Here is a 56921-nt window from a genome sequence, read left to right on the forward strand (position 1 = left end):
CGCCGCGGCCGCGGCGACGGAGGCGGAACATGTCGAGGGCGCGACCGATGCCGTGTCCGTAGAGCGCCTTGACCTCTTCGGGCCTGGCGGACTCCAGGAACTCCTCGACCTCGTTCTCCTGCACGGCAACGTGCCGGAGCTTCGCTTCGACGCGCTCCATGAAGAGCGCGAAGAACATGATCACGATCGGTACGACGATCACAAGCCAGGCAGTCATGATGCTCCGCAGTGTGGCGCAAGTGGGATTCGAGTACGCGTCCAGGGGTGGGCTTCGGCGTGTTGACTACGCTGAATCAGTGCCCGCAACCAAGAAACCGGAAACCAAACTCGGCCTGACCCGCAGGGCCCGCCGGATGGTGCGCGTGCTTGCCGAGGGATACCCCGACGCGCACTGCGAGCTGGACTTCACCACGCCGTTGGAGCTGGTCGTGGCGGTGGTGTTGTCCGCGCAGTGCACCGACAAGAAGGTCAACGAGGTCACTCCCGCGCTCTTCGCGAAGTACCCGACGGCCGCCGACTACGCCGGCGCCGACCGGGTCGAACTCGAAGAGATGATCCGCCCGACCGGTTTCTACCGGAACAAGGCAACGTCTCTGATGGGTCTCGGTGCCGCCCTTGTGGAGCAGCACGACGGTGTGGTCCCAGGCAGGCTGGAAGAGCTGGTCAAGCTTCCTGGTGTAGGACGCAAGACCGCCAACGTGGTTCTCGGCAACGCGTTCGATGTGCCCGGCATCACAGTCGACACCCACTTCGGCCGGCTGGTCCGCCGCTGGGGCTGGACGACGGAGGAGGACGCGGTCAAAGTCGAGCACGCCATCGGCGCGATCATCGAGAAGCGCGACTGGACCATGGCCTCGCACTGGATCATCTTCCACGGCCGCCGCGTCTGTCACGCCAAAACGCCTGCGTGCGGGGCATGCCTGCTGATGAACGACTGCCCGTCGTTCGGCCTTGGCCCCGAGGACCCGGTCAAGGCGGCCAAGCTGGTGAAGGGCGACGAGAAACCCCACCTGATCGAGCTCGCCGAGCGGGTTCGAGCGGGTGAGAAGCTGGTCGGGTGAACAACCGCACGCGCTGGCTGGTTCTCGCGCTCGTCCTCGGCGTCGCGGGTGTCGTAGCGCTGTGGCCCCGTGCCAGAACGCCGGAGCCGCCGCCCACGCCGTCCCGTCCGTCGCAGGACGTGTCGGCGTTGCGCGCGCAGGCCCAGCTACGGCCGTGCGTGCCGGGTGAACAGGGCGGCGTCGACGTGACCTGTCTCGGCGACGGCACCCGGACGGCCCTCGCGCTGAAGGGGCCGCTCCTGATCAACTTCTGGGCGACCTGGTGCCAGCCGTGCCAGGAGGAGCTGCCCGTGCTGGAAACGTATGCGAAGCAACCAGGTGCCGTCCCGGTCGTCCCAGTTCTTGTGAAGAGCAGCGAAGCCGACGGCCTCGAACTGCTCGCCCGGCTCGGCGTGCGGCTGCCCTCGGTCTACGACGGGGCGGACGAGCTGCGTAAACGAGTGAAGGCGCCGATAACGCTGCCCGCCACGTATTACATAGCAGCGGACGGTCAGGTCCGGCAGATCACGGATCCGCCGTACTTCAAGGCGCCAGAGCAGGTGGAGAAGGCGGTTCGATGACGGAGGCGACAGAGCCACCCGACTGGATGCAGCGCCTGGCCAAGGCCACCGACCAGATCGACGCGAAGACGTTCATGCGGGTCCCGCGCGCTCCCTCCGAGGGCGTGCGCAAGGCGTCCGTGCTGATGCTGTTCGGCGAGGACGAGAACCACGGCCCGGACGTGTTGCTGCTGCGCCGATCGGACACGCTCGGCTCGCATCCGGGTCAGGTCGCGTTTCCTGGCGGTGCGGCCGACGAGACCGACGACGGCCCGGTCGGCACCGCATTACGCGAGGCTTACGAGGAGACAGGTGTACTTGCGTCAGGAGTGAGACCGCTCGCCCTGTTGCCGGAGCTGTACGTGCCGGTGTCCGGGTTCGTGGTCACGCCCGTGCTCGCTTACTGGGAACAGCCGAGCCCCGTCGCACCTGTCGACCCGGCGGAGACCGCCGCCGTTGCACGGGTGCCCGTCGCGCATCTCGCCGATCCTGCGAACAGGTTCCGGGTGCGTCACCCTGCGGGCTACGTCGGAGCGGCCTTCTCCGCACCGGGCATGCTGGTGTGGGGTTTCACCGCGGGGTTGATCAACGGCCTGATCGCACTCGGCGGCTGGGAACAGCCGTGGGATGCGACAGATGTGCGTGACCTTGAACTAGCGTTGCGCGCTACACAGTGAGGCGGAGGTTTTCGGGTTGAACTGGGTTGACCTGCTCGTGCTGGGCCTTGCCGCGATCGCCGCGGTCTCCGGGGCCAGGCAGGGCATGGTCGTCGCGCTGCCCGCGTTCGTCGGTGTGCTCGTCGGCCTCATCCTCGGCACGCAGATCGCTCCGCTCCTGGTGTCCCAGTTCGAGAACGTCGTGACCAAGGTCGTGTTCGCGGTCGGCATCGTCGTGCTGTTGGTGGCGCTGGGCGAGACGATCGGCGTCTACATCGGCAGGACGATCAAGGCTCGGGTCAACGCGTCGCCGTTGCGCGGCGCGGACAACGCGCTGGGCGCGATCGTGCAGGGCCTGGTCGTCTTCATCGTGGCGTGGATGATCGCGCTCCCGCTGACCTCGGTCGTCGGGCTGCCGGACCTCACGTCGTCGCTCAGGCAGTCGGTGATCCTCGGCAAGGTCGACGAGACCATGCCGCAGGCCGCCAGGGTGCTGTCGAACGACCTGCAGAAGCTCTTCGACGTCTCGGGCTTCCCGCAGGCGATGGACCCGTTCAACCGGACGCCGCTCAAGGCGGTCGAGCCGCCGAACGACCAGCTCGCGAGCTCCCCGGTGGTGCAGCGGCTGAAGTCGTCCGTGCTGAAGGTCCGCGGCCGCGCGCCGTCGTGCTCGCGTGCCCTGGAAGGCACCGGGTTCGTGATCGCGCCGGAACGCGTCATGACCAACGCGCACGTCGTCGCCGGCACCAACGAGGTGACGGTCGAGGTCGGCCGCGGCCAGTTCGACGCGACGGTCGTCTCCTACGACCCCCGCACGGACATCGCCGTGCTCGCGGTGCCGGACCTGGAGGCCACGCCGCTGCAGTTCCGTTCCGACACGGTGCAGCCGGGCGAGGACGGCATCGTGCTCGGCTACCCGCTGGACGGCCCGTACAAGGCGTCGCCGGCGCGCGTGCGGGAGCGGATCGAGCTGCTGCGCGGCCCGGACATCTACGACGCGCAGACGGTCACGCGTGACGTCTACACGGTTCGTGCCGAGGTCCGGTCCGGCAACTCAGGTGGCCCGCTGGTCGACCCGAACGGCCGGGTGATGGGCGTGGTGTTCGGCGCGGCCGTCGACGACCCGGAGACCGGGTTCGTGCTGACCGCCCAGCAGGTGCAGTCGATGGTGCAGAAGGCACCGACGCTGACCCGCCGGGCGTCTACCCAGGGGTGTGCGTCGTAGCGATGCCGTTGAGCACGCAGCTCAGTCCCGTGTCGAACCACGGCGCGGCGCTGGTGTGCTCGGCTTCGTACATGACCTTGGCGAGCGTCGGGAACTTCCCGGTGGCCAGCATCCGCTGCATGTAGGGGCCGGACGCCGCCTGCCACTGCTCCTCGGTCATGCCGCTGGCCTGCTCCTCGCGGGCCTCGGTGATCTCGTTGCGGACGGCGCCGTGCACGAACGCCATCACGGTGCTGACCGCCCCGAGCACGTGGTCGATGGTCGGGAACTCCGGCCTGCCGTCGAGGGTGCGCAGTGACGCCTCGATGTGCGCCAGCGAGTGGGGACCGCGGTGCGGGCGGCCGCCGAGCAGGTCGATGAACCACGGATGCCGCTTCGCCGCCGCGCGCATGCCGTGGGCGATCTGGGTCAGGGCGGCGCGCCAGTCGGTGCCGGGTTCCGGCAGCCGGATCTCGCCGTAGACCTCGTCGACCATGAGGTCGAGCAGCTCGTCCTTGGTCTCGATGTAGCCGTAGAGGCGCATCGGGCCGGCGTTCAGCGCGGCCGCGACCTTGCGCAGCGACACCTCGTCGAGGCCGCCCTCGTCGGCGAGCCTGATCGCGGCCTGCACGATCAGTTCCCTGCTCAACGGGGTCGGTGACGGCTTGCTGGGCGGCTCTGGGCGGTCCCACACGAGTTCGTTCGACATCGAGCTGGACAATACAGCGTCTCATCGCGATACAGTGTATTGAGCGATACAGCGTATCGAGAGGGGAAGAGATGAAGACTTCGGTGTTGGTCATCGGGGGAGGGCTGGCGGGCACGTCGGCGGCGATGTTCCTGGCCTGGCGCGGGGTGGACGTGACGTTGGTGGAGAAGCATCCGGGCAGCTCACCGCACCCGCGGGCGGTCGGCTTCAACGCTCGGGTCGGCGAGTTGCTGCGGGCGGTCGGCCTTGAGGGCGAGCTGCCGCCGAGCCGGGTGATGAAGGGCTTCGGCATCCGGCGGGTCCGGGTGGCGAGCCTGGTCGGGGAGCGGTTCGAGGAGACCTTCTGGTCGCCGCCGGCGGAGCTCTCGGACGTCGAGTACTCGCCCTGCACAGGCGTGGCGCTGGCCCAGGACCGGATGGAGCCGATCCTGCGGGACAAGGCCCGCGAGCTCGGCGCGGACATCCGCATGAGCACCCGGATGCTGGAGTTCTCCCAGGACGGCGACGGCGTCACGGCGATCGTCCAGGGCGACGGCGAGCCGTACGAGATCCGCGCGGACTACCTGGTCGCGGCGGACGGCCACCGCAGTTCGATCCGGGAGGAGCTCGGCATCACCCGCAGCGGGCGCGGGTACATGCACACGTCCCGCAGCGTGCTGTTCCGCGCACCGCTGCAGGAGTACCTGAAGGACGGGGTCGGCCAGTTCGTCGTCGACGGCGTCGGCTTCCTGACCACCTACGGCGACGGCCGCTGGGTCCTGATGCTCGAGGACCGCGAGTACGACGAGCCCGAGCTGCGGCAGAAGATCTTCCAGGCCATCGGCAGGGACGACCTGGAGGTGGAGATCATCACCACCGGCCGCTGGACGATCTCGGCGGCGGTCGCGGACAGGTTCGCGGACGGCCGGATCTTCCTGGCCGGCGACGCCGCGCACACCTTGCCGCCGAGCCGTGGCGGGTTCGGGGCGAACGTCGGCATCGAGGACGCGCACAACCTCGCCTGGAAGCTCGCCGCCGTGCTGAACGGCGAGTCACGTCCGTCCTTGTTGGACACTTACGACGCGGAACGCCGCCCGGTCGCTTCGTTGTGCCACCAGCAGATTTTCGCGCGCAACGACGGCCACAACCGTGATGGCGAGCCGGTGGACGCGCCGCTGTTCGACAACAACGCGATGCATTACGGCGTCCTCTACCGGTCGGCCGCGGTGCTTGGCGCCGGCCAGGAACTGCCGCCCGCCCAGCTCCCCGAGCAGTGGCACGGCCAGCCGGGCACGCGGGCACCGCACGTGTGGATCGAGCCCGGAAAGTCCACTTTGGACCTGTTCCAACGCGGCTGGGTGCTCGTGGCGGACCACCCGCAGTGGGAGGAAGCCGCGGCGCCGCTGGGTGTCCGGTACGAACGGGTCGAGCAGCTGGACGTGTTCGGACTGTCCGAAAAGGGCGCCTCGCTGGTCCGGCCGGACGGCTACATCGCCTGGCGCTCGGCCGATCTGCCGGACGACCCGGCGGGGACGCTGGCAGCCGCGTTCAGGAGGTCTTCTGCAGGAACTCGGTGATCAGCCTGCTCGTGGTGTGGGACGCCTCCTGGTTCGGGAAGTGCCCCACCTCGGGCAGGCTCCGGAACTCCGACCCCGGCCCGAGCCACTGCCGCGAGTCACGGGCGGAGGACTCGAGCGTGATCGGGTCCAACGCTCCGTGGAGCTGCAGCACCGGCACCTGCATCGGCTTGTCGACGGCCTCGGTGAACCGGCGCCCGTCGCTGCGGATCTGCGAACGAACTGCCCAGCGGTAGTACTCCATCGCGCTGTGGGCGACGCCGGGGATCGTCATCGCCTGCCGGCAGCGGCGGATGACCTCGTCGAACTCGGGCGCTGACCGCCACTTCGGGCCGGACCAGGCCGACAGCAGCCGGGCGACCTGCATGGCGTTCTGGCCGGTCAGCCAGCGTTCCGGGTAGATCGGCAGCTGGAACCGCAGCACGTGCGAGTTCACCCGCGGATGCCGGCGGAACGCCCGGCGCATCGCGAGCGGGTGCGGCGCGGACAGCACCGAGATCGACGAGACCAGGCGCGGGTGGACCGCGCCGACCGTCCAGGCGATGGCGCCGCCCCACGCGTGACCCACCAGGTGTGCGCGCTGGGCGCCGAGCGCCTTGATCAGGCCCGCGATGTCACCGGCGAGCGTGTAGCCGTCGTAGCCGCGCGGTGGTTTGTCCGAGTCGCCGTACCCGCGGAGATCGACGGCCACCGCGCGGTAGCCGGCCTCGGCCAGCGCCGTCAGCTGGTGCCGCCACGACCACCAGAACTCGGGGAACCCGTGCAGGAGCAGCACGAGCGGTCCCTCGCCGAGTTCGGCGACGTGCAGGCGGATGCCGTTGGCCGACACGTCGCGGTGCGTCCACGGGCCAGCGACCCGCACCACCGACGGGTCGGGTTTGCGGCTCAGTTGTCGTCGCCCCTGCTCTTGGTGTCGCGCTGGGTGAGCGCGGCGACGGTGTCCTTCGCGGCCGCGATCGACTTCTCCGGCGCCCTGATCTTCTTCAGCTTGCGCACGCCGAGCAGGACCAGGAGCCCGGTGGCCACGAGCATCACGACGAACACGAGCCCGAAGCCTGCCCACCTGGGCCAGCCCCACCACTCGGAGAACCCGAACCCGAGGGCCATGAACAGGAAGAACAGGCTGAAGCAGAGCACCGTGAGAGCGGCGATCAGGTAGGCGCTGCCGAACGCGCCCTTCTTGAGTTCCTTGACGAGCTCACCCTTGGCGAGCTCGACCTCTGCTCTGACCAGAGTCGACATGTGCGCGGTCGCATCACGAACGAGGCCGCCGATCGACGCCTCGGCCGTCGGGTCGTCTGCGGTCAGCGGAATCGACGCGATGTGCTCCCTGGTGGTCACTCGGACATCGTGCCATGTGCCCGGCTGCGGCGAATGAGCAACACCGCGGCGAGCAGCGAAGAGATCATCGAGGCGATCAGCACGGCGGCCTTGGCGGTCTCGGGCTGATCGAGCGCCAGGTCCGCGATCAGCAGGCTCACCGTGAACCCGACCCCGCCCAGCACGGCCACCGCGACGATGTCCCGCGGCCCGGCGCCGGACGGCCAGACGGCCGCCTTGAGCCACACCGCGAGCGCCGACATGCCCACGATCCCGATCGCCTTGCCGACGACGAGTCCGACGATCACCCCGATGGCGATCTTGTCCGCGAAGAGCTTCCCGAACGCCTCGGCGCCCACCGGCACACCGGCCGCGAAGAGCGCGAACACCGGCACCGCCACCCCGGCCGACCACGGCTGCAGCCGGTGTTCGAGCCGGACGGCGGGAGCTTCGTGCTCGTACGGATCGCGCTTCACCCGCGTGAGCAACGCCAGCGCGACGCCGGCGATCGTGGCGTGGATGCCCGACTCGTGCATGAACCACCAGGTCGCGACCGCGATCGGCACGTAGATCCAGACGCTGGTGATCCTCTTGTGCTGCAGGAACCAGTACAGCGCCAGCAGCAGGACGACGGCGCCGGCCGCGAGCAGGTTGAACTTCGTCGTGAACAGGATCGCGATCACGATGATCGCGCCCAGGTCGTCCACCACGGCCAGCGACAGCAGGAACACCCGCAGGCTCGACGGCAACCCCGACGCCGTCAACGCCAGCACTCCCAGCGCGAACGCGATGTCCGTGGCCACCGGGATCGCCCAGGCCCTCTCGATCCCCGGCTGACCCCAGCCGATCGCCAACGCGAACAGCGCCGGCACGATCATCCCGCCGATCGCCGCGACCACCGGCAGGACCGCCGCCTTGAACTCCGACAGCTCGCCGACGACCAGTTCGCGCTTCAGTTCGAGTCCGGCCACGAAGAAGAAGATGGCGAGCAGTCCGTCCGTGGCCCAGTCGCCGACGGTCAACGGTCCGGCCTGGAGGTCCCGCAGCCCGAAGTAGGCGGGGGAGAGCGGCGAATTGGCCCAGATCAGCGCTATCGCGGTGGCTCCGAGCAGCACGGTGCCACCGACGGTTTCCGTGCGGAGGTAACGGGCGAACTCGGCGACAACGGCCTTCTTGCGCGACACAGGGCTCCTAGGTCAGCTGGTACGACAAATCCTCGTGCCGACCAGACTTCCCGGCTCACCCTGTTGCGATCTTAACGCGAACGGGCGCCCTCCACCGAGGACGCCCGTCACGTTTGCGCAGATCAGTCCTCGGATTTACCTGACTGCAGGCCCGCCGAGATCAGGTCCATCACCGACGAGTCGGCCAGCGTCGTCACGTCGCCGACCGCGCGGTTCTCCGCCACGTCGCGCAGCAGGCGGCGCATGATCTTGCCGGACCGCGTCTTCGGCAGCTCCGGCACGACCATGATCTGCCGCGGCTTCGCGATCGGGCCGATCTCCTTGGCCACGTGGTCGCGCAGCGCCTTGATCGCGTCGGCGCCACCGGCGTCGGAACCCGCGCCACCGCGCAGGATCACGAACGCCACGATGCCCTGACCGGTGGTCGCGTCGGACGCGCCGACGACGGCCGCCTCGGCCACGGTCGGGTGCGAGACCAGCGCGGACTCGACCTCGGTGGTGGAGATGCGGTGGCCAGACACGTTCATCACGTCGTCGACGCGGCCGAGCAGCCACATGTCGCCGTCGTCGTCGTACTTGGCACCGTCACCGGCGAAGTAGAAGCCCTGCTCCTTGAAGCGCGACCAGTACGTGTCGCGGTAGCGCTCCTCGTCGCCCCAGATGCCGCGCAGCATCGACGGCCACGGCTCGTCGAGCACCAGGTAGCCACCGCCACCGTGCGGGACCTCGACGCCCTCGTCGTTGACGACCTTCGCGCCGATGCCGGGCAGCGGGCGCTGCGCCGAACCGGGCTTGGTCGACACCACGCCGGGCAGCGGCGAGATCATGATCGCGCCGGTCTCGGTCTGCCACCACGTGTCGACGATCGGAGCCTTGCCGCCGCCGACGTTCTCGCGGTACCAGATCCACGCCTCGGGGTTGATCGGCTCGCCGACCGAACCCAGCACGCGCAGCGAGGACAGGTCGTACTTGGCCGGGATGTCCGCGCCCCACTTCATGAAGGTGCGGATCAGCGTCGGCGCCGTGTAGTAGATCGAGACGCCGTACTTCTGCACGATCTCCCAGTGGCGACCCTCGTGCGGGGTGTTCGGCGTGCCTTCGTAGACGACCTGCGTCACGCGGTTCGACAGCGGGCCGTAGACGATGTAGCTGTGGCCGGTGACCCAGCCGATGTCCGCGGTGCACCAGTACACGTCGGTGTCCGGCTTGAGGTCGAACACGTTGTGGTGCGTGTACGACGCCTGCGTGAGGTAGCCGCCGGACGTGTGCAGGATGCCCTTCGGCTTACCCGTGGTGCCCGAGGTGTAGAGGATGAAGAGCGGGTGCTCCGAGTCGAACGCCTCGGGGGTGTGCTGGTCGGACTGACCGTCCACCAGCTCGTGCCACCACACGTCCTTGTCGGTCCACGCGACCTCGCTGTCGGTGCGCTTGACGACGATGACCTTCTCCACGGACGGCGCGGCGGCGACGGCCTCGTCGACGGCGGGCTTGAGCGGGAAGGGGTTGCCGCGGCGGTACTGACCGTCGGTGGTGATCACCAGGCGGCACGAGGAGTCCTCGATGCGGGTGCGCAACGCCTCGGCGGAGAAGCCGCCGAACACGACGCTGTGCATCGCGCCGACGCGGGCGCACGCGAGCATCGCGAAGATCGCCTCGGGGATCATCGGCATGTAGATCGCGACGCGGTCCTCGGCACCGATTCCCAGCGAGGTCAACGCGTTCGCGGCCTTGGACACCTCGCGCTGCAGCTCGGCGTAGGTGATGGCGCGGGAGTCACCGGGCTCGCCCTCCCAGTGGATCGCGACCTGGTCGCCGTGGCCGGACTCGACGTGCCGGTCGACGCAGTTGTAGGCGACGTTCAGCTTGCCGCCGACGAACCACTTCGCGAACGGCGCGTCCGTCCAGTCGAGGACCTGCGTCCACTTGGTGTCCCAGTGCAGCCGTTCCGCCTGCTTCGCCCAGAACGCCTCGCGGTCGGCCTTCGCCTCCTCGTACAGCGCGGGCTGTGCGTTCGCCTGTGCCGCGAACTCGTCGGAAGGCGGGAACGTCCTGCTCTCCGTGAGCAGGTTGTCCAGGGCTTGGCCCTGGCCTGGCGACTGGGTCATGGTGCGAGACCTCCTGGAAAATCCAGACCGGTTGGGGATGCGGGTACTGACCGTAGTGCGAGCCAGTTCACTTCCAACAGGCTCCTCCCCCGAAAGGTTCAGACCAATCTGGGGCGGATTACGACACGGCTTCCATTGTGTAACCCGTTTTGTCTGGTTGAAGCACGTGTGGCGCGATGAACGGGCGAAGTTGCGCGCTCAACGGTCCCGACAGTGAGCTGGATCACGCGTTTCACCTGGTCAGGTACTCTGCGCGACCGTGACCGATCCGCTTGCTCCGCTGCTTTCCTTGCCGGGTGTGGCCGACGCCGCCAACGCGGCCAAGGACGCCGTCTTCCAGGTGCACCGCCATCGGGTGAACTTGCGCGGCTGGGCCACGACCGCGGCCGAAGCGTCCGTCCGCGCGGCCCGTGCGTCGGCGGCGCTGGAGGGCGGGCCGACCGAGATTCCGGAGTCCGGCGAGGTCACGAACCCCGTGCTGGCCGGATCTTTGCGCGTTGCCGAGGCACTGGGCGGTTTGGTGAGCACTTGGCAACGCGCGCCGTTGCAGGCCCTCGCTCGGTTGCACGTGCTCGCTGCTGCGGACCTGGCTTCTGACGTTGGTCGTCCACGGGTGTCGGAAGACGTCTCGCAGCGGCTCGACATGCTCGGGTCGCTGGTCACCGGCGGAACGTCAGTGCCGGCACCGGTCCTGGTCGCGGTCGTGCACGGCGAACTGCTCGGGCTGGCGCCGTTCGACGTGGCCAACGGTGTGGTGGCCCGTGCCGCGGCTCGGATGACGTCCATCTCCAGCGGCCTCGACCCCAAGGGTCTGGGTGTGCCGGAGGTGGCCTGCCTGCGCCGGTCCGCCGAGTACGAGGCCGCGTCCGTGGCGTTCGCGTCGGGGACCCTGGAAGGCCTGGCCCAGTGGATCCTGTTCGTCTGCTCGTCGTTGGAGGCGGGCGCCCGCGAGGCGAAGAGCATCGCGGACGCCGCACTCACCGGGTGACTTCGGCCAGCACCTCGGCTGCCCTGATCGCGTCCTCGTCGGTCACGTAGAGCGGCGCGAACCCGAACCGGAGGATGTCCGGCGGCCGCTGGTCGCCGATGACGCCGCGCGCGATCAGCTCGTCCATCACGGCCTTGGCGTCCGGGCAGCGCACCGAGATCTGGTTGCCGCGGACCTCGGGTGTGATCACTTCGAGGTCCGTGAGCTTCTCGACGTGCTCGCGGAACAACGCGGTCAGCTTGAGCCCTCGCTGACGCAGTTCGGCGAGGTCGACGTCGTCCCACACGTCCAGTGCGGCGTCGAGGGCCAGCATCGAGAGGATGTCCGGCGTGCCGACCCTGGCCCGGACGATGCCGGGGTCCGGCTCGTAGGTCCTCTCCATCGCGAACGGCTCGCGGTGGCCGTTCCAGCCGGACAACGGGTTCTCGAACGTCGCCTGCTTCGCGTGCGGCACGTAGATGAACGCCGGCGAGCCCGGTCCACCGTTGAGGAACTTGTAGGTGCACCCGATCGCGAAGTCGACGCCCAGGGCGTCCAGTTCGATCGGCAGCACGCCCGCGCTGTGGCAGAGATCCCAGACCACTTGTGCGCCAACGTCGTGCGCCTGCTCGGTGAGCGCCTTCATGTCGTTGAGCGCGCCGGTCCGGTAGTCGACCTGGTTGAGCAACACCACCGCGGTGTCCTCGGTCAGGTCCAAAGAGGACGGATGCGCGCCACGGATCTTGAGCCCGGTCAGCGAGGCCACGGACTGCGCGATGTAGCCGTCGGTCGGGAACGTCGACTCGTCGCACACGATCTCGGTGCGGGTCGTGCCCTTCACGGCTCCCATCAACGCCTTGAAGACGTTGACCGACGTCGAGTCACCGACGACGACCTGTCCGGGGGCGGCCCCGATCAGCCGGCCGACGCGGTCGCCGATCCGTTGCGGCGCCTCCCACCAGCCCTCGGACCACGACCGGATCAGCCTCGTGCCCCACTGATGCCGCACGACCTCCTGCATCCGTTCGGCGACGTGCTTCGGTGCTGCGCCGAGGGAGTTGCCGTCGAGGTAGATGACACCTTCGGGGATGTCGAACAGCTCGCGTTTCACACGTAGCTCCTGGCGGTCCACAGTTCCGGGAACACCGCACGCTGGGTGCGCTTCTCCAGCCAGGCAACACCAGCCGAGCCGCCGGTGCCCACCTTCGAGCCCATCGAGCGGCGGGTCGCGAGCAGGTGGTCGTAGCGCCAGCGGGCGAACTCCTCGGCGATGTCCGTCAGCGCCTCGCCCAGTTCCAGCAGGTCGCGGTCGTCGCCGCGGTAGATCGACGCCCACACTTGCTCGACCTCGGCCGACGGCTCGTACGCCTTGGTGAGGTCGCGGTCGAGCACATCGGCGGGAATGTCGAAACCACGGCGCTTCAGGGCCGCCAGCACGTCGTCGTACAGCGAAGGTTTCGCGAGTGACTCCTCCAACTGCGCGTGCATCGCCGGCACCGCGCGGTGCGGCACGAGCATCGACGCGGACTTCTCGCCGAGCAGGAACTCCATCTCGCGGTACATGCCCGACTGGAAACCGGAGCCCTCGCCGAGCGCGTCGCGGAAGGAGTTGAACTCGGTCGGCGTCATCCGCGCGATCGGTCGCCACGCCGCCGACAACGCCTGCAGGTGCAGGTCGGAACGCCGGAGCGTGCGCACGGCGGCGCGGAGGTCGTCGGCGCGGAGTTCGGCCTGGGCCTGCCGCCACTCGAAGCAGAGCAGGCCGAAGTACAGCTCCATCACCTGCGTGATGACCAGGAACGACATCTCACGGGGATCTTTGGACCACTGCTGTTGAAGGGTGTGCAACACCGACGCGTGCACGTAGTCCTCGTACGGCGTGGTGCCGCCGAAATCCAGCTTGGGGGACACGGGGCAGCTCATGCCTCAATCGTCGCCGGAACCGCCCGTCACCTGAATGGGCGACCAAAGGCGTTCGCGCCAATCTTCTTCCAAACGTAAACCAGATCGACGGGTAGCTTTGCGTTCATGTTGGACGACGTCGACAAGGCCCTGTTGGAGGCACTCCAAGAGGATGCGCGCCTGTCGTACAACGAGCTCGCACGCCGAGTCCACGTCTCACCGCCGACGGTCGCCCAACGGGTCCGACGGCTGGAGAACATGGGCGCGATCACCGGCTATCGCGCCGTGGTCGACCCCACCGTCGTCGGGCGTCCTGTCGTCGCGTTGGTGCGCATGAAGTGCTACGGCCCGAGGTGCATCACGGTCCATCCCGAACTTCTGGACGATGTCCCGGAGGTCGTCGAGGTGGTGCGGCTGACGGGCGAGATCTGCTCGGTCGTGAAGGTCGTCACCACGTCGATCGTCGAGCTGGAACGCCTTCTGGTCCGCCTGGCCGCGCACGGGGAGACGTCCAGCGCGATGGTGCTGTCGACGCCGATCCCGTGGCGTCCCGTGCTACCCGGCTAGCCGGTCCAGGGCGTTGCGGACGTGGCCCTTCGTGTCCTCCAGGGCGGCGGCCGCACGTTCGGCCGGTACGCCTGCCAGCAGGTGCACCAGCGCCACCTTGAGATCGCCGGACGCGTCCGCCAGCGCCCGCTCGCAGGCGTTCTCGGACTGCCCGGTGGCCTCGTGCAGGATCCGGATCGTCCGCCCGCGCAGCTTCGCGTTGGTCGCGCGCATGCTGACCATCAGGTTGGAGTAGGTGCGGCCGAGTTTGATCATCACCGCGGTGGAGAACGAGGTCAGGACCAGTTTCTGGGCCGACCCCGCCTTCATCCTGGTCGACCCGGCGATGGCCTCGGGCCCGGTGTTCAGCGCGACCAGGACGTCCGGCGCGAACGGCACCGACGCGTTGTTCGACACGAGCACCGTGCTGGCGCCAAGCGCTTGCGCCTCCTGGAGCGCGCTGATCACGAACGGCGTGCGTCCGGACGCGGTCACGCCCACCACCACGTCCTTCCCGGTGGCGTGCCGGCGGATCTGGGCGGCACCCGAGTGGTCTTCCACCTCTTCGACGGCGCGGACGAGGGCTTCCGAACCGCCGGCGTGGTGGGCGACGAACCAGTCGGCCGGGGTGTTGAACGTGGGTACCAGCTCAGCCGCGTCCAGCGTGGCCAGCCGGCCGGACGTGCCGGCGCCGACGTAGTGGACGCGGCCGCCGGACATGATCGCGGTGACGCCGAGGTCGACCGCGCGGGCCAGCTCCGGCAGTGCCTCGGCGACGGCGGACGGGACCGTGCGGTCCTCGTCGTTGATCATCCGCAGCACGTCGATCGTGGAGACCCGGTCGATGTCCGTCGTGCGAGGGTTCCGTTGCTCCGTCGGAGATTCCACGCGCACCACCACACCGTTCCGGGGGGAGATCATTTAGTCGTCTCCCGCGGCCGCCGTCGGCCGTCTGGTCTCGCGCCCAGCCGGTGACCGGACACCGCCTCGTAGGTCGCCTCCAGCGCCGTCTTCGCCGTGTCCACGTGGTGCTGGGCGACGCCGATGAACAGACAGTCGATCACGGTGAGCTGCGCGATGCGGCTGGCCATCGCGCCGGAGCGGAACGTGGTCTCGCGCGCGGCCGTGGTCAGCACGTGGTCGGCGACCTCGGTGATGGGCGAGCGCGGGAAGTTCGTCAGCGCGACGGTGGTGGCGCCGGTCTCGCGGGCGACGCGCAGCGCCTCGACGGTCTCCGAGGTCGAGCCGGTGTGCGAGATGCCGACGGCCACGTCCGCGTCGGTGAGGACGGCGGCCGAGGTCAGCGCGATGTGCGTGTCGTTCCACGCGAAGCAGGTGAGGCCGATGCGGTGCAGCTTCTGCTGCAGGTCGAACGCGACGAAAGCGCTCGCGCCGAAGCCGTAGACGTCGACCCGGCGGGCGCCCGCGACGGCTTGGACGACCTTGTCGAGCGACTCGACGTCGAGCTGCTCGGCGGTCTCCTCGACGGCGCGGGCGTCGGCGAACGCGACCTTGCCCACGACCTGCTTGAGGTCATCACCAGGCCCGATGTCGCCACCCATGTCGTGGTTGGCCCTGGCCTGGCTGCGCGCGGTGTCGGCGGCGAGCGCGATGCGCAGCTCCGGGTACCCGCCGACGCCAATGGCCTTGCAGAACCGCGTCACCGTGGTCTCACTCGTGCCCGCCTGCTCGGCGACCTCGGTGATGCTGCGGTGCGCGACTGTTGCCGGGTTCTCCAGGACCACCTTCGCGACGCGCTGTTCGGCGCGCGCGAGACCCGGTAGCAAGGACCGGATCTTCACCAGCGGACTGGACTCGGCACTGCTTTCAGTGGACACGTGGGAAACTTACTAACCGCAACTTCGGGGGTCAACGGAGTGTGGCAGTAACTCACCCCAACTGTGTCCGAAAGTCACCCTGTACGGGCGAATCTGCGGGGGAATGTCACCGAACGTCGGGCTTCTTTCGGGTGGAGACGGCGATCCGGTTCCACGAGTTGATGGTGAAGATCAGCGCGATGAGCTGCGCCAGCTCCTCCTCGTCGAAGTGCTTCGCCGCCCGCTCGTAGACCTCGTCGCTGACGTACTCGTGGCTGCTCAAGACCGTGATGGCCTCCGTCAGCCGCAACGCGGCCTGCTCCTTCTCGGTGTAGAGGTCGCCGGCCTCCTCCCAGGCGTTGAGGAGGTAGATGCGCGCCTCGGACTCACCACCCTTTCGTGCGTCGACCGTGTGCATGTTGAGGCAGTAGGCGCAGTGGTTCAGCTGGGAAGCGCGGATGCGGACGAGCTCGGCGAGCTGCTCGTCGAGACCTTCGCGGGCGGCGGCGTCGAGGGCGATCATGGCGCGGTAGACCTTCGGTGCCTTCTTGGCGAGGTCGATTCGGTTCGTCATGTCCACGAAGTTAGGCCGCTGATTGGCTCCCGGCATGGTGCAATCTGATCGTGGAATCGTGGGCCAATCTTGACTTCCACCTCGACCTGTCCGGTCCGGGTGGGCTGCGGCAGCGGTTGACGGCGTCGCTGCGGGAGGCGGTCCGGTCGGCGCGGCTGCCTCCGGGGACGCGGCTGCCCGCGTCGCGATCACTCGCCGCCGATCTGGGGATCGCACGGAACACCGTCGCGGAGGCGTACGCGGAGCTCGTGGCGGAGGGGTGGCTGACTGCGCGTCAGGGTTCGGGAACCGTTGTTGCCCAACGGGTATCGCCGCCGTCTCCGGTTTCGCGTCGTGTTGTGGGCTCGGACGTGCGGTTCGATCTGACCGTGTCGACGCCGGACATCACCGAGTTCCCACGCACGGAGTGGATCCGTTCGACGCGGCGGGCGTTGATGGCGGCGCCGTCGGAGGCGTTCGGTCCGGGTGATCCGCAGGGGCGGATCGAGCTGCGGACGGCGTTGGCCGAGTACCTGGCGCGGGCTCGTGGGGTGCGGACCGATCCTGAGCGGATCGTGGTGTGTTCGGGGTTCGCGGGCGCGATCCAGATGTTCAACCGGCTGCTCAAGCCGCCGGTCGTGGTCGAGGAGTACGGGTTGGGCTTCCACCGGTCGTTGTGGAAGTCGACGGTGCCGCTGGCGGTGGACGACCACGGCGCGAACACCGAACAGCTGCCCGATGACCTGCGCACCTGCGTGCTGACGCCCGCGCACCAGTTTCCGTTGGGTGGCCCTCTGCATCCACGGCGGCGCGCATCGGCCGTGGAGTGGGCACGGCGCGTGGGCGGTCTTGTGCTGGAGGACGACTACGACGGTGAGTTCCGCTACGACCGGCAGCCCGTCGGGGCCGTGCAGGGGCTCGATCCGGAGCACGTCGTCTATCTGGGCACGTCCAGCAAGGCGTTGTCGCCGGCGCTGCGGATCGCGTGGATGGTGTTGCCGGACCGGTTCGTGGATCCGATCTTGGCGCTGAAGACCGATCGCGAGCAGTACATCAGCATGCTCGACCAGTTGACGTTGGCTGACTTCTTGTCGTCGGGCGCGTACGACAGCCACGTGCGGCGGATGCGGTTGAAGTACCAACGACGACGTGACCGGCTCGTGGAGGCTGTTTCGCCGTACGCGTCGGTGTCCGGTATCGCGGCCGGTATGCACGCTGTGCTTGATACGCCCTATGAAACGGAGATCGTGCAGACCGCGCGCGAACGTGGGATCGAGGTCAGTCCTCTCTCCGGGTTCCGGCACGAGCTGAGCAATGACGACCGCACGGGGATCGTGGTGAGCTTCGGAGCGCCCGCGTTTCCACGGGCGCTCCCTCTGTTCACTGACGTGCTAGCGGCGTGCCACTGACCAGCCTTCCGCGGTGACGTCGCCACGGGCGTGCACGTACACGCCGCGTCCGTTGTACTGGCCCGCCTTGGTGTAGACGAACCGGGTTTTGACGGATTCCGTTGGCATCCAACGGCGTTCGGTGGTGGTGATCGTGCGGGCGTCCTGCCAGTCGGTGCCGTTCCAGTGCTGGATCGTCAGCTTGTCGCCCTTGTCGACGTCGACGAAGACCTCGACCGGGCGTTCCGCCGTGAGAGTGCCGCCGGAAGTCGTTGCCCGCCACTGCTTTCCGTGCGACTTGACGGCGAGCGCGTTGGCCAGGCCGTCGGCGACGGCGCGCCTGGCGGGGTTGATGCTGCCCCAGTCCCGGCTCGGGTGCACGCGGTTGGTCAGCAGGATCGCGATCGACCGCGAGGCCTTGTCGATCACGAACGATGTGCCGGTGTACCCGGTGTGACCTGCGGTTCCCGGTCCGCTCAGCCCGCCCATGTACCAGCGCTGGTCGAGCTCGAAGCCGAGCCCGTGGGCGTTGTCGGGGAACTGCTGGTTGAAGTTCGTGAGCATCAGCTCGACGCTGTGCTCGGTGAGGATCCGGCGGCCGTTGTACGTGCCGCCGTTGAGGATCGTCTGGCCGAGGATGGCGAGGTCTTTGGCCGTGCCGAACACACCGGCGTGTCCGGCGACTCCTCCGAGGGACCACGCGTTCTCGTCGTGCACCTCGCCGCGGACCATGCCGCGTGGCGGTGCGGTCTGGAACTCCGTTGCGGCCGTTCGGTTCTTGGCCTTCGGGTTGTAACCGGTGTCCTTCATGCCGAGCGGCTTGGTGATGCCGTCCCTGACGGCCTGGTCGAGCTTCTTGCCGCTGACCCGGTGGACCAGTTCGCCGAGCGTGATCAGGTTCAGGTCGGAGTAGACATAGGTGGTGCCGGGCGTGGACTTCGGCTTCACGTCCATCACGGCCTTGATGCGTGACGGGACATCCGGGTACAGCTTCCACAACGCGATGAACGGTTCGAGGCCGCTCGTGTGTGTGAGGAGCTGCTTGACGGTGATGTTCTCCTTGCCGTTCACGCCGAACTCGGGCAGGTAGGTGGCGACCTTCTCGTCGACTTTCACCCGGCCCTGCTCGACCTGCTGGATCACCGCGATCGACGTGAAGAGCTTCGAGATCGAGGCGAAGTCGAAGATCGTGTCCTTTTGCATCGGGACGCGTTCGTCTTCCGGCAGCTGGGTTTGCTGATCCTGGTAGAGGACCGCGTAGCCCGTGCGGTCGTGCGTGACGATCTTGCCGTCGTGCACGTACATCGTGACGGCGCCGGCGTACAGCGGTTTGCCGTTGGCCTGGGGTTTGGTGAAGTCGCGGACCTGGCGCAGGGCCGTGTTGATCGGCTCCGGGTCGAGGTTCGCCCAGTACGGGTTGGACTCGCGCAGGGTCGTCCAGGGGTGCGCGAAACCGTCCTGGGGCTGGTCGAAATGGCCGGGGATCGCGGCCGTCACGAGTGCGACGGCCAGGGCAGGGATGAGCATGTCGTCCTCACCGGTAGCGCAGGTAGGGCAGGCGGGTGCGGCGGAACTGCTGCAGTTCTCGTTGCCACGCCCCGACGATCTCGTCCAGCGGGGCCTGGGCGTCGATCATCCCGCGCAGCCGGTCCGAGCCGCTGAGCTTGTCGATCCAGTTGTCGGGCCGCCACGCGAACACGCTGGGGTACAAGGACTTCGCGGTGATCAGCATGGCTGTTGCGGTCTTGATCGCGTCGAAGGAGTGCGGATCGGTGACGTGCAGGGTGACACCGCCGCAGGTCTTGCCCTGGAACTTGTTGAACGTCGGCGCGAAGTAGGTCTCGCGGAACCGGACACCCCTGAGGCCGAGCGCGTTGAGTTCCTCGGCCCAGCGCCAGTCGATGCCGGGTGCGCCGACGGTTTCGAACGGGCGGGTGGTGCCGCGGCCCTCGGACAGCACCGTGCCTTCGAACAGGCACGTGCCGGGGTAGACCAGCGCGGTGTCCTGGGTGGGCATGTTCGGGCTCGGCGGCACCCACGGCAGGCCGGTGTCGAGCTGGTTCCGGCGCCAGCCCCGGACGTTGACCACTTCGAGTTTCGTGGTGAGGTCGAACTCGCCTTTGAAGAAACGCGCGAGTTCGCCGACCGTCATGCCGTGTTGCTGCACGATCGGTTTCAGTCCCACGCCCGTGGCATAGGCGGGATCGAGCTGCGGGCCGTTCGCGTTGCCGCCGATGGGGTTCGGGCGGTCGAGGACGATGAAGTCCAGGTTCGGTGCGGCCTGCATCGCCGTGTACATCGACCAGATGTAGGTGTAGAAGCGCGCACCAACGTCCGCGATGTCGAACACGACCGTGTCGATGCCCGCCTTCGTGAACATCGCTTGGAGCTTTGTGGCGTTGGCGCCATACGCGTCGTACACCGGCACACCGGTGCGTGGGTCTGCGTAGTCGCCCTCCGAGCCACCGGCCTGGGCCGTGCCGCGGAAGCCGTGTTCGGGGCCGAAGACGGCCTGCGGTTTGGCGCCGTGGGCGACCATCGAGTCGACGACGTGGGTCTGGTCCTTGAGCACGCCCGTCGGGTTCGTCAGCACGCCGACCTTGCGGCCCTTGAGCTTGCGCCAGCCGTCCTGGGCGAGTTGTTCGGCGGCGGTCGCGAGCTTCGGGGCCGCGGTGGCGGTGCCGGTGGTGACGAGGGGGACGGAGAGGGCGCTCGCGGTGAGGAAGCTCCGTCGCCTCACCAGGTCACCCCGTGGCCGAACGGGTAGGGCGTCGGGCCGGGGACGTCGATCGGGAGCTTGCCCTGCGGTTTGGCCTCGCCGAGCAGGATCCTGGCCAGCGCCTCCATCGAGACGGTCGTGGTCGAGTAGGTGGCGAGCCACGTCTTGGCGTTGCTGTAGGCGACGTCGTACGGGTTGCCGGTGGCGGCCGCGATGACCGGTTTGCCGGTGGCGACCAGCTGGTTGAGCAGGTCGAGCTGGGCCGGCCGGGTGCTCAGGTTGTTGGTCAGCACGACGATCTTGTCCGCGTTGGCCGCGGCTGCGAGCGCCTGCTGGACCTGCGCCGGCGTGGGACTCGTGGCCGTGACGACCTTGGTGCCCTTGATCCTGGTGGCGAGGGCCGTCGCGGGTGCGTCGCTGGTGCCGACGACCAGGGGAGCGGTGGCGTTGAGCGGGATGGCCTGCGCGTCGTTGCGGATGGCGGTGATCGTGCGGTCGGCGATGGCCTGGGCTTGTCGGGTGTTGGAGCCGACGACCTGGTCGACCTTGTTCTCGTCGACCTGGGCGTTGAGCATTACGCCGCGCAGGAGCTTCATCTTGAGGATGCGCAGGACGCTCTGGTCGATGCGCTGTTCGGAGATCTCACCGCTGCGGACCGCCTTGAGGACGCTGTCGATCGCGAGACCGAGGTTCGGCGGCATCAGCAACTGGTCGACGCCCGCTTTGATGGCCAGCACCGGGATCTCGGCGTCGGAGTGGAGCTTGCGGACGCCCGCCATCTCCAGCGAGTCGGTGATGACGACACCGTCGTACTTCAGCTCCTCGCGCAACAGACCGGTGATGACGCGGGGGGAGAGCGTGGCGGGGTTGCCTGACGGGTCGATCTGCGGCACCTGGATGTGCGCGGTCATGATCGAGTCGATCTTGGCGGCGATGGCGGCCTGGAACGGCGGCGCGTCGATCTGGCGCCACTGGTCGAGGCTGCGGTTGGAGACCGGCAGGGCCGTGTGGCTGTCCTCGGAGGTGTCGCCGTGGCCGGGGAAGTGCTTGGCGGTCGAGGTGACCGAGTTCATGTCGAACCAGCGGCGGCCCTCGTAGCCCTGGACCTGGGCGCTGATCATGTCGGACGCGAGCTTGGGGTTGCTGGAGAAGCTGCGCACACCGATGATCGGGTTCGCCGGGTTGGAGTTGACGTCGGCGTCCGGTGCGAAGTTCTGGTTGATGCCCATCGCGCGGAGCTCCTGGGCGGTGATCCGCGCGGCCTCTTCGGCGTCCTGCGTGTTGCGGCCGGCGCCGAGGGCCATGCTGCCCGGCAGCTGCGTGGCCGGCGGGCCGATGCGCGTGACGAGGCCCATCTCCTGGTCGGTCGAGATGAGCAAGGGGATCGGGCTGGCCTTCTGCAGGCCGTTGGAGAGCTGCGCGATCTGCTTCGGGTTCTCGATGTTGTCGCGCGTGGAGTTGTTGAAGTAGATGACGCCGCCGGGGTGGTACTTGCGCACCATCTCCGCGGCGGTCGCTACACCGAAGTCGGTCTGGTTCTTGGGGTGCGGGACGTCGGCGGCCTGGCCGTTGACGTAGGTGACGAAGAGCTGGCCGACCTTCTCTTCCAGCGACATCCCGCGGAGCGTGGTCACCGAGGCGTCCGCTCTCGCCACCGGCGTGAGGGCGACCATGGCTGTGACCAGCGTCAACGCGGCGATTTTCCGCACTTGTCCGTGCCTCCCGGTGATTTCCCACAGGTAACTGGCGTATTTCGCAAGTTACTCACGGCTGCGTGGTGGGTCAACGGGCGAACATTCTGCCGTCCGGAGGCAATTTTTGACTGAACAAGCAGACGGGGCCACCCTCGAAAGGGTGGCCCCGTCTTCAGCGCGGGCTTGCGAGTTACCAAGCGTGCAACTCCAGTCGTACAACCCTGGCCTCGGCGTCCGGCGTCCCGGTACGCAGGCCCTAGACGACAAGCCTCCCGCGGCGTGCTGCGCGTGGGTGCTCGAAGTCCGCGCACGGAGCTTGGCCGGGGTGGATCCTGACTTCTCTTCGTCTGGTCCCTGGCCGACCCGAGGTCCGCACCACCCATTTAAGTGCGTGTGGCAGGTCACGGCAAGGGCTCGGACGGGTGCACCGGTCAAGCCACGTTCAGTAGTGAAAGTACTGGCGTTTCTGGATTTGTGAGCGTTTGTTCGTGTTCTGGTACCGCTGACAGGGCGGCGGCGTGCACTCACGCGAACACCACGTGTGCGTGGCGTTGCCGCTACTCGTCGGTACCGGTCACCTTCGGTGCCTTTGTGGTTCGTGGCCTTGACTTCAGTCACGGCCACGCTTGCGCCGCAGGCCGTACCAGGCGGCGCCGGCCGCCGCGACCGCGCCGATGCTGATGGCCGTGACCGCGACCGCCTTGCCCGAGGGGGTGGGGATGCGGGCGCGCAGGCTCACCGGGTCGACGAACTGCAGCACCGGCCAGTCCTTCTCCAGTGCCAACCGGCGCAGGCCGCGGTCCGGGTTCACGACCGTCGGGTGGCCGACGACCTCGAGCATCGGCAGGTCCGTGACGCTGTCCGAGTAGGCATAGCTCTGGGTGAGGTCGTAGCCGTGCTCGGCGGCGAGCTGCTTGATCGCGACGGCCTTGTTGTCCGCCGCGCAGTAGAAGTCGATGTCGCCGCTGTAGCGGCCGTCGTGCACGACCATCTTCGTACCGACGCTGTAGTCCGCACCGATCATCTGAGCGATCGGGGCGACGAGTTCCTCGCCGGACGCGCTCACGATGACGACGTCGTGACCCTCCGCCTTGTGGTCGGCGATCAACTGCGTCGCCTCCTTGTAGACGAGCGGGTCGACGATGTCGTGCAGCGTCTCGTTCACGATGCTGCGGATCTGCTCGACGTCCCAGCCCGCGGCCAGTGCCGTGATGTGCGCGCGCATGCGGTCCATCTGGTCCGCGTCCGCACCGGCGAGCATGAACACGAACTGCGCATAAGCGCTCTTCAGCACCGCGCGGCGATTGATCAGTCCCTCCTGGAAGAAGGGACGGCTGAACGCCAGCGTGCTCGACTTCGCGATCACGGTCTTGTCGAGGTCGAAGAAGGCGGCGATCCGACTCATGTACCGCAGCTTAGGCGTACTCGTCAGTAGGCCGTTCGGGCGGCATTTCGTTTGTGTACGAAACCGTTGTGCTGCACGGTTACCGAAACTTGGCCCGCGGCTGTTGCCGAAGTTGCGCGCAGCACTGGCGCATGGGGATACAGTAGGAGAGTCCGGTTCGACGGACGGGTTCAGTCCGACCCCCCGGGACTGAACCATTGACGACCCCCGTCCCTCCCCCCTGGCGGGGGTCGTCCCATATCCGGACCCCGTTTCCGCGTCGCCGCGACTGAACCTCTGCGGTCCTTCGCCGGCCTTTCGCCGCCCAACCCTCCAGGCTCGCACACGGGTCCGACACTCCCCGTCGTCGAAACGCTTCAAGATCGCGACTTGTCCACACCCCGCGATTTGTCCACATCTGGATCTTCGCTCGTTGTGTCGTTCATCACGACCCACCAGCGTGGACCCCATGACCCACCCCACCGCCCTGGTCACCGACCCGGACCTGCTCGACGAAGTCCTCCGCATCGCCGCCGCGGCCGACTGCGAGATCTCCCGCGCGCCCGACGTGACCGCTCTGCGCGCCGAGTGGCACACCGCTCCCTTGGTCCTGCTCGACCCGGCCGCCGTCTCCGCCTGCCTGGACGCGAACTTCCCCCGCCGCACCGGCGTCCTGGTGGTCCACGGAGGCGACCCGCCCTGGGCCCTGGCAGTGGCCCTGGGCGCCGACGGAGTGCTCGAACTCCCGGTGGAGGGCCGCCTGCTGGTGAGCGCTCTCGCCGACGTGGACGAGGGCCCACCCTCCGACCGCGGCCGCGTGGTCTCGTTCGTGGGAGGCCGAGGCGGTTCCGGCGCCTCGATCCTGGCCATCGCCTGCGGCCGTGAGGCGGTGGCGACGGGCGGCGAGGCCATGCTCGTCGACTGCGACCCCCTGGGCGGCGGCATAGACCTGGCCCTGGGCACCGAATCGGACGAGGGCGCCCGCTGGCCGGGCGTGCACTGCACCGGCGGCCGAGTCCCGATGTCCGCTCTCCGCGCGGCCCTGCCCGCCGCGGGCAGCCTGAGCGTCCTGGCCTGCGACCGAACCGGCCCAGACCCGGAACCCGCCGCGGTGGCCGCAGTCCTGGACGCAGGCCGCCGCGCCGGCCACACCGTCGTCGTAGACCTGCCCCGCCACCCCACCGCCGCAGCCTCCGCGGCCCTGGACCGCACCGACCTCACCGTCCTGGTGGTGCCGGCCGAGGTGCGAGCCACCGCAGCCGCCTCCCGAGTCGCCTCCCGCCTGCTCACCCAGGGCCGCAACCTCCGCCTGGTGGTGCGCGGCCCGTCCCCCGGCAACCTGCAAGCCACCGAAATGGCCGACGTGATCGGCGTCCCCCTCCTCACCCAGATGAGGCCCGAACCGGGCCTGGCCGAGGTGCTGGAACGGGGCCGCTTCCCGCGCAACCCCAAGGGCCCCCTGGCCACCGCAGCCCGCCTGGTGCTGAAGGAACTCCGCCCGTGACCGGGCAGCTGCTGTGGTGTCTCCCCCTGCTTCGCGGTGAGACCCGTTCGATGCGAAGGAGTCTGCGGCCGTGACCTCGCCCCTTCCGCCACGAGATTCGCCTGGTGCGCGCGCGATCCCGCCTTCGACGTCGAGGAAACCGTTTCGCCGCAAGGCGATCGCAGCCGTGACCCTCGTCGCCGTCCTGGTGCGGATGGCGCGCAACCTCGTCGTCTACGGCCGCCCCTTCCCGCCTCCCTTCATCTTCAAGGAGCCACCGGAATGAGCCGCTTCCTCGCCTGGTGCCACGAAACCTGGCTGCGCCTCACCGGCCGTGAGATCACCTACGGCCGCCATGCCCGCCGCCCGGAGGTAGCCACATGACCGCCATTCCCGTTCACCGGAGGGGCGTGACGTGACCGCCGCCCTGATCGACCGCGTCCGTCACCGGCTGGCCGGCGCGGACATGGAGATGACCGCGGCCGTCGTCGCCCACGCGGTCCGGTCCGAGGCGGGTGGTGTGCTGGCCGACTCGGACGTCCTGGAAGCCCTCCAGGTGCTTCGGCAGGAGTTCAGCGGCACCGGGCCGCTCGACCCGCTGCTCGCCGACCCCGGCACCACCGACGTCCTGGTCACCGCGCCGGACCAGGTCTGGGTGGACGGCAGAGATGGTCTGCGTCGCACCACCGTCACGTTTCCCGACGAGGACGCCGTTCGTCGTCTCGCGCAACGGCTGGCGGTCGCGGCCGGGCGGCGGCTGGACGACGCGTCGCCGTGCGTTGACGGGTGGTTGCCCGGCAGCGGCGTGAGGTTGCACGCGGTGCTGCCGCCCATCGCGGACCGCACCTGCCTGTCCCTGCGCGTGCTCCGGCCCGCCACCCACGACCTCGGCGCGCTCCAGAGACTCGGCACGTTCGACGCCGAGATCGCGGACGTGCTGAAGGCGATCGTCCGCAGGCGGATGGCGTTTCTGGTCATCGGCGGCACCGGGTCGGGCAAGACGTCGTTGCTGTCGGCGTTGCTCGCGTGGGTTCCGGCGAGCGAACGGATCGTGTGCGTGGAGGACGCGGGCGAGTTGAATCCGGACCATCCGCAGTTCGTGCGGCTGGTCGCGCGGGCGCCGAACGTCGAGGGCGCCGGCGAGATCACCGTGCGGTCTCTTGTCCGCGAGGCGCTGCGCATGCGGCCCGACCGGATCGTCGTGGGTGAGGTGCGGGGTGCGGAGGTTCGTGAGTTGCTCACCTCACTGAACACCGGCCACGAAGGCGGCGCCGGGACGCTGCACGCCAACTCGCCGGCCGAGGTGCCGGCGCGGCTCGAAGCGCTGGGGGCGTTGGGCGGGCTCGACGCGCAGGCGTTGCACAGCCAGGTCGCTGCGGCCGTGCAACTGGTTCTGCACATGCGCCGGGACGGGAACATGCGGTACCTCAACGAGATCGGGGCGTTCACGCGGGATGGGCGCACCCTCGGCGTCCGTCCGATCTGGACGAAACGACGAGGCTGGCACGAGAAGGAGTTGCTGTGCTGAGCCTCCTCCTGCTGGCGACCGCGTTGCTGGTGTGGCCCCAGCTCACGCCACTGCGCAGGCTGAGGCCGGTGAACAAGCGAAAAATCGTTGTCCCGCAATACGTCTGGCTGATAGCCGCGATGGCAGCGACCTATCTCCTGGCGGGCATCGGCGGGCTGTTGGCGGGGGCGGTCCTCGCCGCCACCGTCCACCGGATCGTCAAGCAGGGCAAGCGGAACCGTGCGCTGAGGGCGGCGACCGAAGCGCTCAGCAACGGCCTGGGCGGCGTGGTCGACGAGCTCCGCGCGGGTGCCCACCCCGCCACGGCCGCGGAAGGGGCGGCTCAGGACACGCCGGCTCCGGCCGACGAGGTGCTGAAGGCCGTGGCGGCCACCGCGCGACTCGGTGGCGATGTCGAGCGAACGCTCAGAGATCTTCGCCAGCCGCTGCTCGAAACGGATCAGCTGGCCAGGGCGTGGCACGTGTCGGCCAGGCACGGCGTGGCGCTGGCGGACGTGCTGGACGCCACCAGGCGTGATCTTGATCAGCGGGCCGCGTTTGCACGGCAGGTGCACGCGCGGATGGCGGGGCCGCGAGCCAGTGCGGCGGTGCTGGCCGGGCTGCCGGTGTTCGGTGTGTTGCTGGGCGAACTGAGTGGTGCCCGGCCGGTGCACGTGCTCGCCGGTACCACGGCGGGACAGCTGTTGCTGGTTCTCGGCGCGTTGTTCCTGGCGGCGGGGCTGTGGTGGACGAGGCGGATCACGGAGGTGGAGCCGTGACGTTCCTTCTCCTCGCGTTGGCGGTCCTGGTGGCTCCGACTCAGCGAAGAGCGATTGATCGGTTGCGGCTCCGAGAGCACGACCCGCCGCGGAAGAAGGCCAAGAGCACGGGGCCGTTCGAACGGGCCGCTGCCTGGGATCTGCTGGCTGCCTGTCTCAGGGCCGGGTTGCCGGTGCCGACGGCGATCGAGGCCGTCGCCGTCGACGAGCTCGGTCAGGTCGCGGACCTCCTCAAGCTAGGGGCTGACCCGGTCACGGCATGGGCACCCGCGCTCGACCGGCCGGAGACGGCCGCGTTGGCCAGGGCCGCGCGCAGGACGGCGCGGTCCGGGGCCGCGCTGGCCAGGCAGGCCGCTGAGCTGGCCGAGCGGACCAGGGCCGCGGCGAACGACGCGGCCGAGGCCAGGGCGCAGAAGGCCGCGGTGGCGGTGGCGGCGCCGCTCGCGCTGTGTTTTCTGCCGGCGTTCCTGTGCCTCGGCGTGGTGCCGGTGGTGCTGGGGCTGGCCGGTCAATTCCTCAACTAAGGAGCGAAGAGATGGAACTGCTGAAGGACGACAGCGGCATGAGCACGGTGGAGTACGCGATCGGGACGCTGGCCGCGGCCGCGTTCGCCGCGGTGTTGTACTCGCTGGTCACCGGTGGCTTCGTGCAGAACCTGTTGCAAGGGCTGATACAGCGTGCGCTGTCGTGGGTCTGACGACAGCGGCATGGTCACGGTGGAGGCGGCCATCGCGGTGTGCGCGCTGCTGGTGGTCATGGCACTGGCGGCCGCCGGGCTGACGGCGGTGATCGAGCAGATGCGGTGCGCCGACGCGGCACGGGAGGCGGCGCGGCTCACGGCGCGCGGTGAACGGCAGCGCGGCGAGGAGGCGGCCGGACAGATCGCGGTGGGAGCGATCGTCGAGTTCCGGGCGGAAGGGGATGCCGTGCGGGTGGTCGTTCGCAAGAAGGGGCCGTTGGGCTTGCCGCTCAGCGCACAGGCGTTCGCCGTCGTGGAGCCGCGATGAACGGTGAACGGCCTGGTTGCGAACGAGGTTCGGCTGCGGTGAGCGGTGTGGTGGCGATGTTGCTGCTGATCACCGTCACGGTCGCCGGTGCTCAGGCCGGGGCGGCGGTCGTCGTGCGGCACCGGGTGACCGGTGCGGCCGATCTGGCGGCGCTCGCGGCTGCCGCTCATCTCGCCGACGGCGACGGAAATGCTTGTGAGCAGGCAAAACGCGTGGCCGAGGCCAATCGATCAACCCTCGACGACTGCGCGATCAACGGATGGGAGGTGGTTGTGCGGCTGTCGGCGATTACGCCGTTCGGCCCGGTGAACGCACGGGCCAGGGCAGGTCCGGCCGAAGATCGAAGCGTTTGGAGCGCGACGAGCGGTCGACTCTCAGCGGTGAGCGGACTCACACCGGTGCCGGGACATGCTGAACGGTGATCGAACTAAACGCGAGCAGTTCAGTTGCTCGGTCTGACAAAGGGCGTTCGCCGTCTCGTAGCTACCAGTTGTCGAGCGGGGGTTACGGAGGCCGGGGCCGGTGTCGTTAGTTGTAGTGGCGGCACCGACGCGGTGTCCTACGAACACCGGCACCACGTTGATGTCGAGTCAGAGCCTAGGAAGAAGGCGACGGAAGATGGATTGGTCGGACAGCTGGCGCGGGGCCTTCCGCATTGAACTGCGTGCCGAGGCCGTCAGCCTCGCGTACCGCGGTTGGCCCGTACTGCCCGGCACCTACCCGGCCGGTTCGGAGCAGGGTGTCACCCAGTGGGCGGGCCGCAGCGGGCTCGAGCTCCACGGCCCCATCCCCGTGCACCGCGACTGGGTGGACCGCATCGGGACGCGTCCCGACCAGGTCGCCACGTGGTGGGCGGGTCGCTCCTACAGCCTTCTCGTCGCCACCGGTCACGTGGTGGACGCGATCGAGGTCGGCACCGACCTCGGCCGTCGCGCGGCCGTCGCACTGCGCTCGATCGGCGTTCCCGTGCCGATCGCGGCGACCCCGTCCGGCCGGTGGATGTTCCTCGTGAAGTCTGGCTCGAAGCTCAACACCGAGCTGGCCAACAACGTGGACGTGCACCACTACGCCAAGGGCGAGTACATCCCGCTGCCGCCCACCCCGATGGCGCACGGTGTCGTGCACTGGCGGGTCAAGCCGTCGATCTGCGGCTGGAACCTGCCGGACGCGCACGTCGTGCAGGACGCACTCGTCGAGGCGCTGCACACCCCGGCGGGCTACCAGCTCGAAGTCGTCTGACAACTACATGCAGAGCCCGGCCGTGCTGGGTGTCGTCGTGGACTCTCCCCGACAACCCCGAAGACGATGCCCTGCACGGCCGTTCCAACCCCGCCCGATCCGATGATCGGCCTCCGTACCCGCACTTCAGGGGCCGCTGAGGAACGGGCAAAAAGCCGAACACGCACCCCGAAGGACAGCCTCCCGCACTAGTGACCGGACCGAGGACGTTAGTGGCAGAGCACCAGCTCTGCCGCGGTCGGTGAAGCCGGCTCCTCCCCGGAGTTCGTCAGAAGACAGTCGACACCGTCGCCTCCCGCGTGTCCTGTCGAGACGAACGAACCAGATTCCGCCGATGTTCCAAGGAATCCGGTCGCGAAGCGGTAGCAGGCGGGAAAACAGTGTTCGGCACGTGGAGAGGGCGCGTCGCAGGTACCCGTGAGCCTGCGACGCGCCCCCAGCGTCCTCGGCCCGACCCTGCCCGCGCTACGCGCTCGCCGAGTCGGACGCGGTGTCTTCTGGGGGGGCGACCCCCAGGCCCCCGCGAGTTCGGGCGCTGGCGCCCTCACGACCTACGCGTCAGGCCAGACCTTCCACGTGGGCAGCGAAGGCGTGAGTCTGCTCCATGCTTCCCGGACGCGGAGCCGCGTCGGCGTCCCAGCCGAGGTCCCGGTCCACCAAGACCTGCTCGATCAGCGGGTGCCACCGCTGATCGAGCATTTTCAATCCCCACTCCAGCGCGCCGCGCTTCGAGGTCACCTCGGCGGTGTGCAGCGTGTAGAGCGTGCGGCAGTACTGCGCGACGATGTAGCGCTGAGTCCACGCGACGTCCATCGGCGCCCACGTCTTGATGCCCTCCCACAGGATTGGCAGGTCAGCTCGCATCGTCGAGCGCAGCACCGAAGCCGGCACCTCGTCGACCAGCGACGTGATCGGCGGGCCGTCCAGCACGATGCCGCGGTTGCGCAGGATCCACCGGGCGTGCGGGCTGTTGCAGTGGGTGTCCCAGATCAACGTGCGGTGGCCGTGGTCGTTGAACAGCCACGGAACCCCGAGGCCCGCCACCGAGCGCAACGACTCCACGTCGGCGTACGAGCCCTCGATCTCCGTCGACCAATGGCCTGGTCGCAAGGGAATCTCGTCGTGCAGGGCGCGCAACCCGGCTTCGCGATCACCGGACGGCAGCTCGGTGCAGGCGACGATGAAGTCGCAGTCGCTGTGGATGTCACCGGCGCCCAAGGCGAACGAGCCCTGGACGTAAGTGCCCACGTAGGTGGGGCCGAGGATCTCCCGAACTGAGGAGACCAGGTCGGCGAGCAGGGCGTTCAGCTCCGGGAACCGCGTGGGCACCGAAAAACCGTAGCCGGGCCGAGCCGGACGAGTCAGGCGATTTTGCCCAGCACGACGTCCAGCACGAGCACCGCACCGGCCTTGTCCAGCGGTTCGTTGCCGTTGCCGCACTTGGGCGACTGCACGCACGACGGGCAACCCATCGGGCACGAGCACGAGCTGATCGCCGAGCGCGTGGCCGAGAGCCACGCCCGCAGGGCCTCGAAACCCCTGTCCGCGAAGCCCGCACCGCCGGGGTGGCCGTCGTGCACGAACACCGTCGGCATCCCCGTGTCCGGGTGCACGGCCGTCGACACGCCGCCGATGTCCCAGCGATCACAGGTCGCGAACAGCGGCAACAGGCCGATCGCCGCGTGCTCGGCGGCGTGCAGCGCACCGGGGATCCGTTTGCCGTCAAGGCCGGCGGAGATCAGCAGCGACTCGTCGACCGTGTACCAGACGGCTCGGGTCTGCAGGCTCTGCTCCGGCAGGTCCAGCGGGATCTGGTCGAGCACCACGCCGGACGGCAGCCGGCGCAGGTAGCCGACGACCTGCGTGGTCACCTCGACCTCGCCCAGCGAAACGGACACGCCGTCGAAATCGGCGCGTTCGACCTCGCGCACCACGGTGATGTCCACGCAGTCACGCGGCTGAGTCGTCCACTCCGGGTCTTCGCGGTGCACCATCGCGAGGCCGCTCTCCAGGTCGAGCTCGTCGACCACGTATGCCCGCCCCTGGTGCAGGTACACGGCGCCGGGATGCACCTGCCAGCAGGCCGAGCCCGGGTCGACGGTGCCGAGCATCCGGCCGGAGTCCGCCTCGACGACGGCCACCTGGTCGCCGCCGGAACCGCGGATGTCCACACCGGCGTGCGGGCGGTCGTGCGACGCCCAGTACCACCCCGCCGGCCTGCGCCGCAGCAGCTTCTCCGCCACCAGTTCGGCCAGGACGGACTCTGCCAGCGGTCCGCCGAAGTCGTCCAGACACGTCGGGGTCAACGGCATCTCGGACGCGGCGCACGCCAGCTGAGGCCCCAGCACGTACGGGTTCAGCGGGTCCAGCACCGTCGCCTCGACCGGCCGGTCCAGCACCGCGGACGGGTTGTGCACCAGATACGTGTCCAACGGGTCGTCGCGTGCCACGAACACCACCAACGCGCTGTCACCGGATCGGCCCGCACGGCCCGCCTGCTGCCAGAACGATGCCAAGGTGCCGGGAAAACCGGCCACCACCACGGCGTCCAGCCCGGCGATGTCGACGCCGAGCTCCAAGGCGTTCGTGGTCGCGACGCCGAGCAGATCGCCCGTGGACAGCGACTTCTCCAGCGCCCGCCGCTCCTCCGGCAGGAATCCGCCCCGGTAGGCGGCCACCCGGCCGGGCAGTTCACTGTCCACTTCGGACAGAATGCGCTGGGTGCCCAGTGCGGTCAGCTCGGCACCCCGGCGGGATCGCACGAAGGCGAGTGAGCGGGCGCCCTCGACGACCAGGTCGGCGAGGATCCGCGACGTCTCCGCGCCTGCCGAACGCCGGATCGGCGCGCCGTTCTCACCCTCCAGTGAGGTCAGCGGCGGCTCCCACAGCGCGACCGTCCGCGAGGCGCGCGGCGAGAAGTCGTCCACGACAGCGGAAACCGGTACGCCGAGCAATCTCTGCGCCGACGCAGAAGGATCAGCCACAGTGGCCGATGCCAAAACGAAGATCGGATTCGCGCCGTATTTACGTGCGACCCGCCGCAGCCGACGCATCAACAACGCCACGTGCGAACCGAAAACGCCGCGGTAGGAATGGCACTCGTCGATCACCACGTACTTCAGCCGGCGGAAGAACCGCAGCCATTTCGGGTGCTGCGGCAGGATTCCGCGGTGCAGCATGTCCGGGTTGGTGAAGACCCAGTTCGCGTGCGCCTTGACCCAGTCGCGTTCGGCCATCGGGGTGTCGCCGTCGTAGGCCGACGCGCGTACCCCCTTGATCCCCAGCTCGTCAAGCGCGCGGAGCTGGTCCGCACCAAGGGCTTTGGTCGGCGAAAGGTACAGCGCGGTGGCCTTCGTGTCCGCCAAAAGAGTGGAAAGCACGGGCAACTGGTAGGCAAGTGACTTGCCGGACGCCGTGCCCGTCGCGAGCACCACGTGCTGCCCGGACCACGCCAGCGAGGCCGCCTCCACCTGGTGCCGCCACGGCTCCCGCACGCCGATCTCGGTGAACGCGGCCACCACCGGCGCGGCTGCCCACGACGGCCATTCGACGTGATCAGCCTGCCGCAACGGCAGATCGCGTGCGTGTGTGAGAGGTGACTCCCCGGCGGGTACACCGGCCAGCACGCGGTCCAGCAACCGCCGTCCCTGATCCACCACGAGGCGAGCTTTGCACACGACACCGACACTTCCGGCTGGGGCGTGCTCGACTTCCTGCGCAGATAACGGTGTGTGCACGGATCGGGACGTTTCGTTGCCTCGTTGCAACCACCCCCTAGACTCCCCGCTCATCGCATCCAATGAGGGATGCGTCACGTCGCGCTGGGCGGCTGGTCTGCCTTGGCGCTGCACATGGCAACTCACCAGGAGGACGGATGTCCCGGCAATTCCTCGCGGAGAGCCTCGAGCTCTCCGGGGGTGATCGCGGCGTCGTAGCCGTGGTCGCCGTGGTCGCCCTGGCTGCTCTCGCCGTCGGGTACGTGCTGCTCAAGGAGGTGCTGGCCGCCGGCCAGGGCACCGAAAAGATGCAGGACATCGCCAAGGCGGTTCAGGAGGGCGCAGCGGCCTACCTCAACCGGCAGTTCCGCACGCTCGGCATCTTTGTCGTGATCGTGTTCGTACTGTTGTTCGCGCTACCGGCAGATGATTTGGCCGAACGAATCGGCCGATCTTTGTTCTTCATCGTCGGTGCCGCGTTCTCGGCGACTATCGGCTACCTGGGCATGTGGTTGTCCACGCGCGCCAACGTGCGTGTCGCCGCCGCCGCGAACGAAGAAGGCGGTCGCGAAAAGGCGACGCGCATCGCGTTCCGCACCGGTGGTGTGGTCGGCATGACCACCGTCGGTCTGGGCCTCTTCGGTGCGGCGCTGGTCGTGCTCGTGTACGCGGGTCAGGCCCCGAAGGTCCTGGAGGGCTTCGGTTTCGGTGCCGCGCTGCTCGCGATGTTCATGCGTGTCGGTGGCGGCATCTTCACCAAGGCCGCCGACGTCGGCGCCGACCTGGTCGGCAAGGTCGAGCAGGGCATCCCCGAGGACGACCCCCGCAACGCCGCCACCATCGCGGACAACGTGGGCGACAACGTCGGTGACTGCGCCGGCATGGCCGCGGACCTCTTCGAGTCCTACGCCGTCACCCTGGTGGCGTCGCTGATCCTCGGCACCGCCGCGTTCGGCGCGCAGGGCCTGCTGTTCCCGCTGATCGTTCCCGCGATCGGTGTGCTCACCGCGGTCATCGGCGTCTACACGACCAAGGCGAAGGCGGGCGAAAGCGGCCTCGCGGCCATCAACCGCTCCTTCTACATCTCCGCGGTCATCTCCGCGGTGCTGTGCACCATCGCGGCGTTCTCGTTCCTGCCGAGCTCCTTCGCGGACCTCAACGGCATCAGCGACGCGGTCAAGTCCACCAGCGGCAACCCGGCGCTGATCGCGTCCGTCGCGGTGATCATCGGCATCGTGCTGGCCGGCATCATCCTGTGGCTGACCGGCTACTACACCGGCACCGACCACAAGCCGGTCAAGGAGGTCGGCCAGACCTCGCTGACCGGTGCGGCCACGGTGATCCTGTCCGGTATCTCGGTCGGTTTCGAGTCGGCCGTCTACACCGCACTGGTCATCGGTGCGGCCGTGTACGGCGCGTTCCTGCTGTCCGGTTCGGTCGTCGTCGCGCTGTTCGCGATCGCGCTCGCCGGTTGTGGTCTGCTCACGACCGTCGGCGTCATCGTCGCGATGGACACCTTCGGCCCGGTCTCCGACAACGCGCAGGGCATCGCCGAGATGTCCGGTGACGTGCACGGCGAGGGCGCGCAGATCCTCACCGAGCTCGACGCGGTCGGCAACACCACCAAGGCCATCACCAAGGGCATCGCGATCGCGACGGCCGTGCTCGCCGCGACGGCGCTGTTCGGCTCCTACAAGGACGCGATCGACCAGGCCGTGGTCAAGGTCGGCAACATCGCCGGTGACCTGCCGATCTCGTTCACCAACGTCGTGTTCAGCCCGAACGTGCTCGTCGGTGTCGCCATCGGTGCGGCCGTCGTCTTCATGTTCTCGGGCCTCGCGGTCAACGCCGTGACGCGCGCCGCCGGTGCCATCGTGTTCGAGGTGCGCCGCCAGTTCCGCGAGAACCCGGGCATCATGGACTACTCGGTGAAGCCGGAGTACGGCAAGGTCGTCGACATCTGCACGAGGGACTCGCTGCGCGAGCTCGCGACTCCGGGTCTGATGGCCGTGCTCGCCCCGATCGCCGTCGGCTTCGGCCTCGGCGTCGGCCCGCTGGCGGGTTACCTCGCCGGCGCGATCGCGACCGGCACGCTGATGGCGGTGTTCCTGGCCAACTCCGGTGGTGCCTGGGACAACGCCAAGAAGCTGGTCGAGGACGGCAACCACGGCGGCAAGGGCTCCGACGCCCACGCCGCCACGGTCATCGGCGACACCGTCGGCGACCCGTTCAAGGACACCGCCGGCCCCGCCATCAACCCGCTGATCAAGGTCATGAACCTGGTCTCGGTGCTGATCGCGCCCGCCATCGTCACCTTCTCCATCGGTGACAGCGCGTCCGACCCGATCCGCATCGCGATCGCCGTCGTCGCGGCACTGATCATCGTGGGTGCGGTGGTCGTGTCCAAGCGTCGCGGCACCGCGATCGCGGACACGCCCGCGGAGACCGTGAGCAACGGCGCCGCGTAGTTCCACCACCTCCGGTCGGGGTACGTTCGGGTTTCCCCCCGACGTACCCCGACCTAGGAGTTACGACATGAGGCTCAGCCTCGTCGCCACTGCCGTTGTCGCCGCCGCCTGTGCGCTGGCCGGGTGCACCAATGGCGGCAACTCCGGCACTTCATCGACGCCCACCAACGGCGCGGCCAGCCCCGAGGCCGTCGCCTACATGGACAAGGTGTGCGGCGCCGCCTCCGAGTTCGCCAAGATCGAGAAGACGGCACCCAAGCTCGACGCCGACTCCACCAAGCTCAAGGCCGAGATGGCCGCCTACATGGGCCAGCTCGCCGACGCCTTCACGAAGTCCGCGGAAGGCCTCAAGAACGTCGGCCCGTCACCCGTCGCGGGTGGTGAGGAGGCCGTCAACAAGATGGCCGAGACCTTCACCTCGCTCGGCGCCGTCTTCAGCGACGCCAAGACGAAGGTCGAGCAGGCCGACGCGAACAACGCCACCGGAGGCATCCAGGCCGCCGGAGAGGCCATCGCGAAGCTCTCGGAACTCGCCGACCCGCTGCGCGACCTGAAGAACAACCCGGAGCTGCAGAAGGCCACGCAGACGGCACCGAAGTGCCAGGAGATGCAGCGCCTCAACGTCGCTCCGACGAGCTGAGCGAGGCCATCGCGAGTAGCTTCCGCGCCATGCGTCGCACAGTCATCGCGCTCCTGACGGGCATGCTCGCGGTCACCGCTTGCAGCACCGGAGGAGGAGGTTCCGCCACGTCCTCGACACCGGCCAGCGAGGCCGACGTCGTGGCGTGGATGGACAAGGTCTGCGGTGCCGTCGGCGGCACCGTCAAGGCCATGTCGGACGAGCCGAACATCGACATGACCGACCCCGCCAAACTCAAGACCGGCCTCTCCGAGTGGCTCGGCACCAAGGTCACCGCGGTCGACAAGTCGATCGCGGACCTCAAGCCGCTGGAGAACGGCCCCCACCCGAAGTCGAAGGAGCTGGTCGGCGCCGCCGAGAAGGGCATGGACCAGATCAGGACACTGCTCGGCGACACCAGGTCGAAGGTGGACTCCGCCACCGACCCGACCCAGGTCATCACCGCCTTCACCGAGATGGTCACCAAGGCCGCCGCGCTGGAGGGGGCCGGTGCGGACGTCCAGAAGAAGTTCACCGAGACGGGACTCGCGGACGCCGCTCAGAAGGCCCCCAACTGCAAGGGCCTGGCGATCACCCCCACGTCTCCGCCGACTTCCTGACGAACCGGGAAGCACCCGGACCGGATCGCCCGAACGTGTACCGTTCGGCGGTCCGGTTCGACATTTCTGGGGGATTTCCACCATGAACGCACGTTTGAGATTCGTTGTCGCTTGTACTGGTGCCGCGCTCGCGCTGGCGGGCTGCACCAACAGCGCCGCGCCGTCCACGCAGAGCGCCGCGCCGACCACGACGTCCGTCGCTCCGCCCGCCGCAGACCCGGTCAAGTGGGCCGGCGCGTTCTGCAGCGGCACCACGCCGGTGCTGACGGGCGCGGTCGAGCTGATCACCCTCGCCGCGGCCAACAGCCAGAACCCTCCCGCGCTGAAGGAGGGCATGCTCAAGATCCTCGACAGCGGCTCGACGGCGATGGCCGACGCCGCGAAGAAGCTCTCGGACGTCGGCGCGCCCGGTCCCGAGGCCAAGGCCCTGCACGACGAGCTGGTCAAGCTCTTCGGTGACGGCGCCAAGGAGTACAAGTCGGTCGCCGAGCAGGTCAAGAAGATCGACGCCAACGCGCCGGACTTCCTGGACCAGGTCGAGAAGATCGGCGGTGAGTCCGCGGACCCGTCGAAGTTCTCCGACCAGATCAAGAAGCTCGACGCCGACCCGAAGTACAAGGACGCCATCGCGAAGGCCACCGAGTGCACGGAGATGCGCACGAAGCTCGGCAAGCTGATCGGCCAGTGACGACCGCGGCGAGCCGGCGGGGAAGATGACGCTGTGAGATTCCGCCAGCTCGCCGTTGTCCTCGCCGGTGCCGTTGTGCTGACCGCCTGCGCCTCCGACGAGGAAAAGCCGCTGACCGACGCGCAGGGTCAGTGGGTCGACGCCTTCTGCGGCGGCCTGCTGCCCGGCATGAAGGCGGGTCAGGAGCTGCAGAAGCAGGACGCCGCCAACCCCGCCGCGGTCAAGACGGCCTACCTCAAGCTGGTCACGGCCAACGCCACCGCGCTCGCCGACGCCGAGACGAAGCTCAAGGAGCTCGGGCCACCATCGGACGAACTCAAGGACGTGCACGAACGGCTGACGAAGTACCTCGGCGAGTCGGCCAGGTCCTACACCGCCGCGAAAGCACCGGTCGAGAAGCTCGAACCCAACGCGCAGTTCTGGGAGGGCGCGGAGAAGGCGCTGGCGGACACGTCGCAGGTCAGCAGCCCGGAAGAGCTGCGGGCGACCTTCGACGCCCTGGAGAAGTCGCCCAAGTACGCGGCCGCGATGGGCAAGTCCGTGCCGTGCGTTGAGCTGAAGGCAGGCCAGTAACTCGACCAGCGTATTCACTCACGCCCCACTGGTCACAGTCGAACGTCTGTTCTACCCTGTGGGCCGTGGTTGGGCAGCTGTCCTTCTTCTCGGCCGAGGCGCGCACGCCGGCCAAGGCGGACCTCGCCGGCTTCCTCTGCGGGCCGGGGCAGGCCGTCAGCTTCGCGCGCGGCACGGCTGCCCGCGTGTACGTCGAGCTGCGCGACGAATGGCGCCTCCAGCCCCTCAGGCAGGCCTGTGCCGAGCGCGGGGTCACGTCCGAGCTCTGCGTCAACGAAGAGGGCACGCACTTCGTCCGCACGCCGTTCCGCACCGATCTCACCCCTCTGGCCGCCCGCTGGCTGGACGTATCTGTCAACGGATCTGTCAAGAAGGTCCCGGCTGACTTCGAGCTGAACGGCGCAGTGCTGCGGGTCTGGGCGCTGGCCGCGGGCAGCTGGATGGAGTCGGCGTACCTGCTCGGTTTGGACCCCAACGCGCCGCAGACACACCTGCCGTTGCAAAATGCCCTGCTCGCGTCCGGACTTCCGTGCACCCTGGTAGGGGCTCCGGCGTTGCGGGTAACCGGCCGACGAAGGCTGGCACGACTCGCTGAGCTGGTCGGAAGCCCTCCGCACGGGGTGGCGTGCAGCACCTGGCCGGCGGCCTGAGCGGGCGGTCCGGCATGGTTGTGTCACGCTGTCTCGTCGTACGGGCGTCGCGGATGGTGTGCTTTTCGGCCGACGCTGGGCAACACTGGCGGGCCTGGGAACCGGGTTTGGAAGAGAGCGGGACGGCGAGTGGCTGGATCGACACGGACGAGAAAGAGCAGCGGAGGAGCGGGTAGCACCCGACGACTTGTGATCGTCGAGTCGCCCACGAAGGCGCGCAAGATCGCCTCCTACCTCGGCGCCAACTTCGTCGTGGAGTCCTCCAGGGGACACATCCGGGACCTGCCGCGCGGTGCCGCCGACGTTCCCGCGAAGTTCAAGGGCCAGGCCTGGGCCAGGCTCGGCGTGGACGTCGACCACGACTTCGAACCCCTGTACGTGGTCTCCGCCGACAAGAAGTCGCTGGTCACCGAGCTCAAGGAAGCGTTGAAGGACGTCGACGAGCTCTACCTCGCGACAGACGGTGACCGCGAGGGCGAGGCCATCGCGTGGCATCTGCTGGAGACCCTCAAGCCCAAGGTCCCGGTTCGCCGGATGGTGTTCCACGAGATCACCGAGTCCGCGATCCAGGCCGCCGCCGCGAACCCTCGTGACCTCGACCAGGACCTGGTCGACGCCCAGGAGACCCGGCGCATCCTCGACCGCCTCTACGGCTACGAGGTCAGCCCGGTCTTGTGGAAGAAGGTCATGCCGAAGCTCTCGGCTGGCCGCGTGCAGTCCGTGGCGACGCGTCTGGTCGTGGAGCGTGAACGCGAGCGGATGAAGTTCGTCTCAGCGAGCTACTGGGACATCTCCGCGCAGATGGACGCCGGTGCCGAGGCCACGCCGCGTCAGTTCGGCGCGCGTCTCGTGGCCGTCGACGGCACGCGTCTCGCCACGGGCCGTGACTTCGGTTCGGACGGCAAGCTCACCGGCAAGGCCGACGTGGTCGTGCTGGACGAGCAGCAGGCCCGCGCCATCGCCGCCGGTCTGCAGAACGCGCCGGTCAAGGTCGCCTCGGTCGAGGAGAAGCCGTACTCGCGCAAGCCGTACGCGCCGTTCATGACCTCGACGCTGCAGCAGGAGGCCGGCCGCAAGCTGCGCTTCTCCGCCGACCGCACGATGCGAACGGCGCAGAAGCTGTACGAGAACGGCTACATCACCTACATGCGTACCGACAGCACGACGCTGTCGGAGACCGCGATCAACGCGGCCCGCACGCAGGCGACGGACCTCTACGGCGCGCAGTACGTCGCGAAGGAGCCGCGCCAGTACACGCGCAAGGTCAAGAACGCGCAGGAGGCCCACGAGGCGATCAGGCCGGCGGGAGAGGTCTTCCGCACGCCCGGCCAGGTGGCCGCCGAGCTCGACGCGGACGAGTTCAAGCTCTACGAGATGATCTGGCAGCGCACGATCGCCTCCCAGATGGCCGACGCGCGGGGCAACACGACCAGCGTGCGCATCGTGGGTCGCGCGGGCACCGGCCAGGAGGTCACGTTCGCCGCGTCCGGCCGCACGATCACGTTCGCCGGCTTCCTCAAGGCCTACGTCGAGACCGTCGACGCCGAGGCCGGTGGCGAGTCGGACGACGCGGAGTCGCGCCTGCCGCAGCTGGTCAAGGACCAGGACCTGACGATCGCGGAGCTGTCCGCGGACGGTCACTCCACCTCGCCGCCCTCGCGCTTCACCGAGCCGTCGCTGATCAAGACGATGGAGGAGCTCGGCATCGGCCGTCCCTCCACCTACTCGTCGATCATCAGCACCATCCAGGACCGCGGCTACGTGTGGAAGAAGGGCGCCGCGCTGGTCCCGTCCTGGGTGGCGTTCGCCGTGGTCGGCCTGCTCGAGGGTCACTTCGGCCGGCTCGTCGACTACGACTTCACCGCCGCGCTCGAGGACGAGCTCGACGGCATCGCCGCGGGGCGTCAGCAGCGCACCACGTGGCTGTCCGGCTTCTACTTCGGCGGCAGCATCGGCCCGGACGGCTCGATCGGCCGCTCCGGCGGCCTGAAGAAGCTGGTCGGCACGGGTGTCGAGGACATCGACCCGCGCGAGGTCAACTCGATCCCCCTGTTCAGCGACTCCGAGGGCCGCACGGTCGTCGTGCGCGTCGGCCGCTTCGGGCCGTACCTGGAGCGCGAGGTCGACGGGGCCGCGCAGCGCGCGAACCTGTCGGACGACCTGGCGCCGGACGAGCTGACCGCGGAGATCGCCGAGAAGCTCTTCTCGACGCCGCAGGAAGGTCGATCGCTCGGCACCGACCCGGTCTCGGGCAACGAGATCGTGGCCAAGGAGGGCCGCTTCGGTCCGTACGTGACCGAGGTGCTGCCCGAGGCGGCCGAGAACGGGACCGCGTCGAAGGCCAAGGCCCCGAAGCCGCGCACGGGCTCGCTGTTCAAGTCCATGTCGCTGGACACGGTGACGCTGGACGACGCGCTGAAGCTGCTCTCGCTGCCGCGCGTGGTGGGCAAGGACCCGGAGACGGGCGCCGAGATCACCGCGCAGAACGGCCGCTACGGCCCGTACCTGAAGAAGGGCACGGACTCGCGGTCGCTCGTCGACGAGGCCCAGATCTTCACGGTCACGCTCGACGAGGCCCTGAAGATCTACGCCGAGCCGAAGAAGCGCGGTCGCGCGGCCGCCGCACCGCCGTTGCGCGAGCTGGGCAACGACCCGGTGTCCGGCAAGCCGATGGTGATCAAGGAGGGCCGGTTCGGCCCGTACGTCACCGACGGTGAGGCGAACGCGTCGCTGCGCAAGACGGACAGCGTCGAGTCGATCACCGACGAGCGCGCGGCCGAGCTGCTGGCCGAGAAGCGTGCGAAGGGGCCGGTCAAGAAGAAGGCTCCGGCCAAGAAGCCCGCTGCGAAGAAGCCGGCCGCGGCCAAGAAGGCTCCGGCGAAGTCCAAGAGCTGAGTTGACGGAGGTGGCGGTGCCGACGAACGAGTTCGGTCCGGACGGGACTCAGGCCCCGCCGCCTCCTCGGCTGTTCCCCGACCCGTTGGCGGGACTGGTGACGGCCGACACGCCGATCGCTCCTCAGTGGACTGGTGGGTACGCCACGTCACGTGTGTCGGTGCCTACACCGCCGACGCCGACGGAGGAGATGCGCCAGGCGATCTGGTCGGCGATGGAGCAGGAGCAGCGACGGCCCCGTGGCCGGCGCCCGCGAGCCCCGCAGCACCAGGTGCCCCCGCAGACCCCACAGCAGTGGGTGCCGGCGGCGCACATGCCTGTGCCGCAACCACAACAGCCCGCCAAGCAGTCCGGTGGCGTGGCCGCGTTCATCGGCTGCCTGATCGTGATCGGCTTCTTCGTGCTGGTCGTGGTCAACATTCTTGGAGCGATCTTCAGCTAGCCGAGACTGAGAGTCCGGCAACGTCACCCACCCCATCCGGTTACGCTGATCCCACGAGGTGGGCCGAGTAGGGGTGACTGAAATTCAGGACGCGGACACAGGAGTGACCGAGGCAGGCCAGACGGGGCCGGCCGAGTCCAGCGTGTCCACGGTCCACCGGCTGCGCTCGGTGCTGGCCATCCGGCCGTTCCGCCGGCTGTGGCTCGTCACCTACCTGTGCAGCGTTGGCGACTGGTTGTCACTGCTCGCGCTGACCGGTCTGGTCTCCGAGATGATGAACAGCTACCAGTGGCAGTCGTTCGCGCTGTCGCTGGTCGTGCTCACGCAGCTGCTGCCGGGCATCCTGTTCGCGCCCATCGGTGGCGTGCTCGCGGACAAGTTCGACCGCCGCAAGGTGATGGTGGTCTGCGACATCCTGCGCGGCTCGTTGTTCATCTCGATCGCGCTGATCGGGTCGCCGATCTGGCTCTTCATGGCGAACTTCCTGGTCGGCTGCTGCGCGATGCTGTGGATCCCGGCCAAGGAGTCGGCGGTCCCGAACCTGCTGCGCCGCCCGGACCAGGTGGAGTCGGCGAACCAGCTCGGCCTGGTGATGACCTACGGCATCTCCACGATCAGCGGCTTCGGCCTGTACTCGCTGATCGCGGGCATCCCCGCCTACCTGAACCTGCAGGGCGGGAACCTCGAGTTCAACATCGCGACCATCGCCGTGATCATCAACGGCCTGCTGTACTTCACCTCCGCGATCCTGATCGCGACCCGGCTGCCGGAGCTGTCCGGCCGGACCGCGGCCAAGAAGAAGGAGGTCGAGGCCGACAAGCCGGGCTTCGTCGCGATGTTCCGCGACGGCATCCGGTTCGCCGCCGCGACGCCACTGGTCCGCGGTCTGGTGATCGGCATGATCGGCGCGTTCGCCGCGGCCGGTGTCGTGATCGCGACGGCGAAGCTCTACGCGCAGTCGCTGCTGGGCGGTGCCTCGACGTTCGGCCTGCTGTTCGTGGCCGTGTTCGTCGGTCTGGCGATCGGCATGGCGACCGCGCCGCGGCTGGCCCGCCGGCTCGCCTACAACCGGCTGTTCGGCGTCACGATCGTGGGTGCCGGCGTCACGCTGGTGCTGGTCGCGCTGGCCCCGCATCTGTGGATCGCGCTGCTGATGGTGGCGCTGGTCGGCGCCTGCGCGGGCGTGGCGTTCCTGACCGGTCTGACGATCGTGGGTTCGCAGGTCGAGGACGAGATGCGCGGCCGCACGGTCGCGCTCATCCAGTCGTTGCTCAAGATCGTGCTTTTCGGTGCCTCCGCCGGCGCCCCGCTGCTCGTCGCCCTGCTGCAGAAGCGCGAGGTCAGCGTCTTCGGCCACCCCATGGAGGTCGACGCGACCCGCCCGGTGATGCTCGGTGGCGCGGTGATCGCGATCGTCCTCGGTCTGGTCGCGTACCGGCAGATGGACGACCGGCGCGAGGAGCCGGTGCTGTCGTCGCTGTTCGCGGCGATCCGCGGCCGCAGGGCCACCAAGGGCCTGCTGATCGCGGTCGAGGGTGACACCCGCGAGGACACGTCCGTGCAGGCCCGCCGCCTGGCCGCCGCTCTGCGCGCCGAGGGCGTCGAGGTGCTGCTGGCCGCCGACCCCGAGCACGACGAACGCCGGCTGCGCACGATGCTGTCGTCCGTCGAACTGGCCGGCGTGCGCGCCCAGGCACTCGTAGCCGCCGCCGTACGCGCCGATGTCGTCGAACGGCAGGTGCGTCCCGCTCTGGACGAGGGCTCCGTCGTCGTGATGGAGCGCTACGTCGACTCACCGCTGGCGCACTTCACCGCGACCAGTTCGCTGGAGCATCAGGAGCTGGAAGGCCTGGTCGACTGGGCCACCGGACGGCTGAGGCCCGATCTGACCATCCTGCTGGACCGCCCGGTCGCGGACCGCAAGTCGATCGGCCTGGAACACCACTGGCGCGTCCAGCGGCTGCTGAGCGAGATGGCCGCCGCCGACCCGGACCGCTACGTCGTGGTCGAGGCCGACGGTGACGCCGACGTCATCGCCGACCGGGTCCGCTCCGCCGTCGTGCCGCTGCTCGCGACCCGCAGGCGCGCGGTCCCCGAAGCCGCGGTCTGACCGTTCGCTGGAAGACTGCTACCCATGAGCGTGTGGGACGAGGTCGTCGGCCAGCCTGACGCGGTGGCCACGTTGTCGGCGGCCGCCGAGGCGGCGGCCATGATCGTCGCGGGCGGCACTCCCGCGCCTGGCGTGATGACCCACGCCTGGCTCTTCACCGGCCCGCCCGGATCAGGCCGTTCGTCCACCGCGCGGGCGTTCGCCGGGGCGTTGCAGTGCGTGGTGACGGACGACCGGCCCGGCTGCGGTGAGTGCAGCGGCTGCCGCACGACGCTGCACGGCACCCACGCGGACGTGCGGGTCGTGGCGCCCGAGGGGTTGTCGATCTCGGTCGCCGAGATGCGGTCGCTGGTCCAGATCTCCGCTCGCCGCCCCACCTCCGGCCGTTGGCAGGTGGTGATCATCGAGGACGCCGACCGGTTGACCGAGGGTGCCGCCAACGCCCTGCTGAAGGCCGTCGAGGAGCCGCCGGAGCGGACGGTGTTCCTGTTGTGCGCGCCCTCCGACCACCCGGACGACGTGTCGGTGACCATCCGGTCGCGCTGCCGGCTGGTGTCGCTGGGGTCGCCGCGGCCTGCCGCGATCGCGTCGGCGCTGGAGGCGGCCGAGGGGATCGCGCCGGAGATGGCCCAGTGGGCGGCTGCGGTCTGTGGCGGCCACGTCGGACGGGCGCGGCGGCTGGCCGTGGATCCGCAGGTTCGTGGTCGTCGTGAGGCAGTGCTGCGGATTCCGCTGGCGTTGCGGAAGCCCGCCGATGTCTTCACGTGTGCCGATGAGCTGATCAAGGCTGCCGAAGAGGACGCTTCCACGGCCAACGAGGCCCGCAACGAGGCCGAGCGGGAAGCCCTGGAGACCGCGATGGGGGCCGGCGGTACCGGTAAGGGGACCGCTGCCGCCACCCGCGGGGCCAAGGGAGCGTTGAAGGATCTGGAGAAGCGGCAGAAGTCCCGCGCCACCCGGACCCAGCGCGACTCGCTGGACACGGCGCTGGTGGACCTGGCCGGGTTCTACCGGGACGCGCTGGTCGTGCACACAGGGTCGGAGGCCGCGTTGATGCATCCGGATCGGGCTTCGGACTCGCGGACCGCGGCCGCTCAGTGGTCCCAGGAGTCGATCCTGCGGCGACTGGAGGCGGTGCTGGCCTGCCGGGAGGCGATCGAGGTCAACGTGAAGCCGCGCATCGCGATCGAGGCGATGGTCACGACGCTGCACCGGGGCTAGTGGCGTGTCGTGCCACTAGACCCAGCCGAGAGCCGCTGACACCTCGTCCGCCGCCCGCAGCACCCGCGGCCCGAGCGCGATCAGCTCCGGCAGCGAGTGCTCCATCGCGAGCGACGACGCCGACAGTCCGCCGATCACCGTTCCCGCGTGGTCCCGGATCGCGGCGCCCACGCAGCGCACACCGACCTCGTTCTCCTCGTCGTCCAGCGCGAACCGCGACCTGCGCACCCGCGACAGCTGCGACTTCAGCCGCGGTCCCGAGGTGATCGTCTTCGGGGTCCTGCCCGGCAGGCCCGTCCGGCGCAGGAACGCGTCCAGCTCGGACGGGGAGAGCGAGGCCAGCACGGCCTTGCCGATGGCGGTCCCGTGGGCGGGCAGGGACATGCCCAGGCGGGACGCCATGCGGTAGGGCTTGTTGGCCTCGATCTTGTCCACGTAGACCAGTTCGTCGCCGAACAGCACGGCCAGGTGCACTGTGCAGCCGGTGGATTCCTGCAACGAGCGCAGGAACGGCCGTGCTCGCTCCACCGTGTCGAGAGGGCGCAGCACCTTGCCGGCCAGGGCCAGCACCCGCGGGCCGGTCAGGTAACCGTCCGAGCCCAGGGTGGCGAAGCCGCGGTCCACCATCGTCTGGAGCAGGCGGTGGACCGTGGACTTCGGCAGGCCGGTGACTCGCGCGATGTCCGTGATGCGCGTGTGGTCGGCGAGGGCCTCCAGCACGGCGAGCGTTTTTTCGACGGCGGTATCGGTCATCTCGCCAGCCAGCCTCCATCGACCACCAGTACGTGTCCGGTCACATAATCGGACGCGGTGGACGAAAGGAACACCGCCGGGCCCACGAGATCTTCCGGGGTGCCCCAGCGACCCGCCGGGATGCGGCCTCGGATGGCCGGTTCGCGGTCGGGGTCGGCCCGCAGCGGGGCCGTGTTGCTGGTCTCGATGTAACCCGGCGCGATGGCGTTGACCTGCACGTTCGACGCGGCCCACTCGTTGGCGAGGAGCTTGGTCATGCCGACGAGCGCGTGCTTCGAGGCCGTGTAGGCCGAGACGAGGATTCCGCCCTGAAAGGACAGCAGGGACGCGATGTTCACGACCTTGCCGCCGCCGTTGGTGATCATCTGGGCTCCGCAGAGCTTCGAGATCTCGAACGCCGAGTCGAGGTTCACGGCCATCACCCGCTGCCAGTCCGCCAGCGAGACGTCCACGGCGGCGCCCCGGTGGATCGTGCCGGCGTTGTTGACCAGCACGTCCAAGCGGTGTTCGGCGAGGACCGGTGCCAGCGCCGGTTCGATCGAGGCAGGGTCGGCGAGATCGACGGAGACCGTGGCCAGGGCGGGGGCCACGTCGGACAGGTCACCGCGGCCCACCAGGATCAGCTGGGCGCCCGCGTCGTGCAGACCGCGGGCGATGGCGCGGCCGATACCCGTGCGGGCACCGGTCACCACGGCCGTTCTGCCTTCGAGGGAGAAGCTCACCGCAGCTCCGTCACGGCGACCGGGTCCATGTCTTCGTAGGCCTGGTTCTCGCCGCCCATGGCCCAGACGAACGTGTACGAGTGCGTGCCTGCTCCACTGTGGACAGACCAGGACGGGGAGATCACGGCTTCTTCGTTGCGCACCACGATGTTGCGGGTGTTCTGGGGCTCGCCGCAGAGGTGGATCACGCGGTGGTCTTCAGGGAGGTCGAAGTAGAGGTAGCACTCGGTGCGGCGGTCGTGGGTGTGCGGCGGCATGGTGTTCCAGACGCTGCCGGGGGCCAGCGACGTCACGCCCAGCACGAGCTGCGACGAGCGGATGCCGTCGGCGTGCACGAACTTGCGGATTTGACGCACGTTCGCGGTGCTCTGGTCGCCGAGTTCGAGGACGTCGACCTCGTCGAAGCGGGCGACCGAGGTGGGGAACGAGGCGTGCGACGGGGTGGAGAAGAGGTAGAAGCGGGTGTCCTCGCCGGCCGCGTGGAACTCGACGTCCACGGCGCCCTGCCCGACGTAGAGACAGTCGCGCGTACCGAGTTTGTGCTCGGTTCCGTCCACGGTAACTGTTCCGGAACCGCTGACGGCCAGCACGGCGAGCTCACGGCGTTCGCAGAAATGCGCTGAACGCAGCGGGGGAGCGCTCTCAAGCTTGAGCGGCTGACCTGGTGACGGCGACGCGCCGCCCAGCACGATGCGGTCCTCGTGCGTGTAGACGGTCCGGATCTCGCCCGGCACGAAGAGGTCGTCCACGAGGTAGTGCTGCCGCAGCCCGTCCGTGTCGAATCCCGGCAACTGCGCCGGATGGGTCGAGTGCCTGATTTGCATCTGGGGATGCCTTCCGATCGGGGCGGCGGAGTGACACGATGTGCGCCGACCAACATGGAACTACGTTCCGTGGACTGGAACAAGCCTCTCGTCTCCACGCCGCCGGAGACGTGTTCAGGCATATGAAAGGCGGCCTTGGTGTACCAGCAGAACCCGAATCCGACGGGCTCGCTGTTCCTGTCGGCTTTGCTCGCGTTGATCCCGCTCGTCGCCGTGCTCGTGCTGCTCGGCGGTCTGAAGTGGAAGGCTCACTGGGCGGGTCTGACCGCCCTCGCGCTCGCCATCGGCGTCGCGCTGTTCGGTTACTCGATGCCGCTCGGCCAGGCACTCAACTCGGCGGCGTTCGGTGCGGCGACCAGCGTGCTCGTGGTCCTGTGGATCACGTTCAACGCCATCTGGATCTACAACCTGACTGTCCACAGCGGACACTTCGCAGTGCTGCGGCGGTCTTTCAGCTCGATCTCCGACGACCAGCGGGTGCAGGCGATCGTCATCGCGTTCTCGTTCGGCGCGCTGCTCGAAGCGCTTGCGGGTGGCGGTGGTCCGGTCGCGATCTGCTCGGTCATGTTGATCGCGCTGGGCGTCGACCCGATGAAGGCGGTCGCGCTCGCGTTGATCGCCGACACCGCGCCGGTGGCGTTCGGCGGCATGGGCAACCCGATCACGGTGCTGAACACGGTCACCGGGCTGCCCGCGGACACGTTCGGCGCGATGACCGGTCGTCAGGTGCCGATCCTGGCGCTGCTGGTGCCGTTCGTGCTGATCTTCGTGGTGGACGGCAGGCGCGGCTTCAAGCAGGCGTGGCCGGCCGCTCTGGTGGCTGGTGGCTCGTTCGCCGTGACGCAGTACCTGGTCTCGAACTTCTGGTCCTACAAGCTGTGCGACATCATCGCGGCTGTCGTCTCGGTGCTCGCGGTGATCGGTTTCATGCGCGTGTGGCAGCCGGAACGCTCGATCCCGCCGGTGATCGCCGGTGGCTCGACCACGGACTCGCGGCGCGACGTGATCACCGCCTTCACCCCGTACGCGATCATCGTGGTGATCTTCTCGATCGCGCAGATCGTGCCGGTGAAGAAGTTCCTCGACTCGCTGACCTACAAGTTCGCGTGGCCCGGCATGCACCTGGTCGCACCGAACGGCAAGCCGATCAAGGTCGAGTACGCGCTGAACTGGGCGTCCGCGACGGGCTCACTGCTGTTCGTCTCCGGCCTGATCACACTGGCCCTGCTGGGAATCAGCGCGCGGAAGGGCCTGGAGATCTACGGCCAGACGATCAAGCAGTTCAGCTGGGCGATCCTGGCGATCTTCGCGGTGTTCTCGCTGTCGTACGTCATGAACTACTCGGGCCAGATCACGACTCTGGGCCTCTGGCTCGCGGGGACCGGCGCGTTCTTCGCGTTCCTGTCGCCGGTCGTCGGCTGGTTCGGCGTCGCGATCACCGGTACGGACGCGGGCTCCAACGCGTTGTTCGGCGGCCTGCAGGTCACCGCGGCGCAGCAGCTCGGCGCGTCGCCGTTCCTGTTCGGCGCCTCGAACAGCTCCGGTGGCGTGATGGCGAAGATGATCTCGCCGCAGAACCTCGCCATCGGCACCGCCGCCGCGGGCCTGGTGGGACGTGAGGGTGACCTGTTCCGCAAGGTGTTCGGCTGGAGTCTGTTGCTGTTGCTGGCGATGTGTGTGATCGCGTACCTGCAGTCCACACCGGTGCTCGGATGGATGGTGCCATGACGTTCAGTCGCAGAACTCTGCTCGGGGCTGCCGCGGCGACCCCGCTGTTCACCGGTGAGGCGTCGGCTTCCTCCGGGCTTTTCCGCGAGTCGCTGGACTTCGCGTTGCGGAGGCTGCGTCAGGTCGCGCCGAACGTCACCTCGTTCCCCGAGGAGACGAAGTTCGAGAAGTGGACCTACGTGGCTTCCGGTGGCTGGGTCGGCGGTTTCTGGCCGGGCATGCACTGGCTCGCGTTCCTGGACAGCGGCGACGAGCAGTTCAAGAAATGGGCGGTGGAGTCGGCGCTGCGGTTGTCGCCGCGGCGCACCGACACGTCGATCCACGACCTGGGCTTCCTGTTCTACCCGTCGTGGGTGACCGCCTTCCGGCTCACCGGTGACGTCTCGTGGCGGGACGGCGCGGTGCAGGCCGCGTCGTCGTTGATCCAGCGCTACAACGACAAGGGCCGCTTCATCAGGGCGTGGGGAGCGCTGGGCACACCGGCGAACGCGGGCCGGGCGATCATGGACACGATGATGAACCTGGACCTGCTGACGTTCGCGGCGGAGCAGACCGGGGAGTCGCGGTTCCTGGACGTGGCGGTCGCGCACGCCCTGACCACGCGCTCGAAGTTCATCCGCCCGGACGGGTCCACGCCGCACGTCTTCGACTTCAACCCGGACACGGGCGAGGACATCGGCCCCAACACGAACCAGGGCTACAGCCCGACGTCGTGCTGGTCGCGCGGACAGGCGTGGGGCATCTACGGGTTCACGACGATGTACCGGCGTACTCGACGTCGCGAGTTCCTTGATGCGGCACGAAAACTCGCGGACTTCGCGCTGGATGCCCTTACCCCGGACCACATTCCGGTGTGGGACTACCGCTCACCGTTGGCGCCCAACGACGTCAAGGACTCGTCGGCGGGCGCCATCATGGCGTGCGGGCTGATCGACCTGTCCCGCGCTTCCGGCCGTGCCTCTTACTACGTGGCCGCGGTGCGCATCCTGGATGCGTTGTGCCGCAAGTGTTTGACGACCGGTTCCGAACGGCACGAGGCCATCCTGGCGCGCGGCACTCGCAACCGCCGCACCGAGACGGGCATCGAGGTGTCGCTGCCCTACGGCGACTACTACCTGATGGAGGCGTTGCTCAGGATTGTGAAACCCCGGGAGCTCGCCCGCGCGATCGGCCTCTGACCGGCAGCGCGGCGAAGATCACCACGCCCGCGAGCAGCAGTCCCGTGCCGGTCCAGAACAGCGGGATCGACTGGTACGCGGCGTTGGTGTAGGCGAGCGGCGGCGTCTTCTGCGCAGGAGGCGCCGCCGGACCGCCTGGTTGTTCCGGCTGGCTGGTCCCGCAGACCACACCACCCTGCGGCGCCGCGGCCCGCACGATCTGCTCGCCGAGCGAGATCTGCGCGAGCGCCGTCGGCAGGTTCGGCAGCTTCAGCTTGTCCGTAGGCAACAGCTGCACGTCGAGCATCCGCGCCGTGGCTCCGAGCTGGAACCCGCTGAACCCGTTGCCCGTGAAGCTCGCCTTCTTCTCGTTGAGCCCCGCGATCTGCAGCTTCACGACCACCAGATCGAGCAACAGCGGGATGTCCAACGTCGGATGCGCCGCATCCAACGTGGCGAGCTCCTTGCCGTTCTGACTGACCTTGAGCACCGGCGCCGTGTAGGTGATCTTCGACGTCTTCTCGTCCCCGGTCGCCGTGGCCGTGAGCGTCGGCGGCGTGGCCACGTCGATCTTGATGCCACCCGCGAGCTCGACGCTGACCGCCCGCATCGTCGAGGTCGACTCGACCGCCTTGTTCTTGCTGCCCGGCAGATCGACGAGCTTGACGTTCGAGTTCGCCTCGAACGCGTCCGGAATGCTGACCAGGCTGCTCTTGACCGGCAACGGCACCTCGGCCGGCAACGCACTGAGCACTTCGAGGCCCGCGAGAGAGGTGCGGGCGGTGGCCAGCGGACTGACGCACGGCCCCAGCTTCTCGTCCCACCGAGCGTGCACACTGCCGTTGAGCAGCTTCAGCTTGCCGAGCGGTGTCTCCGGAATCGGCAGCCCGCCGTTGGTCGGCTGCGGGTTGTCCGGAATCGCGGTCTGCACGAGCGTGCCCGGCGACTGCGGCGACCGCCCCGCCACCGCGAACCCGAACGGATTGGCCTGCGTGACAACCCGCTCGGTGCTCAGAAACGCCTCGGTGTTGACCTGCGCACTGGCCAGCCCGAACCCGAACTCGGTGACCGACTGCTTGGGCAACTGGTCGCCCAGCCCAGGCAGGATCGTGTTCGTGGGCACCCCCTGCGGCCCGAGCCGAATCATCGCAAGCCCGGTCCCAGCATCCCCAACGGCATGCGCAAGCGGTTGCGGCCCGTTCGGCGCCGACACCGGCGGCTGGTTCGGGTCCCGAGGCCCAGGCACCGGCGTGGTGGGAGGCTGCGCGAGTGCGGGCGCCGCGACGAGTGCGGGGGCTGCGACGAGCGCGAGCAGCAACCCGGCCAGCGGCACGGACAACGAACGGCGCATGGACCCACTCCTCGGCGGTTAGGAGACGGTGACGTCGGTCACGGTCCGTACAACGAAGGCGACCCCCGTGAGTGACGGGTCTTCGGGTCAGCTATAGTTATCGCGTCTCGCCGCCTTAGCTCAGTCGGCCAGAGCGGCTCACTCGTAATGAGCAGGTCATCGGTTCGATTCCGATAGGCGGCTCGGTGAGATAGAAGGGCCAGGTCACTCGTGACCTGGCCCTTCTGCTGTTCGGCGGTCTGTCAGGCGCGCAGTCGCTCGAACCATGTCGCGGTGTGCGAGCCGGCTCATCGAGGCGTCCTCCCAGGTGTTTAGCCGTTCGTCAGGCTGCCTTGTGAACGGCGGACTAAGCTCGGCCGTATCCAGTCGAAGGCGCAGTGACCAGGCGCTTTCGCGGTGTCACGTGGGGTGAGTTAACGTTGCCCGCCTCCGCGCGATGACACCACCAACGGGTCCGGCGAGTCTCCACTGCCATCCCGCGCACGGGTGATCTGATGCGCCATCACCCTTGAGGCAGAAGGAGGAACGCACACCATGTCGTACATGGGCGGCGAGAACGGCGACAAGTGAGTCGCTGACCTGGGCTTTTGTGCCCCGCAACAGGGGGCCTGCACAGCCTGGTGCGGTGTGCAGGCCGTTCTACCTCTTGAGTTCCAGCAACATGCCGGCCCGGCGGTTCGCCGGCAGGTTGTTGATGTCCAGCTTGATCTCGACGCGGCCCGCGTCGGTCTTCCTGGTGATTTCGAAGTTGTCGCGGATCCGGTTGAGTGCGATCACGTCCCAGTGCACGTCGACTCCCGGTGGCAGGACGATGGTGTAGGTCGCGCGTTCCACCGGTTGCCGGAAGTAGAAGGTGAACGGGTCGGGTTTCTTGTGGACCATGAGCGGCACGCATTTCTTCGGCCAGGACCATTCCATCACCAGGCGTATTTCGCTGTCGACTTCCGCGGGCGAGTGGAAGTGCGAGACCATGTCGAGCTTGCCGTCCGCGGTCCAATGCGACGTGACCAGGAAACTCGGTCCCATGGTTCCGTCGACCAGCAGGCTGCGCACTTTCGCGTCGACCTTGTTCTCGATCCACTTTGGTTGTTTCCAGCCGGGGCCGAAGCGCAGCCGGAAGAATTTTGCTTCGGCGTTGCGGATGACGGCGTTGACCGTGATGAACTCCCGGGTGTCGCCGTTGGCCTCGATGACGGCGACCTGCTCCCACACCTTGATGTCGAACTGGCTGGGCTGCAGTTCCATCAGCATGTACGAGTACTTGGACAGGAGGGCGCGGTACTCGCGGGACTCCGACTCGAGCTTGGCCACGCGAGTCGTCAGGTGGACCAGCAGCAGTAGTACCAACACGATTGCGGCGATCACAAACGTCGCGCGAATGGCGACGGTGCCGAACAAGGTGGAGAGCACCGCGCCGAACGCGACGAGGCCGAGCAGTCCCTTGACGAACCCGACCGCTCCTTCGTCCTCGAGGAATTTCTCCAGCCACTGCGCGAACGACTTCAGCACTCAGTCCACCCCTCTGGTCGGCCGCTGGAGCCGGACCAAGCAGGATAGCTCGGGGCTGTCGGAGCCGTCATCGAAGTTGGTACGAACGGGTGGCTCTCCAATTGTCAATCAATTGGCATTGTTTCGCGTTTTATGTGGCAGGCGTTGTGGCACAGGTCGTGAGCGCCTGTTCCAGCGCCGACCGTTCCGCCGGCGCCACGCTCAACCCGTACGCCGCCTTCACCGTCACGTAGATCCGCCCGTACGAACACGCGTACCCGGCGTTGGGCGGCATCCACTCGTCCGGCGTCTTGTCGCCCTTCGACTGGTTGACCTTCCCGGAGACCGCGATCAGGTTGCGCAGGTCGTTGGCCGCGGCCACCCGCCGTTCCTGGGGCCACGTGGCCGCGCCGCTGCGCCACATCTCGGCCAGCGGCACCACGTGGTCGATCTGGATCTTCGACACGCTGGTGATCTGTGAGGCCGTGTAGGGGTCGTCGAGCGTGCCGGACTGCACGCCGCAGCGGCCGGGTTTGCGTTCCACGGCGGTCAGGTCGCGGGCCAGCACTTGGCTGCGTTGGTCGCAGCCGTCGCCGTCGGTGTCGAACCACGGTTGGCCGAACACGCAGGCTTTGCCGTTCTCGCAGTCGCGCACATAGCCGTCCAGCCGGCCCGGTGTGCTCAGCGGCAGGGCCGCCAGCGAGGTGCGGGCTGTTGCGGCGTCGAGGGTTCCGGTCGGCACGCGATCCACCTGTGGTCCGGGCGGGCCAGAGGCCAGGGGAATGGCGGAACAGCCGGTCAGCAGGAGGATCAGCAGCAACCAGCGCATGGAAAGGGCTTACCCGGGAAACTGGGTGGTGATGGCCGCTCAACGGCGTAACTCTGGGGGACGGATGACCGAAGCCAACGCGCTGGCCGAGGACCTGTGGGACCTGATCATGGACCACCACGCGTTGCGGGCGAACCTCATGGGCCTGCGTGACGACGGCGCGTTGCAGGACCACAGTGAAGAAGCGGACCAGGACTACCTGCGGCGCTACCGGGCCATCGCCGAAGAAGCCGGACGGATGCCGCAAGCCGACCCCGTCACGCGAGGGCTCATCCAGCATCTCGCCCAGGCGGAGTGCGACACCATCGAGTCGCGGTCGATCGAGTTCGGCGTCAGCGGGTATCTCCAGGCCGCGGTGCCCGAACTGCTCTACTTCCTGCCCGAGCTGAAGAGTCACCAGGCCGTGCCGCGTTTTCTCGCCACGGTCGCCGAACGGCACCGCGCGGGCATCGCCGCGGGCCGGACGCCGGTCAGACACCTTGTGGAGCAGACGATCGACCTCGTCGAGCGACATGACGCGCCGGGGTTGCGGGACTATCGCGACGTGCTGAAGAACGACGTTCTCCCGCACGGCAGGGACACCGAGCACGCCGGGCTGTGCTGGCTGCCCGACGGCGAAGAGCTGTACGCCAAGGCGATCCGCACGCACACCACGCTGGACCTGGGCCCGGAGGAGTTGCACGCCACCGGGCTCCGGCTCGTCGAGAACCTCAAAGGTGAACGAGGCGAGCGCGAAGGCCTCAGGTACACCAGCGCCGCGGAGATGCTCGCGGACGCCGAAGCAGCGGTGCGCCGGGCGGAAGCCGTTGCCCCGCAATGGTTCCGAACCGTGCCGGACCAGCGGTGCGTGATCGCCGAGACCGCGCCGTCCGCACCCGCGAGCACGCCACCGCACTACCTGCCCGCCGCGCTCGACGGCAGCCGCCCCGGCACGTACTTCGTCAACACCAAGGAACCGCACACCCAGCTGCGGAACGTCGCGGAGGCCACGGCGTTCCACGAAGCCGTGCCGGGTCATCACTTCGAGAGCACCAGGCTCTTGTTGATCGAGGACCTCCCGCTGCTGCGCCGCAGGGCCCGCGTCACCGCCTTCACCGAGGGATGGGCGCTCTACTGCGAACGCCTCGCCGACGAGATGGGCCTCTACAGCGACGAAGAGGCGAGATTCGGCATGCTCACGATGGACGCCAAGCGCGCGGGCCGGCTCGTCGTCGACACCGGCCTGCACGCGCAGGGCTGGAGCAGGCAGCAGGCCGTCGGCTACCTGCTCGCCACCACGCCGATGCCGCGCGAGCTCGCCGAGTCCGAGGTCGACCGCTTCCTCGCCCAGCCCGGCCAGGCGCTCGCATACATGGTGGGCCGCCTCAAGTTCGACGAGCTGCGCGCACGGGCTCAGCAAGCGCTAGGACCGGCGTTCGACGTCCGCGACTTCCACGAGGTCGTCCTCGGCCACGGCAAGCTCACCCTCGGGCTGCTCGACGACGTCGTCACGGCGTGGATCACCGAGCGTTGACCGCATCTGGTCCACGTCGAGCATGCCCTCCCAGCGCGACACGACGAACGTCGCCACGCAGTTGCCCAGGAGGTTCGTGAAGACGCGCATGGAGTCCATGATCCGGTCGGCACCCAGCAGCAACGCCACCGCCGCTGCCGGGATCGAGCCGACCGCGGCGACCGTGGCGGACAGCGCCAGGAACGCCGAGCCGGGCACACCCGCCATGCCCTTCGAGGTCAGCACGAGCACCAGCACGATCGTCAGCTGGTCGCCGAGATCGAGCGGGATGTTCAACGCCTGCCCCAGGAACACGGTCGCCAGCGAGAGGTAGATCGAGGCACCGTCCAGGTTGAACGAGTAACCCGTCGGCAGCACCAGCCCGACGGACGTGGGTGCGCAGCCGGCCCGCTGCAGCTTGACCATCATCCGCGGCAGCACGGCTTCCGAGGAGGCCGTGCCGAGCGCCAGCAGGAACTCCTCCTTGGCGTACCTGATGAACCGCAGGATGTTGACCCTGGCGAACCCCCACGCGATCACGCCCAGCAACCCGCAGAACAGCAAAGCCGCGCCGTAGGACGCCAGGATCAGCCACAGGTACGTGCGCAACGACCCCAGCCCGTACTGCCCGACCAGGAACGCCATCGCGCCGAATGCCCCGAGCGGCGCCAGTTTCATCACGTAGCCCAGCACCGTGAAGAACGCCAGGTTGACCCGTTCCAGCAGGTCCACCACGGGCGTCGCGCGCTCGCCGAGCTGGGCCAGCGCGCAACCGAACAACACGGCGAACAGCAGCACTTGGAGCAAAGCGTTGCGGGCCAACGCGTCCACGACACTGGACGGGATGAGGTCGAGCAGGAACTGGACGACGCCGGGGAGATGACCGCCCTGCGTCTTCGCCTCGACGGCGGTGGCGTCCAGGGTGGCCGGATCGACGTTCATGCCGGCCCCCGGCCGCACGACGTTGCCGACCAGCAGTCCGAACGCGAGCGCGGCCGTCGAGACGACCTCGAAGTAGATCAGGGCCTTCACGCCGATCCGGCCCACCGCACGTAAGTCGCCGACCTTCGCGATGCCCGTCACCACGACGCAGAAGATCAGTGGCGCGATCACCATCTTGATCAACTTGATGAAGCCGTCCCCGATCGGCTTCAGGTCCGCACCGAACGACCGGAAGAAGTGGCCGACCAGGACGCCGGCCACCACGGCGATGAGGAGCTGCAAGAACAGCGACCGAGTTTTCACATCCCGGAAGC

53 protein-coding genes and 1 tRNA gene are annotated in these 56921 nt (G+C 68.5%); 30 read left to right on the plus strand and 24 right to left on the minus strand.

Annotated elements, in window-relative coordinates; translation table 11 throughout:
• Positions 1 to 217 (minus strand): hypothetical protein (locus tag B0F77_RS13070; RefSeq protein ID WP_143466703.1); only part of this gene is annotated, 217 nt, incomplete at its 3' end.
• A gap of 136 nt (positions 218 to 353) precedes the next feature.
• Between B0F77_RS13070 and nth the strand changes: the two genes are divergently transcribed.
• The 4 genes from nth to B0F77_RS13090 are packed head-to-tail and all read left to right on the plus strand — an operon-like array spanning position 354 to position 3481.
• The gene (gene nth / locus B0F77_RS13075) at positions 354 to 1061 is read left to right on the plus strand and encodes an endonuclease III (protein ID WP_086663142.1); all 708 of its coding nucleotides are present in this window, start codon (positions 354 to 356) and stop codon (positions 1059 to 1061) included.
• Positions 1058 to 1621: a TlpA family protein disulfide reductase gene (locus B0F77_RS13080; RefSeq protein ID WP_086663143.1), complete on the plus strand. Its 564-nt coding sequence runs from the start codon at positions 1058 to 1060 to the stop codon at positions 1619 to 1621. The genes nth and B0F77_RS13080 overlap by 4 nt, the downstream gene beginning before the upstream one ends.
• Complete coding sequence (locus tag B0F77_RS13085; RefSeq protein ID WP_086663144.1) at positions 1618 to 2277, plus strand: NUDIX hydrolase; 660 nt, start codon at positions 1618 to 1620, stop codon at positions 2275 to 2277. Before B0F77_RS13080 ends, B0F77_RS13085 begins: the two co-directional genes overlap by 4 nt.
• A 16-nt stretch (positions 2278 to 2293) precedes the next feature.
• The gene (locus B0F77_RS13090) at positions 2294 to 3481 is read left to right on the plus strand and encodes a MarP family serine protease (RefSeq protein WP_086663145.1); all 1188 of its coding nucleotides are present in this window, start codon (positions 2294 to 2296) and stop codon (positions 3479 to 3481) included.
• On the opposite strand, the gene B0F77_RS13095 is transcribed toward B0F77_RS13090, so the two are convergent.
• Positions 3459 to 4169 (minus strand): TetR/AcrR family transcriptional regulator, encoded by a 711-nt coding sequence (locus tag B0F77_RS13095; protein WP_086663146.1) that lies wholly within the window; start codon positions 4167 to 4169, stop codon positions 3459 to 3461. The genes B0F77_RS13090 and B0F77_RS13095 overlap by 23 nt on opposite strands.
• Positions 4170 to 4240: 71 nt before the next feature.
• Between B0F77_RS13095 and B0F77_RS13100 the strand changes: the two genes are divergently transcribed.
• Positions 4241 to 5725, plus strand: a complete 1485-nt coding sequence (locus tag B0F77_RS13100) for an FAD-dependent oxidoreductase (RefSeq protein WP_086663147.1) — start codon at positions 4241 to 4243, stop codon at positions 5723 to 5725.
• Here B0F77_RS13100 and B0F77_RS13105 read toward each other — a convergent pair.
• From B0F77_RS13105 to acs, 4 genes are all read right to left on the minus strand, one after another.
• Positions 5697 to 6614 (minus strand): alpha/beta fold hydrolase, encoded by a 918-nt coding sequence (locus tag B0F77_RS13105; protein ID WP_086663190.1) that lies wholly within the window; start codon positions 6612 to 6614, stop codon positions 5697 to 5699. The genes B0F77_RS13100 and B0F77_RS13105 overlap by 29 nt on opposite strands.
• Positions 6611 to 7066 carry a phage holin family protein gene (locus tag B0F77_RS13110; RefSeq protein ID WP_245848052.1) on the minus strand — a complete coding sequence of 152 codons (456 nt, stop codon included), beginning with the start codon at positions 7064 to 7066 and terminating at the stop codon, positions 6611 to 6613. Before B0F77_RS13110 ends, B0F77_RS13105 begins: the two co-directional genes overlap by 4 nt.
• On the minus strand, positions 7063 to 8229 hold the full coding sequence (gene nhaA, locus B0F77_RS13115) for a Na+/H+ antiporter NhaA (protein ID WP_086663148.1): 1167 nt from the start codon (positions 8227 to 8229) through the stop codon (positions 7063 to 7065). Before nhaA ends, B0F77_RS13110 begins: the two co-directional genes overlap by 4 nt.
• A gap of 122 nt (positions 8230 to 8351) precedes the next feature.
• Positions 8352 to 10334 carry an acetate--CoA ligase gene (gene acs, locus B0F77_RS13120; protein WP_086663149.1) on the minus strand — a complete coding sequence of 661 codons (1983 nt, stop codon included), beginning with the start codon at positions 10332 to 10334 and terminating at the stop codon, positions 8352 to 8354.
• A 259-nt stretch (positions 10335 to 10593) separates the two neighbouring features.
• Between acs and B0F77_RS13125 the strand changes: the two genes are divergently transcribed.
• The gene (locus B0F77_RS13125) at positions 10594 to 11322 is read left to right on the plus strand and encodes an oxidoreductase (protein ID WP_086663150.1); all 729 of its coding nucleotides are present in this window, start codon (positions 10594 to 10596) and stop codon (positions 11320 to 11322) included.
• On the opposite strand, the gene kynU is transcribed toward B0F77_RS13125, so the two are convergent.
• Both kynU and B0F77_RS13135 read right to left on the minus strand, forming a co-directional pair.
• Positions 11312 to 12412, minus strand: a complete 1101-nt coding sequence (gene kynU, locus B0F77_RS13130) for a kynureninase (RefSeq protein WP_245848053.1) — start codon at positions 12410 to 12412, stop codon at positions 11312 to 11314. The genes B0F77_RS13125 and kynU overlap by 11 nt on opposite strands.
• Complete coding sequence (locus B0F77_RS13135; RefSeq protein WP_086663152.1) at positions 12409 to 13224, minus strand: tryptophan 2,3-dioxygenase; 816 nt, start codon at positions 13222 to 13224, stop codon at positions 12409 to 12411. The genes kynU and B0F77_RS13135 overlap by 4 nt, the downstream gene beginning before the upstream one ends.
• Before the next feature lie 105 nt (positions 13225 to 13329).
• On the opposite strand from B0F77_RS13135, the gene B0F77_RS13140 reads away from it, so the two are divergent.
• Complete coding sequence (locus tag B0F77_RS13140) at positions 13330 to 13770, plus strand: Lrp/AsnC family transcriptional regulator (RefSeq protein ID WP_198680504.1); 441 nt, start codon at positions 13330 to 13332, stop codon at positions 13768 to 13770.
• Here the strand turns inward: B0F77_RS13140 and B0F77_RS13145 are convergent.
• From B0F77_RS13145 to B0F77_RS13155, 3 genes are all read right to left on the minus strand, one after another.
• Positions 13759 to 14670, minus strand: coding sequence for an N-acetylmuramic acid 6-phosphate etherase (locus B0F77_RS13145; protein WP_086663153.1), 912 nt, complete (start codon positions 14668 to 14670; stop codon positions 13759 to 13761). The genes B0F77_RS13140 and B0F77_RS13145 overlap by 12 nt on opposite strands.
• Positions 14667 to 15587: a MurR/RpiR family transcriptional regulator gene (locus tag B0F77_RS13150; protein WP_211293768.1), complete on the minus strand. Its 921-nt coding sequence runs from the start codon at positions 15585 to 15587 to the stop codon at positions 14667 to 14669. Before B0F77_RS13150 ends, B0F77_RS13145 begins: the two co-directional genes overlap by 4 nt.
• Positions 15588 to 15693: 106 nt before the next feature.
• Positions 15694 to 16140, minus strand: a complete 447-nt coding sequence (locus tag B0F77_RS13155) for a carboxymuconolactone decarboxylase family protein (protein WP_086663155.1) — start codon at positions 16138 to 16140, stop codon at positions 15694 to 15696.
• A 50-nt stretch (positions 16141 to 16190) separates the two neighbouring features.
• Between B0F77_RS13155 and pdxR the strand changes: the two genes are divergently transcribed.
• Positions 16191 to 17528 (plus strand): MocR-like pyridoxine biosynthesis transcription factor PdxR, encoded by a 1338-nt coding sequence (gene pdxR, locus B0F77_RS13160; protein WP_211293769.1) that lies wholly within the window; start codon positions 16191 to 16193, stop codon positions 17526 to 17528.
• On the opposite strand, the gene B0F77_RS13165 is transcribed toward pdxR, so the two are convergent.
• The 4 genes from B0F77_RS13165 to B0F77_RS13180 form a co-directional block, all read right to left on the minus strand.
• Entirely contained in the window at positions 17511 to 19034 is a 1524-nt protein-coding gene (locus tag B0F77_RS13165) for a serine hydrolase domain-containing protein (protein ID WP_086663157.1), read from the minus strand. The genes pdxR and B0F77_RS13165 overlap by 18 nt on opposite strands.
• A gap of 7 nt (positions 19035 to 19041) precedes the next feature.
• Entirely contained in the window at positions 19042 to 20247 is a 1206-nt protein-coding gene (locus tag B0F77_RS13170) for an exo-beta-N-acetylmuramidase NamZ family protein (protein WP_086663158.1), read from the minus strand.
• Positions 20244 to 21899 carry a glycoside hydrolase family 3 protein gene (locus B0F77_RS13175; protein ID WP_086663193.1) on the minus strand — a complete coding sequence of 552 codons (1656 nt, stop codon included), beginning with the start codon at positions 21897 to 21899 and terminating at the stop codon, positions 20244 to 20246. The genes B0F77_RS13170 and B0F77_RS13175 overlap by 4 nt, the downstream gene beginning before the upstream one ends.
• Positions 21900 to 22530: 631 nt before the next feature.
• The gene (locus B0F77_RS13180) at positions 22531 to 23325 is read right to left on the minus strand and encodes an HAD-IB family hydrolase (RefSeq protein WP_086663159.1); all 795 of its coding nucleotides are present in this window, start codon (positions 23323 to 23325) and stop codon (positions 22531 to 22533) included.
• Between the two features lie 448 nt (positions 23326 to 23773).
• Between B0F77_RS13180 and ssd the strand changes: the two genes are divergently transcribed.
• The 8 genes from ssd (at position 23774) to B0F77_RS13220 (ending at position 29319) form a co-directional block, all read left to right on the plus strand.
• Positions 23774 to 24808: a septum site-determining protein Ssd gene (ssd, locus tag B0F77_RS13185; protein ID WP_086663160.1), complete on the plus strand. Its 1035-nt coding sequence runs from the start codon at positions 23774 to 23776 to the stop codon at positions 24806 to 24808.
• 394 nt (positions 24809 to 25202) lie between these two features.
• Positions 25203 to 26315, plus strand: a complete 1113-nt coding sequence (locus B0F77_RS13190; protein ID WP_086663161.1) for a TadA family conjugal transfer-associated ATPase — start codon at positions 25203 to 25205, stop codon at positions 26313 to 26315.
• Positions 26309 to 27073: a type II secretion system F family protein gene (locus B0F77_RS13195; RefSeq protein ID WP_245848056.1), complete on the plus strand. Its 765-nt coding sequence runs from the start codon at positions 26309 to 26311 to the stop codon at positions 27071 to 27073. Before B0F77_RS13190 ends, B0F77_RS13195 begins: the two co-directional genes overlap by 7 nt.
• Positions 27070 to 27597: a type II secretion system F family protein gene (locus tag B0F77_RS13200; protein WP_086663162.1), complete on the plus strand. Its 528-nt coding sequence runs from the start codon at positions 27070 to 27072 to the stop codon at positions 27595 to 27597. The genes B0F77_RS13195 and B0F77_RS13200 overlap by 4 nt, the downstream gene beginning before the upstream one ends.
• A gap of 11 nt (positions 27598 to 27608) precedes the next feature.
• On the plus strand, positions 27609 to 27770 hold the full coding sequence (locus tag B0F77_RS13205) for a DUF4244 domain-containing protein (protein WP_086663163.1): 162 nt from the start codon (positions 27609 to 27611) through the stop codon (positions 27768 to 27770).
• 10 nt (positions 27771 to 27780) lie between these two features.
• Positions 27781 to 28080 carry a TadE family type IV pilus minor pilin gene (locus B0F77_RS13210; protein ID WP_086663164.1) on the plus strand — a complete coding sequence of 100 codons (300 nt, stop codon included), beginning with the start codon at positions 27781 to 27783 and terminating at the stop codon, positions 28078 to 28080.
• Positions 28077 to 28502 carry an Rv3654c family TadE-like protein gene (locus B0F77_RS13215; RefSeq protein WP_086663165.1) on the plus strand — a complete coding sequence of 142 codons (426 nt, stop codon included), beginning with the start codon at positions 28077 to 28079 and terminating at the stop codon, positions 28500 to 28502. The genes B0F77_RS13210 and B0F77_RS13215 overlap by 4 nt, the downstream gene beginning before the upstream one ends.
• Before the next feature lie 196 nt (positions 28503 to 28698).
• Positions 28699 to 29319, plus strand: coding sequence for a bifunctional DNA primase/polymerase (locus tag B0F77_RS13220; protein WP_086663166.1), 621 nt, complete (start codon positions 28699 to 28701; stop codon positions 29317 to 29319).
• A gap of 558 nt (positions 29320 to 29877) precedes the next feature.
• Here B0F77_RS13220 and B0F77_RS13225 read toward each other — a convergent pair.
• Both B0F77_RS13225 and B0F77_RS13230 read right to left on the minus strand, forming a co-directional pair.
• Positions 29878 to 30648: an aminoglycoside adenylyltransferase domain-containing protein gene (locus tag B0F77_RS13225; RefSeq protein WP_086663167.1), complete on the minus strand. Its 771-nt coding sequence runs from the start codon at positions 30646 to 30648 to the stop codon at positions 29878 to 29880.
• Between the two features lie 32 nt (positions 30649 to 30680).
• Positions 30681 to 32978 (minus strand): DEAD/DEAH box helicase, encoded by a 2298-nt coding sequence (locus B0F77_RS13230; RefSeq protein ID WP_245848058.1) that lies wholly within the window; start codon positions 32976 to 32978, stop codon positions 30681 to 30683.
• A gap of 215 nt (positions 32979 to 33193) precedes the next feature.
• On the opposite strand from B0F77_RS13230, the gene B0F77_RS13235 reads away from it, so the two are divergent.
• The 10 genes from B0F77_RS13235 to B0F77_RS13280 all read left to right on the plus strand — a co-directional run bounded on the left by B0F77_RS13235 (position 33194) and on the right by B0F77_RS13280 (position 45321).
• Positions 33194 to 35503 (plus strand): sodium-translocating pyrophosphatase, encoded by a 2310-nt coding sequence (locus B0F77_RS13235; RefSeq protein ID WP_086663169.1) that lies wholly within the window; start codon positions 33194 to 33196, stop codon positions 35501 to 35503.
• 67 nt (positions 35504 to 35570) lie between these two features.
• Positions 35571 to 36143: a hypothetical protein gene (locus B0F77_RS13240; protein ID WP_086663170.1), complete on the plus strand. Its 573-nt coding sequence runs from the start codon at positions 35571 to 35573 to the stop codon at positions 36141 to 36143.
• Positions 36144 to 36172: 29 nt separating this feature from the next.
• Entirely contained in the window at positions 36173 to 36742 is a 570-nt protein-coding gene (locus B0F77_RS13245; protein ID WP_086663171.1) for a hypothetical protein, read from the plus strand.
• 82 nt (positions 36743 to 36824) lie between these two features.
• Positions 36825 to 37430, plus strand: coding sequence for a hypothetical protein (locus tag B0F77_RS13250; RefSeq protein WP_143466704.1), 606 nt, complete (start codon positions 36825 to 36827; stop codon positions 37428 to 37430).
• 33 nt (positions 37431 to 37463) lie between these two features.
• Positions 37464 to 38003 (plus strand): hypothetical protein, encoded by a 540-nt coding sequence (locus B0F77_RS13255; protein ID WP_086663173.1) that lies wholly within the window; start codon positions 37464 to 37466, stop codon positions 38001 to 38003.
• Positions 38004 to 38068: 65 nt separating this feature from the next.
• Complete coding sequence (locus tag B0F77_RS13260; protein WP_086663174.1) at positions 38069 to 38653, plus strand: hypothetical protein; 585 nt, start codon at positions 38069 to 38071, stop codon at positions 38651 to 38653.
• Between the two features lie 129 nt (positions 38654 to 38782).
• Entirely contained in the window at positions 38783 to 41548 is a 2766-nt protein-coding gene (topA, locus tag B0F77_RS13265) for a type I DNA topoisomerase (protein WP_086663175.1), read from the plus strand.
• Positions 41549 to 41564: 16 nt separating this feature from the next.
• The gene (locus B0F77_RS13270; RefSeq protein WP_143466705.1) at positions 41565 to 41990 is read left to right on the plus strand and encodes a hypothetical protein; all 426 of its coding nucleotides are present in this window, start codon (positions 41565 to 41567) and stop codon (positions 41988 to 41990) included.
• 73 nt (positions 41991 to 42063) lie between these two features.
• Positions 42064 to 44100, plus strand: coding sequence for a bifunctional MFS transporter/dTMP kinase (locus B0F77_RS13275; RefSeq protein WP_086663177.1), 2037 nt, complete (start codon positions 42064 to 42066; stop codon positions 44098 to 44100).
• Between the two features lie 24 nt (positions 44101 to 44124).
• Positions 44125 to 45321, plus strand: a complete 1197-nt coding sequence (locus B0F77_RS13280) for a DNA polymerase III subunit delta' (RefSeq protein WP_086663178.1) — start codon at positions 44125 to 44127, stop codon at positions 45319 to 45321.
• Positions 45322 to 45336: 15 nt separating this feature from the next.
• Here B0F77_RS13280 and B0F77_RS13285 read toward each other — a convergent pair whose 3' ends face one another.
• The 3 genes from B0F77_RS13285 to kduI are packed head-to-tail and all read right to left on the minus strand — an operon-like array spanning position 45337 to position 47620.
• Positions 45337 to 46074, minus strand: coding sequence for an IclR family transcriptional regulator (locus tag B0F77_RS13285; protein WP_086663179.1), 738 nt, complete (start codon positions 46072 to 46074; stop codon positions 45337 to 45339).
• The gene (locus B0F77_RS13290) at positions 46071 to 46796 is read right to left on the minus strand and encodes an SDR family oxidoreductase (RefSeq protein WP_086663180.1); all 726 of its coding nucleotides are present in this window, start codon (positions 46794 to 46796) and stop codon (positions 46071 to 46073) included. The genes B0F77_RS13285 and B0F77_RS13290 overlap by 4 nt, the downstream gene beginning before the upstream one ends.
• Positions 46793 to 47620 (minus strand): 5-dehydro-4-deoxy-D-glucuronate isomerase, encoded by an 828-nt coding sequence (gene kduI / locus B0F77_RS13295; protein WP_086663181.1) that lies wholly within the window; start codon positions 47618 to 47620, stop codon positions 46793 to 46795. The genes B0F77_RS13290 and kduI overlap by 4 nt, the downstream gene beginning before the upstream one ends.
• 138 nt (positions 47621 to 47758) lie before the next feature.
• On the opposite strand from kduI, the gene B0F77_RS13300 reads away from it, so the two are divergent.
• Both B0F77_RS13300 and B0F77_RS13305 read left to right on the plus strand, forming a co-directional pair.
• Positions 47759 to 49348 carry an L-lactate permease gene (locus tag B0F77_RS13300; protein ID WP_086663195.1) on the plus strand — a complete coding sequence of 530 codons (1590 nt, stop codon included), beginning with the start codon at positions 47759 to 47761 and terminating at the stop codon, positions 49346 to 49348.
• Complete coding sequence (locus B0F77_RS13305; RefSeq protein WP_086663182.1) at positions 49345 to 50526, plus strand: glycoside hydrolase family 88 protein; 1182 nt, start codon at positions 49345 to 49347, stop codon at positions 50524 to 50526. The genes B0F77_RS13300 and B0F77_RS13305 overlap by 4 nt, the downstream gene beginning before the upstream one ends.
• Here the strand turns inward: B0F77_RS13305 and B0F77_RS13310 are convergent.
• A complete protein-coding gene (locus B0F77_RS13310) occupies positions 50480 to 51856 on the minus strand; it encodes a hypothetical protein (RefSeq protein WP_086663183.1) in 1377 nt (458 codons plus the stop codon). The genes B0F77_RS13305 and B0F77_RS13310 overlap by 47 nt on opposite strands.
• A gap of 109 nt (positions 51857 to 51965) precedes the next feature.
• Between B0F77_RS13310 and B0F77_RS13315 the strand changes: the two genes are divergently transcribed.
• Positions 51966 to 52039, plus strand: a tRNA-Thr gene (locus B0F77_RS13315).
• Between the two features lie 456 nt (positions 52040 to 52495).
• On the opposite strand, the gene B0F77_RS13320 is transcribed toward B0F77_RS13315, so the two are convergent.
• Together B0F77_RS13320 and B0F77_RS13325 are read right to left on the minus strand one after the other, a co-directional pair.
• A complete protein-coding gene (locus tag B0F77_RS13320) occupies positions 52496 to 53365 on the minus strand; it encodes a hypothetical protein (protein ID WP_086663184.1) in 870 nt (289 codons plus the stop codon).
• A 130-nt stretch (positions 53366 to 53495) separates the two neighbouring features.
• On the minus strand, positions 53496 to 54173 hold the full coding sequence (locus B0F77_RS13325) for an HNH endonuclease family protein (protein WP_086663185.1): 678 nt from the start codon (positions 54171 to 54173) through the stop codon (positions 53496 to 53498).
• A gap of 64 nt (positions 54174 to 54237) precedes the next feature.
• On the opposite strand from B0F77_RS13325, the gene B0F77_RS13330 reads away from it, so the two are divergent.
• Complete coding sequence (locus B0F77_RS13330; protein WP_086663186.1) at positions 54238 to 55686, plus strand: DUF885 domain-containing protein; 1449 nt, start codon at positions 54238 to 54240, stop codon at positions 55684 to 55686.
• On the opposite strand, the gene dctA is transcribed toward B0F77_RS13330, so the two are convergent.
• On the minus strand, positions 55576 to 56910 hold the full coding sequence (gene dctA / locus B0F77_RS13335) for a C4-dicarboxylate transporter DctA (protein WP_245848063.1): 1335 nt from the start codon (positions 56908 to 56910) through the stop codon (positions 55576 to 55578). The two genes, B0F77_RS13330 and dctA, sit on opposite strands and share 111 nt — an antisense overlap.
• Between the last annotated feature and the right edge of the window lie 11 nt (positions 56911 to 56921).

It is taken from the genome of Lentzea kentuckyensis (assembly GCF_002150765.1).
GTDB classification, from domain to species: domain Bacteria; phylum Actinomycetota; class Actinomycetes; order Mycobacteriales; family Pseudonocardiaceae; genus Lentzea; species Lentzea kentuckyensis.

Bases quoted from the DNA above. Each gene is read 5' to 3' on its own strand.
- nth (WP_086663142.1), top strand. From the start codon at position 354: ATGGTGCGCGTGCTTGCCGAGGGATACCCCGACGCGCACTGCGAGCTG.
- B0F77_RS13085 (WP_086663144.1), top strand. From the start codon at position 1,618: ATGACGGAGGCGACAGAGCCACCCGACTGGATGCAGCGCCTGGCCAAG.
- B0F77_RS13095 (WP_086663146.1), bottom strand. From the start codon at position 4,169: ATGTCGAACGAACTCGTGTGGGACCGCCCAGAGCCGCCCAGCAAGCCG.
- B0F77_RS13100 (WP_086663147.1), top strand. From the start codon at position 4,241: ATGAAGACTTCGGTGTTGGTCATCGGGGGAGGGCTGGCGGGCACGTCG.
- acs (WP_086663149.1), bottom strand. From the start codon at position 10,334: ATGACCCAGTCGCCAGGCCAGGGCCAAGCCCTGGACAACCTGCTCACG.
- B0F77_RS13135 (WP_086663152.1), bottom strand. From the start codon at position 13,224: ATGAGCTGCCCCGTGTCCCCCAAGCTGGATTTCGGCGGCACCACGCCG.
- B0F77_RS13140 (WP_198680504.1), top strand. From the start codon at position 13,330: ATGTTGGACGACGTCGACAAGGCCCTGTTGGAGGCACTCCAAGAGGAT.
- B0F77_RS13145 (WP_086663153.1), bottom strand. From the start codon at position 14,670: ATGATCTCCCCCCGGAACGGTGTGGTGGTGCGCGTGGAATCTCCGACG.
- B0F77_RS13155 (WP_086663155.1), bottom strand. From the start codon at position 16,140: ATGACGAACCGAATCGACCTCGCCAAGAAGGCACCGAAGGTCTACCGC.
- B0F77_RS13165 (WP_086663157.1), bottom strand. From the start codon at position 19,034: ATGCTCATCCCTGCCCTGGCCGTCGCACTCGTGACGGCCGCGATCCCC.
- B0F77_RS13175 (WP_086663193.1), bottom strand. From the start codon at position 21,899: ATGGTCGCCCTCACGCCGGTGGCGAGAGCGGACGCCTCGGTGACCACG.
- B0F77_RS13180 (WP_086663159.1), bottom strand. From the start codon at position 23,325: ATGAGTCGGATCGCCGCCTTCTTCGACCTCGACAAGACCGTGATCGCG.
- ssd (WP_086663160.1), top strand. From the start codon at position 23,774: ATGACCCACCCCACCGCCCTGGTCACCGACCCGGACCTGCTCGACGAA.
- B0F77_RS13205 (WP_086663163.1), top strand. From the start codon at position 27,609: ATGGAACTGCTGAAGGACGACAGCGGCATGAGCACGGTGGAGTACGCG.
- B0F77_RS13210 (WP_086663164.1), top strand. From the start codon at position 27,781: ATGGTCACGGTGGAGGCGGCCATCGCGGTGTGCGCGCTGCTGGTGGTC.
- B0F77_RS13215 (WP_086663165.1), top strand. From the start codon at position 28,077: ATGAACGGTGAACGGCCTGGTTGCGAACGAGGTTCGGCTGCGGTGAGC.
- B0F77_RS13220 (WP_086663166.1), top strand. From the start codon at position 28,699: ATGGATTGGTCGGACAGCTGGCGCGGGGCCTTCCGCATTGAACTGCGT.
- B0F77_RS13235 (WP_086663169.1), top strand. From the start codon at position 33,194: ATGTCCCGGCAATTCCTCGCGGAGAGCCTCGAGCTCTCCGGGGGTGAT.
- B0F77_RS13240 (WP_086663170.1), top strand. From the start codon at position 35,571: ATGAGGCTCAGCCTCGTCGCCACTGCCGTTGTCGCCGCCGCCTGTGCG.
- B0F77_RS13245 (WP_086663171.1), top strand. From the start codon at position 36,173: ATGCGTCGCACAGTCATCGCGCTCCTGACGGGCATGCTCGCGGTCACC.
- B0F77_RS13250 (WP_143466704.1), top strand. From the start codon at position 36,825: ATGAACGCACGTTTGAGATTCGTTGTCGCTTGTACTGGTGCCGCGCTC.
- B0F77_RS13280 (WP_086663178.1), top strand. From the start codon at position 44,125: ATGAGCGTGTGGGACGAGGTCGTCGGCCAGCCTGACGCGGTGGCCACG.
- B0F77_RS13285 (WP_086663179.1), bottom strand. From the start codon at position 46,074: ATGACCGATACCGCCGTCGAAAAAACGCTCGCCGTGCTGGAGGCCCTC.
- kduI (WP_086663181.1), bottom strand. From the start codon at position 47,620: ATGCAAATCAGGCACTCGACCCATCCGGCGCAGTTGCCGGGATTCGAC.
- B0F77_RS13305 (WP_086663182.1), top strand. From the start codon at position 49,345: ATGACGTTCAGTCGCAGAACTCTGCTCGGGGCTGCCGCGGCGACCCCG.
- B0F77_RS13310 (WP_086663183.1), bottom strand. From the start codon at position 51,856: ATGCGCCGTTCGTTGTCCGTGCCGCTGGCCGGGTTGCTGCTCGCGCTC.
- B0F77_RS13325 (WP_086663185.1), bottom strand. From the start codon at position 54,173: ATGCGCTGGTTGCTGCTGATCCTCCTGCTGACCGGCTGTTCCGCCATT.
- B0F77_RS13330 (WP_086663186.1), top strand. From the start codon at position 54,238: ATGACCGAAGCCAACGCGCTGGCCGAGGACCTGTGGGACCTGATCATG.